This window comes from Mesorhizobium ventifaucium (genome assembly GCF_935822925.1).
Classification (GTDB): domain Bacteria; phylum Pseudomonadota; class Alphaproteobacteria; order Rhizobiales; family Rhizobiaceae; genus Mesorhizobium; species Mesorhizobium ventifaucium.
On sequence record NZ_CAKXZS010000010.1, the window covers coordinates 87,468 to 130,280 of the forward strand.

The 42,813-nt window shown below is 60.1% G+C and carries 38 protein-coding genes, 1 pseudogene and 1 riboswitch (1 of these 40 cut by a window edge); of the genes and pseudogenes, 31 read left to right on the forward strand and 8 right to left on the reverse strand.

Translation table 11 applies throughout. The features are described from left to right. From NMG70_RS08085 to NMG70_RS08120, 8 genes are all read left to right on the forward strand, one after another. Positions 1–463, forward strand: partial view of an L-aspartate oxidase gene (locus NMG70_RS08085; RefSeq protein WP_254024034.1) — the 3' end only. It extends 1,085 nt beyond the left edge of the window; the window shows 463 of its 1,548 coding nt (coding positions 1,086–1,548); its start codon lies off the left edge, out of view; the stop codon is at positions 461–463. Next, the gene (gene nadC / locus NMG70_RS08090; RefSeq protein ID WP_254024035.1) at positions 460–1,347 is read left to right on the forward strand and encodes a carboxylating nicotinate-nucleotide diphosphorylase; all 888 of its coding nucleotides are present in this window, start codon (positions 460–462) and stop codon (positions 1,345–1,347) included. The genes NMG70_RS08085 and nadC overlap by 4 nt, the downstream gene beginning before the upstream one ends. 225 nt (positions 1,348–1,572) lie before the next feature. Continuing rightward, positions 1,573–2,541 carry a biotin synthase BioB gene (gene bioB, locus NMG70_RS08095; protein WP_209436097.1) on the forward strand — a complete coding sequence of 323 codons (969 nt, stop codon included), beginning with the start codon at positions 1,573–1,575 and terminating at the stop codon, positions 2,539–2,541. Continuing rightward, complete coding sequence (locus NMG70_RS08100; protein ID WP_254024036.1) at positions 2,538–3,677, forward strand: 8-amino-7-oxononanoate synthase; 1,140 nt, start codon at positions 2,538–2,540, stop codon at positions 3,675–3,677. Before bioB ends, NMG70_RS08100 begins: the two co-directional genes overlap by 4 nt. Then, entirely contained in the window at positions 3,674–4,309 is a 636-nt protein-coding gene (gene bioD, locus NMG70_RS08105; protein ID WP_254024037.1) for a dethiobiotin synthase, read from the forward strand. Before NMG70_RS08100 ends, bioD begins: the two co-directional genes overlap by 4 nt. Beyond that, complete coding sequence (locus NMG70_RS08110; protein ID WP_254024038.1) at positions 4,309–5,574, forward strand: adenosylmethionine--8-amino-7-oxononanoate transaminase; 1,266 nt, start codon at positions 4,309–4,311, stop codon at positions 5,572–5,574. The genes bioD and NMG70_RS08110 overlap by 1 nt, the downstream gene beginning before the upstream one ends. After that, entirely contained in the window at positions 5,571–6,554 is a 984-nt protein-coding gene (gene bioZ, locus NMG70_RS08115; protein WP_254024039.1) for a 3-oxopimeloyl-[acyl-carrier-protein] synthase BioZ, read from the forward strand. Before NMG70_RS08110 ends, bioZ begins: the two co-directional genes overlap by 4 nt. Before the next feature lie 326 nt (positions 6,555–6,880). Next, positions 6,881–8,527, forward strand: a complete 1,647-nt coding sequence (locus tag NMG70_RS08120; protein ID WP_254024040.1) for an MFS transporter — start codon at positions 6,881–6,883, stop codon at positions 8,525–8,527. Positions 8,528–8,768: 241 nt separating this feature from the next. On the opposite strand, the gene NMG70_RS08125 is transcribed toward NMG70_RS08120, so the two are convergent. From NMG70_RS08125 to NMG70_RS08140, 4 genes are all read right to left on the reverse strand, one after another. Next, positions 8,769–9,011 (reverse strand): hypothetical protein, encoded by a 243-nt coding sequence (locus tag NMG70_RS08125; RefSeq protein ID WP_254024041.1) that lies wholly within the window; start codon positions 9,009–9,011, stop codon positions 8,769–8,771. Next, complete coding sequence (locus tag NMG70_RS08130) at positions 9,008–10,294, reverse strand: type II toxin-antitoxin system HipA family toxin (RefSeq protein WP_301555136.1); 1,287 nt, start codon at positions 10,292–10,294, stop codon at positions 9,008–9,010. Before NMG70_RS08130 ends, NMG70_RS08125 begins: the two co-directional genes overlap by 4 nt. Continuing rightward, a complete protein-coding gene (locus NMG70_RS08135; protein ID WP_254024043.1) occupies positions 10,291–10,623 on the reverse strand; it encodes a helix-turn-helix domain-containing protein in 333 nt (110 codons plus the stop codon). The genes NMG70_RS08130 and NMG70_RS08135 overlap by 4 nt, the downstream gene beginning before the upstream one ends. Before the next feature lie 305 nt (positions 10,624–10,928). Next, on the reverse strand, positions 10,929–12,128 hold the full coding sequence (locus tag NMG70_RS08140; protein ID WP_254024044.1) for an IS256 family transposase: 1,200 nt from the start codon (positions 12,126–12,128) through the stop codon (positions 10,929–10,931). Between the two features lie 840 nt (positions 12,129–12,968). Between NMG70_RS08140 and NMG70_RS08145 the strand changes: the two are divergent. The 7 genes and pseudogenes from NMG70_RS08145 (at position 12,969) to thiD (ending at position 20,024) form a co-directional block, all read left to right on the forward strand. Beyond that, positions 12,969–14,130: pseudogene (locus NMG70_RS08145) on the forward strand (porin). Positions 14,131–14,672: 542 nt separating this feature from the next. Then, positions 14,673–14,789, forward strand: a riboswitch (TPP riboswitch). Positions 14,790–14,892: 103 nt separating this feature from the next. Further along, on the forward strand, positions 14,893–16,731 hold the full coding sequence (thiC, locus tag NMG70_RS08150) for a phosphomethylpyrimidine synthase ThiC (RefSeq protein WP_254024045.1): 1,839 nt from the start codon (positions 14,893–14,895) through the stop codon (positions 16,729–16,731). Further along, positions 16,728–17,729, forward strand: a complete 1,002-nt coding sequence (gene thiO / locus NMG70_RS08155; RefSeq protein ID WP_254024046.1) for a glycine oxidase ThiO — start codon at positions 16,728–16,730, stop codon at positions 17,727–17,729. The genes thiC and thiO overlap by 4 nt, the downstream gene beginning before the upstream one ends. Next, positions 17,698–17,895, forward strand: a complete 198-nt coding sequence (gene thiS, locus NMG70_RS08160; RefSeq protein WP_077376284.1) for a sulfur carrier protein ThiS — start codon at positions 17,698–17,700, stop codon at positions 17,893–17,895. The genes thiO and thiS overlap by 32 nt, the downstream gene beginning before the upstream one ends. Before the next feature lies 1 nt (position 17,896). Beyond that, positions 17,897–18,670: a thiazole synthase gene (locus NMG70_RS08165; RefSeq protein ID WP_077376281.1), complete on the forward strand. Its 774-nt coding sequence runs from the start codon at positions 17,897–17,899 to the stop codon at positions 18,668–18,670. After that, complete coding sequence (locus tag NMG70_RS08170; RefSeq protein ID WP_254024047.1) at positions 18,667–19,272, forward strand: thiamine phosphate synthase; 606 nt, start codon at positions 18,667–18,669, stop codon at positions 19,270–19,272. Before NMG70_RS08165 ends, NMG70_RS08170 begins: the two co-directional genes overlap by 4 nt. Further along, entirely contained in the window at positions 19,263–20,024 is a 762-nt protein-coding gene (gene thiD, locus NMG70_RS08175; RefSeq protein ID WP_077376275.1) for a bifunctional hydroxymethylpyrimidine kinase/phosphomethylpyrimidine kinase, read from the forward strand. Before NMG70_RS08170 ends, thiD begins: the two co-directional genes overlap by 10 nt. 390 nt (positions 20,025–20,414) lie before the next feature. Here thiD and NMG70_RS08180 read toward each other — a convergent pair whose 3' ends face one another. Next, entirely contained in the window at positions 20,415–23,759 is a 3,345-nt protein-coding gene (locus tag NMG70_RS08180) for a Ulp1 family isopeptidase (protein WP_254024048.1), read from the reverse strand. A gap of 155 nt (positions 23,760–23,914) precedes the next feature. Between NMG70_RS08180 and NMG70_RS08185 the strand changes: the two genes are divergently transcribed. The 4 genes from NMG70_RS08185 (at position 23,915) to NMG70_RS08200 (ending at position 29,187) form a co-directional block, all read left to right on the forward strand. After that, positions 23,915–24,235 carry a hypothetical protein gene (locus NMG70_RS08185; RefSeq protein WP_143744512.1) on the forward strand — a complete coding sequence of 107 codons (321 nt, stop codon included), beginning with the start codon at positions 23,915–23,917 and terminating at the stop codon, positions 24,233–24,235. A 2,215-nt stretch (positions 24,236–26,450) separates the two neighbouring features. Continuing rightward, positions 26,451–27,122, forward strand: a complete 672-nt coding sequence (locus NMG70_RS08190; RefSeq protein ID WP_008874770.1) for a winged helix-turn-helix domain-containing protein — start codon at positions 26,451–26,453, stop codon at positions 27,120–27,122. A 44-nt stretch (positions 27,123–27,166) separates the two neighbouring features. Then, positions 27,167–28,612 carry a type II and III secretion system protein family protein gene (locus NMG70_RS08195; protein ID WP_077376430.1) on the forward strand — a complete coding sequence of 482 codons (1,446 nt, stop codon included), beginning with the start codon at positions 27,167–27,169 and terminating at the stop codon, positions 28,610–28,612. 8 nt (positions 28,613–28,620) lie between these two features. Then, positions 28,621–29,187 (forward strand): CpaD family pilus assembly lipoprotein, encoded by a 567-nt coding sequence (locus tag NMG70_RS08200; RefSeq protein WP_077376269.1) that lies wholly within the window; start codon positions 28,621–28,623, stop codon positions 29,185–29,187. Between the two features lie 1,348 nt (positions 29,188–30,535). On the opposite strand, the gene NMG70_RS08205 is transcribed toward NMG70_RS08200, so the two are convergent. The 3 genes from NMG70_RS08205 to NMG70_RS08215 form a co-directional block, all read right to left on the reverse strand. Beyond that, entirely contained in the window at positions 30,536–32,473 is a 1,938-nt protein-coding gene (locus NMG70_RS08205; protein ID WP_254024049.1) for an HrpF/NolX family T3SS translocon protein, read from the reverse strand. Between the two features lie 98 nt (positions 32,474–32,571). Continuing rightward, on the reverse strand, positions 32,572–32,754 hold the full coding sequence (locus NMG70_RS08210; protein WP_254024050.1) for a hypothetical protein: 183 nt from the start codon (positions 32,752–32,754) through the stop codon (positions 32,572–32,574). Beyond that, positions 32,751–33,452 carry a nodulation protein NolW gene (locus tag NMG70_RS08215; RefSeq protein ID WP_254024051.1) on the reverse strand — a complete coding sequence of 234 codons (702 nt, stop codon included), beginning with the start codon at positions 33,450–33,452 and terminating at the stop codon, positions 32,751–32,753. Before NMG70_RS08215 ends, NMG70_RS08210 begins: the two co-directional genes overlap by 4 nt. Before the next feature lie 185 nt (positions 33,453–33,637). On the opposite strand from NMG70_RS08215, the gene NMG70_RS08220 reads away from it, so the two are divergent. The 12 genes from NMG70_RS08220 to NMG70_RS33240 all read left to right on the forward strand — a co-directional run. Next, a complete protein-coding gene (locus NMG70_RS08220) occupies positions 33,638–34,141 on the forward strand; it encodes a nodulation protein NolB (protein WP_077376260.1) in 504 nt (167 codons plus the stop codon). Positions 34,142–34,150: 9 nt separating this feature from the next. Continuing rightward, positions 34,151–35,014, forward strand: coding sequence for a type III secretion system inner membrane ring lipoprotein SctJ (gene sctJ, locus NMG70_RS08225; RefSeq protein WP_008874778.1), 864 nt, complete (start codon positions 34,151–34,153; stop codon positions 35,012–35,014). Position 35,015: 1 nt separating this feature from the next. Beyond that, positions 35,016–35,654: a nodulation protein NolU gene (locus tag NMG70_RS08230; RefSeq protein WP_077376257.1), complete on the forward strand. Its 639-nt coding sequence runs from the start codon at positions 35,016–35,018 to the stop codon at positions 35,652–35,654. Next, positions 35,651–36,274, forward strand: coding sequence for a type III secretion system stator protein SctL (sctL, locus tag NMG70_RS08235; protein ID WP_008874780.1), 624 nt, complete (start codon positions 35,651–35,653; stop codon positions 36,272–36,274). Before NMG70_RS08230 ends, sctL begins: the two co-directional genes overlap by 4 nt. Beyond that, the gene (gene sctN, locus NMG70_RS08240) at positions 36,271–37,629 is read left to right on the forward strand and encodes a type III secretion system ATPase SctN (protein WP_301555137.1); all 1,359 of its coding nucleotides are present in this window, start codon (positions 36,271–36,273) and stop codon (positions 37,627–37,629) included. The genes sctL and sctN overlap by 4 nt, the downstream gene beginning before the upstream one ends. Further along, on the forward strand, positions 37,605–38,159 hold the full coding sequence (locus NMG70_RS08245; RefSeq protein ID WP_077376251.1) for a hypothetical protein: 555 nt from the start codon (positions 37,605–37,607) through the stop codon (positions 38,157–38,159). Before sctN ends, NMG70_RS08245 begins: the two co-directional genes overlap by 25 nt. 7 nt (positions 38,160–38,166) lie before the next feature. Beyond that, positions 38,167–39,231 carry a type III secretion system cytoplasmic ring protein SctQ gene (gene sctQ, locus NMG70_RS08250; protein WP_077376248.1) on the forward strand — a complete coding sequence of 355 codons (1,065 nt, stop codon included), beginning with the start codon at positions 38,167–38,169 and terminating at the stop codon, positions 39,229–39,231. Next, positions 39,224–39,889, forward strand: a complete 666-nt coding sequence (gene sctR, locus NMG70_RS08255; RefSeq protein ID WP_077376245.1) for a type III secretion system export apparatus subunit SctR — start codon at positions 39,224–39,226, stop codon at positions 39,887–39,889. The genes sctQ and sctR overlap by 8 nt, the downstream gene beginning before the upstream one ends. A 29-nt stretch (positions 39,890–39,918) precedes the next feature. Continuing rightward, positions 39,919–40,167 (forward strand): EscS/YscS/HrcS family type III secretion system export apparatus protein, encoded by a 249-nt coding sequence (locus tag NMG70_RS08260; RefSeq protein WP_077376427.1) that lies wholly within the window; start codon positions 39,919–39,921, stop codon positions 40,165–40,167. Between the two features lie 8 nt (positions 40,168–40,175). Beyond that, positions 40,176–40,994, forward strand: coding sequence for a type III secretion system export apparatus subunit SctT (sctT, locus tag NMG70_RS08265; RefSeq protein ID WP_123149072.1), 819 nt, complete (start codon positions 40,176–40,178; stop codon positions 40,992–40,994). Then, positions 40,991–42,028, forward strand: a complete 1,038-nt coding sequence (locus NMG70_RS08270; protein ID WP_254017403.1) for an EscU/YscU/HrcU family type III secretion system export apparatus switch protein — start codon at positions 40,991–40,993, stop codon at positions 42,026–42,028. Before sctT ends, NMG70_RS08270 begins: the two co-directional genes overlap by 4 nt. 530 nt (positions 42,029–42,558) lie before the next feature. Then, a partial coding sequence (locus NMG70_RS33240) for a transposase (RefSeq protein WP_436798360.1) occupies positions 42,559–42,813 on the forward strand: 255 nt, incomplete at its 3' end.

Genomic DNA, 42,813 nt, shown 5'->3' on the forward strand with positions numbered 1-42,813 from the left:
CGCATGCACCGGTCTGCACGGCGCGAACCGACTCGCCAGCAACTCGCTTATCGAAGCGGCGGTCACAGCGAGCTGGGTTGCTGAAAGCGTCGCCAACGTATCACACACCCGGCGACCGCGCGTGTGTTCCGCATTCGTGCCTCGACGGCCAGACGCCTCCGGCATCCGCCCAATCGTCTCCGCCGCGCTCGGCATCATCCGCGATGGCGAGACGCTACGCGACGGGGTGGCGACCCTGTTACCGATTGCAGCTCACGACGGCGCTGCCTCCGACCCCGCCTTGGTCGCGCTGATGATCGCCATTGCGGCCCTGCGGCGCGAAGAGAGCCGCGGATCGCACTGTCGTTCCGATTTCCCCGGACGCGATGCAGATGCGCGCCAGTCACGGCTGACACTGCCCAGCGCAATACAGACCGCCGTCGCACTCAGCTGGCGGGCGCCGATGCGGAGCACCCTGACATGAATTCGTTCTCACCCCTTCCCTCAACCCTGATCGAGCCGATCGTGCGCGGTGCTCTTCTCGAAGACCTGGGCAGATGCGGTGATCTGACCAGCGACGCCGTGATCCCGCGTGATCGCACGGCCACCTTGGTGCTCAAGTCGCGACAGTCGGGGATCGTTGCCGGGCTCGATCTGGCCGCCTTCGCCTTCATGCTCGTCGAACCTGCGATCGACATGCAAATCTGGCGAGGTGACGGCAGCGATGTCGCGGCGGGCGAGACTATCGCCAAGCTGTGCGGACCCGCGCGAGGCCTGCTCACGGCCGAGCGCACGGCGCTCAATTTTCTGTGCCGCCTGAGCGGCATTGCTACTGCCACGGCGACGATGGTCGAGGCCGTGCGTGGCCACAAGGCGAAAATCGTGTGCACGCGAAAAACGACGCCCGGCCTGCGCGCGTTGGAGAAATACGCCGTGCGCGTCGGCGGCGGCGCCAATCACCGCTTCGGGCTCGACGACGCCGTGCTGATCAAGGACAACCACATCGCGATTGCCGGCGACATTCGCACGGCAATAGAGCGGGCACGCGCCGCCGCAGGCCACATGGTGAAGATCGAGGTCGAGGTCGACACGCTGGAGCAGCTCGATGTAGCGCTCGCGCTGGGAGTCCACGTGGTGCTGCTCGACAATATGTCGGTTGAGGATCTTGCCCGCGCCGTGGCACTGGTCGGTGGCCGAGCCATCACCGAGGCCTCCGGTCGGGTGACGCCGAAAACGGCTCCGTCGATTGCTGCGACGGGGGTCGACCTCATCTCAGTCGGATGGCTGACACACAGCGCCCCTATCCTCGACATCGGCCTGGATATGCCGGCGCATCGGCGCGCGCTTGAACTGATGGAGATGGAATGAAAAGCATTCCCCCCTCCGCTGGACCGCGCCGACGCAGGAGCTGCTCCATGCGAGCCTGTATCTTTGTGCGGCGCACCCTCCAACTGGTTCAGGCTCATCGGGCTGATCGACGATCGTAGCGAACCCGAGGAGGGTCGACAGACTCCTGCACGCGCTGTCGGACCAGCGACAAAGCTTTTGACGACGACGATTGGAACGAACTCGGAGTGCGACGTGAAGCAAGCCATGCAATCGATCGAGGGGGCACTATCCCGATGGAACCGCAAAGAGGCCGAGGCTATCCACGGGATGCCGTTCAACGACCTGCTCTTCCTGGCGCAGACAATCCACCGCCAGAACTTCGATCGCAACCGGGTGCAGCTGTCGCGGCTGCTCAGCATCAAGACCGGCGGATGCCCGGAGGATTGCGGCTATTGCAGCCAGTCTACACATTACGAAACCGGCCTGAAGGCGTCCAAGCTGATGGAGGTGGAGCGTGTCATTGCCGAAGCGATGAAGGCGCGGGACGCCGGCGCCACCCGCTATTGCATGGGCGCCGCATGGCGCAGTCCGAAGGAACGCGACATGGGCTCCGTGGTCGCCATGATCGAGGGCGTGAAGGCGCTCGGCATGGAGACCTGCATGACGCTCGGAATGCTGGACCTCAGTCAGGCGCAGCGCCTGAAGGCGGCCGGTCTCGACTACTACAATCACAACATCGACACGTCCGAGCGCTATTACGGCGAGGTTGTTTCAACCAGGACCTTTGCCGACCGGCTGGAAACACTTGGGCACGTGCGCGAGGTCGGCATGAAGGTCTGCTGCGGCGGCATTGTCGGGATGGGAGAGGAAAAGGCCGATCGCATCGACATGCTGGTCACACTCGCGAACCTGCCCGAGCCGCCGGAAAGCGTGCCGATCAACATGCTCATCCCCATCGAAGGCACGCCGCTTGCCGAGGCCGAGCCCATCGATCCGATCGATTTCGTCCGCACCATTGCGCTCGCCCGCATCATGATGCCGAAGTCCTATGTAAGGCTCTCCGCCGGCAGGACGGCGATGAGCGACGAAACGCAGGCGCTGTGCTTCTTTGCCGGCGCCAATTCGATCTTTGTCGGCGACATGCTGCTGACGGCGGACAATCCCGGCGAGGACAAGGATAATCGTCTATTTAGACGTCTCGGCATTGAGCCGATGCCACGCGAGGCAAGATGAACGAGCCGCCGCTTGCCCGCTATGAAGCAACCCTGCAGGGTCTGGCACGCAAGGGCCGGCTTCGGACACTGGCGCCGCGCGCCGGGCTCGACTTCTCGTCCAACGATTATCTCGGGCTTGCTGCCTCGAAGAGACTTGGCGATGCAGTCGCGGCGGCGATCGAGGGGGGCACCCCGGTCGGCGCTACCGGATCGCGGCTCCTGCGCGGCAACGCGCCGGAGCATGAGGCATTGGAGGCAGATGCGGCGGCGTTCTTCGGGGCCGAACGGGCGCTGTTCTTCGGCAGCGGCTACATCGCCAACTTCGCCCTGCTGAGCGCCCTGCCGCAGAAGGGCGGCCTGCTGATCCTCGACGAACTCGCGCATGCCAGCATGCATGAAGGGGCGCGGGCTGGACGCGCCGAGTTCAGGCCGGCCACGCACAACGACATAGATGCTTTTGAGGACGCGATCAGGCGCTGGCGCGCCGAAGGTGGCATGGGGCATATCTGGATCGCAGTCGAAAGCCTGTATAGCATGGATGGCGACTGCGCGCCGATGGAGAGCCTGGTCGGGCTTGCCGATCGGTACGAGGCATTCATAGTGGTCGACGAGGCACATGCCACCGGCGTCTGGGGACCGGACGGCCGGGGGCTGGCCGCCGCTTTCGAGGGCCGCGACAACATTGTCGCGCTCCACACATGCGGCAAGGCGCTCGGCGCATCCGGCGCACTCGTCACTGGGCCGGGAGTGCTGTGCGACTATATTGTCAACCGCTGCCGGCCCTTTATCTACGCCACCGCGCCATCGCCGCTAATGGCGGTGGCGGCGCGCGAAGCGCTCGCAATCCTGGTCGACGAGCCGATGCGCCGCGTTCAGCTGCATGAGTACGTTGCCTTCGCGGGCCGCCAACTGGCGGAGCGCTGTGGCGTGGCGCGCAGCGGCTCGCAGATCCAGCCACTTGTCATTGGCGACGTCAGCCGCACCATGGTGATGGCGGCGGCACTGCAGGCCCGCGGCTTCGACATACGCGGCATTCGCCCGCCGACCGTGCCGGAGGGCACGTCGCGGCTGCGCATTTCGCTGACGCTGAATGTCGGCAAGGCTGACATTTCGGCCATGGTCGAGACGCTCGTCGAGGTGTTGGGCACGGCATGACCACGCGTATCGTCGTCACCGGAACAGACACCGGAATAGGGAAGACCGTGTTTTCGGCTGGGCTGGCCGGGCTGCTCAACGGCTTTTACTGGAAGCCGGTGCAATCGGGTCTCGATGAGGAGACCGACAGTGAGGCGGTTGAACGGCTCGCCGGCCTGCCGTCAGGGCGCGTGCTGCCGGAAGCTCACCGCTTGAAGAGCCCGCTGTCGCCGCATCGTTCAGCCGAAATTGACGGCGTCTCGATTGAGGCTGCCGATCTTGCATTTCCGGTCCTGCCGACACCGCTCGTCATCGAAGGCGCTGGCGGACTGATGGTGCCGATCAACCGACAGACAAGATTTATTGACATCTTCGCTGAATGGCGGCTGCCGGTCATTCTGTGCGCCCGCACCGAGCTCGGCACGATCAACCACACTCTGCTGTCGATCGAAGCCCTGCGGGCTCGCTCCATCCCGCTGATCGGCATCGCCTTCATCGGCGAAGAGGTAGCCGATACGCAAAGGACAATCACCGAATTCGGCGCGGTGCGTCAGCTCGGCAGGCTGCCACACCTCGTTCCGTTGACGCGCGAAACTCTGCGGAAGGCGATGTTTGCCGGCTTCGACCTCGCCAAGATTGCCGGAGGCGAATGATGTCGCGGTCGCCGGTCTGGCATCCATTCACCCAGCACGCGATCGAGCCGGCCATGCCGTCCGTTGTCCGCACGGAAGGGGCTTGGCTAGAGACGAATGACGGAAGGCATATCCTCGATGCAATCTCTTCCTGGTGGGTGGTCACCCATGGGCACCGCCATTCACGGATCATGGAAGCAATCCGGAATGCGACTGAGATGCTCGACCAGGTGATCTTCGCCGGTCTCACCCATCAGCCGGCAGAGCAATTGGCCTCGGCGCTGATCGAAATAGTGCCGGCAGGCCTCGACTGGGTCTTCTATTCCGACAGTGGATCCACGTCCGTCGAAGTCGCGCTGAAGATGGCGCTCGGCTATTACCGCAACATCGGCGCGCCGCGTTCGCGCATCGTCGTCATGGAACACAGCTATCATGGCGACACGATCGGCACGATGAGCGTCGGAGCCCGCGGCGTGTTCAACGCCGCCTACGAACCCCTGCTGTTCGAGGTCGACACCATTCCGTTTCCGGCCGCAGGGCGCGAGCAGGAAACGCTGGATAGATTCGAGGCTTTCTCTCGCGACCGCCGCGCCGCCGCGCTGATCGTCGAGCCGCTGGTGCTCGGCGCCGGCGGCATGTTGATGTATCCGGCCTGGGTTCTGGCCGAATTGAAGAAGATCACTGAGGCCTCCGGCACGCTGCTGATCGCCGACGAGGTGATGACCGGCTGGGGGCGCACCGGAAGCACGTTCGCCTGCGAGCAGGCGCTGATCTCTCCGGACATACTATGCACCTCGAAGGGCTTGAGCGGAGGCGCGATTCCACTGGCGGCCACACTCGCGACTGATGCCATCTTCCAGGCCCATTACGCCGAAGATCGGCAGAAGACCTTTTTCCACTCGAGCTCCTACACCGCCAATCCGATCGCTTGCGCGGCAGCACTCGCCAATGTCGAGATTTGGCGGGACGAGCCGGTGGCCGAGCGGATTGCGGCCTTGAGCGCCGGGCAGGCCGTCGGGCTTCGACGCTTTCGCAACAATGCCAACTTCACAGATTGCCGGGCGACCGGCACGATCGCAGCTCTCGATCTGCGCGCCGGCTCGGCCGGCTATCTGGCCGAGATCGGGCCAAAGCTGCGCGCTTTCTTCCTCGAACGCGGCCTGCTCGTGCGCCCGCTCGGTAATGTGCTCTATGTTCTGCCGCCCTATTGCATCACCGGAGAGGAACTCGACCGGCTCTATGACGCCATCGAGGAGGCCGGCGAACGCTTCGGTCCGAGCGCATGAGCAGATCGTCGCGCTTTCTCGGGTTTGGCGATCATGCGCCGGCCCGAAAGGTGGAGAACCAGGAAATCGAGACCCGTCTTGGACTCGAACCCGGCTGGATCGAGCAGCGCACCGGAATTCGCTCGCGCTTCTGGGCAACCGACCAGGATACGCTGTCCGGCCTTGCCGCGCACGCCGGCGACATGGCACTGGCGAATTCCGGCCTCGACCGTGGCGACATCGGCCTGCTGTTACTCGCCACCTCGACGCCCGATCACCTTCTGCCGCCCAGCGCGCCGCTGGTAGCACATCGCCTGGGCTTAGGCCGCGCCGGTGCGGTTGACCTCACAGGCGCCTGCGCCGGCTTCATCTATGCCCTGATGTTCGCGGACGGATTCACCCGCATCCATGGCAAAGCGAGCTTGGTCATTGCCGCCAACATCCTCAGCCGCCGCATCAATCCGGCCGAGCGCGCAAGCGCGGTGCTGTTTGCCGATGCCGCCGGCGCCGTGGTGATTGCCCCGTGCGAAGAGCCGGATCGGGGCATTCTCGGCGCCGCGTTGGCTTCGGACGGCTCGCGCTACGGGCTGATCCAGATTCCCGCCGGAGGAAGCAACACACCGTTCCACGGCGGCATGGACCTCGGGCAGACCCGCATAACGATCGCCAACGGCCGCGAAGTGTTCGCCAAGGCCGTGGAGATGATGTCTCGCTGCTCGCAGGACGCGCTCTCTGCTGCCCGAATGGGATCGCAAGACATCGACCGGTTCGTGCCACACCAGGCCAATGCCCGGATTTTCGATGCGGTCGGGAGGGTTCTCGGAATAGCGGATCAAGCAATCGTCAAGACGATCGCCGAGTACGGCAACTCTTCCGCCGCGACCATCCCGCTCTCGCTCTCGCTTTCGCATCGGGCGCAGCCGTTTCGGCAGGGCGAAAAGGTTCTCCTTGCGGCGGCGGGTGCCGGTCTCACCGGAGGCGCCCTCATCATCGGAATTTAGCGGTACGACGGCCATGCACAGGATTTGTCTCGAATGACACTAGCAAAACGGGCCCAATGCGAAAAAATGATCGCCGGCAAGCTGCATGGGTGCTGGTTCGGTGACGCGAGAGCGAAAACCCTGCAGACGATTTTCTCGAGCAGGACGATCGGCAAGGCTACCTTGCTGGGCGAGGAGTGGTTGGCGCCAGTCTAGAGAGCGGAGGTATCCAACTCCTCATTGCGATGAAGTCATCCTCGATATGTCGGCCCTTATTGGTCAACATCGTAACGGCAGTAGTGGCAGCCGTGAATTGAATTACCGGCCCCTCGAAGGCATCAACCGTCATGCAGTGCGAAAAAAATGCTCATCTGCCTGTCTCAACAACGCTGGCTCCATTTCGGAACCCGGTGTTTCGCTCGATCTGGACGGCCACACAAATATCCAGCCTCGGGTGGCTCGTGCAAACGGTCGCCATCAGTTGGCTGATGGCCACGATTTCCGCTTCGGATCTGATGGTTGCACTCGTGCAGGCCGCATCCACATTGCCGGTATTCTTCCTCTCAATTCTTGCCGGAGCCATTGCCGACAACTTCAGCCGCCGATGGGTGATGTTTGCGGGGCACTGCCTGATAGCATTGGCATCAACGACGCTGATGATTTCTGTCGGTCTGGGATTTGCCGGTCCCTGGCTAATTCTCGGACTAGGTTTCCTGGCCGGCTGCGGCTTTGCCTTGAATGATCCGGCCTGGCACGCTTCTGTTGGTGATATCCTTCACAAGCGCGACATCCCGGCTGCGGTGACGCTTATGTCCGTCGGATACAACATTGTGCGCAGCGTTGGTCCGGCTTTGGGTGGCGTAATCTTGGCATTCTTTGGACCGCTGGCCGCTTTCGCCTTGGCAGCTCTGAGTGATCTGGCGCCTCTAAGCGCAATATGGCGCACTAGATGGAATGTTCGCACTTCACCTCTCCCTCGTGAGCGAATGACGATGGCAATTCATGACGGAGTGCGCTTCACGGTATTGTCCTTGGAGATCAGGGCAGCGATTGCCCGTGCAACCTTTTTCGGGCTGGCAAGCATCTCCATCCTTGCGCTACTCCCACTAGTCGTCCGGGATCAGCTGAAAAGCGGCCCAATCGTCTACGGCATCTTGCTGGCCGGCTTCGGCATGGGTGCTTTCGTCGCGGGCATGAGCAATAGCTTTCTAAGGCGGATCACGTCTCAAAACAGGCTGGTATCGTTCGCCTCTGTTGCTTGTGCAGCATGTTGCCTTTCCCTTGCACTCACATCATCGGTCGCCGTGGCGGCCATTTCGCTGGCAGTTGGAGGCGCGGGCTGGCTTATCACCTGGACGGGCATCGACGTGTCGGTGCAGCTGGCAAGCCCAAGGTGGGTCGTCGGCCGCACACTGTCGATATACTACGCCCTGAGCGCAGGGGGTATGGCGGCCGGCAGCTGGATCTGGGGCACTGTCGCACAGGACTACTCCTTAGCCTGGGCTCTGGAGGGCGCCGCAGGCGCTCTGTTGCTAGTTGCAGCTGCGGGGATACTGTTGCCGGTCCGTCCATGGGAAGAAACGGATCAGGAAAGTTCGGATTTTCACGCGCCGGAGCTGGCACTCGAGTTGAAGCCCAGGAGTGGCCCCATAGTCGTCAAGGTCGAGTATCTTATATCCGAAGAGAATATCGAGACCTTTCTGGGCTACATGCGCGCAAGGCGCCATGTTCAGAGCCGTGCCGGTGCGCGAAACTGGACACTGCAGCGAAATCTTCAAAAGCCTTCGATTTGGACAGAGACATTCCGCACGCCAACCTGGATGGACTTTCTTCGCCTGAATCATCGGCTCACGGCAGCGGATAAGGAAATCGGCCAGCGTCTCCTGGCACTGCATGATGGAGAGCGTCCTCCGCAAACAGTGCTTTCGATCGAACGAACGACTGAGGCAGCTCGTACCCGTGCCTCGACAATCTTTTCTCGTCCTCCGAGGTGACGTGGTCACGAAAGCGATCGCATCGCGCATTGGGGATCTGCCGCGCCGGTCGACTTGAAGCAGCGCGAAGGCCGCATCGCCAGTACGCGGAGCCTATGCGTCCGGCGCTCTCTCGCGAATACCCATGCCGCCGCGGGGCTCGAGGCCGGGGGCAGGAACGGTCCGTTCTGGGCCATCTTCGATGCGGCGCGCGACGGCAAGAAGGAGGGCATGGGTTTCGAGCGCTGGTGGTCGCGCCTGCTCACAAGCCGATCAGCAGCACGTTCGACGTGCGCTTCAGCAGCGCTGTGCGGCTCAGAGACTGGCAGAGCAGGATCTGACTCGCTACCGGCTGGCGCTGGGCCAGCCAGAACCAGGCCTGTTCGAGGACGGCGCTGGCGCTCGACCTTTCGGCGCCGGACATGGAATCAGGGCGGGGGAAGCCGCCCTTGACGCCCTTGCAGGACGCCATCTCAACCGCGAACGACAAGCTTTCAGGGATCATTGCTGCGCCCTGTGGGCGGCTTGCCGTTCCCGATGTTCGAACGCGTCGGTGAAGCTATCGAGTTCTTGGGGCGTCATCCCAAGCGCCCGCCCCTCCTCACGCCATGAGGCAACCGCCTTTTCGACTTCTGCGAGTATCGTCTTCGCTCGATCGCTCCTGATCCGGAAATAAGCGATTACCGACATCAATGCGTCGATCGTCGCTTCGGGCCCGGTTTCCTCCGATATCCAGGTTTTCAGCTCTCGCACACGCTCGGGGAATGGGTTGATGTCGAATGCAGGCGCCAGGCGCCATTGCCCGCGATGCACATGGAGAAAGCCGTGATTGTGGAGGTGGTCATCGACATTGGTGATAAGAATCGAGAACGCGATGCGCCGCCAAAGCTCTTCGATGTTGGCCGCTGGCTGGCTGCCGTGCTGGCGAAGCACATCCACGAGTTCAGTATAGCTATGCTCGCCAGCATCCGCTGCCTCTGCGCCGATCATCGTGGCGGCCGAGATATACATGAGTCGATTGCCATTCGGGGTTCTATCGAAGCGACGGATGAGCGCGACAGGAGCGCCGTCGCTGTCGAGCAGACGTGTCTCAGCAGTATCTACGCCGGCTTTTCTGGCCAAATTCATGGCGAGCACTTCGCCTTTTGTGACAGCCCGATCATCGGCAACGCTCGGAAACTTAGCGATAGCGAGGCGTCCGTCGTCGTCGACGACAGAACACTTCGGACGACGGCCCCCAAGGGACGTGCCACGTCCACGCAAATAGGCGAGGTCCGTTGCCGTCTCGGTGTTCGTCTCGATCGCCTGCGTCGCTGCGAGGAGTTGACCGATTTCAATGAGCGGCGGCGTGGTGCGTCGACCCTCCTCGGTCGTTCTTTGGTAACGCCCTTCTTCGTCCTGCAACCGGAGCGCACCAACGCGGCTCATGTCGTCCACTGCCAAGAGGTAATCCATCGCGTTCAGAGGCCGCGTTTCGGCGACATTTCCCGCCCGGCGCGCCTCTTGGCGACGCTTGGCGTGGTCGCGCTGGATGACACGCCGGCCCCATCCGTCCGGCTCCGTGTCGGCGATCGCGTTGTGGAACACGGACCCGTCGCCGGTCTTTCGATGGAATTGGGGGCCTGAGACGAGTGGCAGACCGGGTTCGATCGAGAAGCCTTCCGCTGCTCTCAGCCAACCTGCATGATATTCAAAGGCAGCGCTCTCGCGCGCACCCTGCTGATCATAGCGCAACGTGCCCAGTGGCGTCGCTTCCTCGCCAATGTGAACAGCAATAGAACGTCTCATATTGCACCCGGTGGCTTCCGGACCCTTACCCTTTTGGGCAAACGTTCGGCGTCGAGGAGCAGGCCTTGCTCATCGCGATGCGCGTCGACGATCTGCGTCAAAGCCTCATCAAAGCCCAGAACAAAAAAGGTCATGGCGTAGGCCCCCATAGTGACGGTCGGGTCTCCTTTTTCGATCTTCAGATAGGTGCTCTTTGCGACACCCAATCGTTCCGCCATCATCATGATCGTCAGGCTGCGCTTCTTACGGGCGAGCGCAATGTCGGCGCCGAGCTTGCCAAGCGCCCTCTTGACTCTGGGAGGCAATGTATCTGTCACTGTTGAGCGCATTTTTGTCTCATACAAACGACCTTAACTGATTTTAGGGCGTTTATATAAGCCATAAACCGTGATCTGTCGAGAGTTGGCCTGTTTGACCGAATCGAACAAGGCGGTGGCGCTGAAACCAACCACACTAATCTCGTGAGCATGCATCCATGCGATCCGCAAAGGGCGCCAGGTGAGTCGCACAGGGATGTGAACGATTGCGCCGCTGCAAAACGGAACGGGCCATGCTTGGCACGATCGATCGTGCCCACTGGCGTGGTGTAGCTGACGGCGTTGGTCGCCGTGCTCTCCGGCATGGGCCGGACTGATCAGCGCGCCACTGCCGGCAGGCTGATGAGCGGATCATCGCTCATCTGGCTGATGGTCTCAAGCGTCATGTAGCGGGCCCGCTGCACGGCCCATTCATCGTTCTGTTCGAGCAGCAGTGCGCCGACGAGACGGACGATGGCGTCGTCATTGGGGAAGATGCCGACGACCTCGGTCCTGCGCTTGATCTCGCCGTTGAGGCGCTCGATGGGATTGGTCGAGTGGAGCTTGGCGCGATGTTCCTTCGGGAAGGTCATGTAGGCGAGCACGTCGGGCTCGGCGTCGTCCATGATGGTGGCGAGCTTGGGCACCTTCGGCCGGATCTGGTCAGCGACGGCGCGCCATTGCGTGCTTGCGGCCTCGGCCGTTTCCTGGGCGAAGGCGGTGGCGATGAAAGCCGAGACGACGCGGCGCCCGCTCTTGCCGGCATGGGCCAGCACGTTCCTCATGAAGTGGACGCGGCACCTCTGCCATGTCGCGCACAGCACCTTGGTGACGGCCGCCTTGATGCCTTCATGGGCATCGGAGACGACGAGCTTGACGCCGCACAGGCCACGGCGGGTCAGCTTGCGCAAAAACTCCGTCCAGATCGGCTCGGCCTCAGACGTGCCGTCCTCCATGCCCAGCACCTCGCGCCGGCCGTCCGCGTTGACGCCGACAGCGATGATGACGGCGACCGAGACGATGCGCCCGCCGCGACGCACCTTCAGGTAGGTGGCGTCGATCCACAGGTATGGCCAGTCGCCCTCGATCGGCCGGTCGAGGAAGGCCTTCACCTTGCCGTCGATCTCCTCGCACAACCGGCTGACCTGGCTCTTGGAGATGCCGCTCATGCCCATCGCCTTGACCAGGTCGTCGACCGAGCGCGTCGAGATACCCTGGACGTAGGCCTCCTGGATGACGGCGGTCAGCGCCTTCTCGGCCATGCGCCGCGGCTCCAGGAAGCTCGGGAAGTAAGAGCCCTTCCTGAGCTTGGGGATGCGCAGTTCGACGGTGCCGGCCCGCGTCTCCCAGTCGCGCTCGCGGTAGCCGTTGCGCTGGACAACCCGCAGCGGGTTCTTCTCGCCATGGGGCGCGCCGGTGGCGGCGCCAACCTCCAGCTCCATCAGCCGCTCGGCGGCAAAGCCGATCATCTCGCGCAGGATATCGGCGTCGGGGGTCTTCTCTACGAGCGTGCGCAGGTTCATCATGTCGTTGGTCATCGGTGGTTCCTTCGAATCAGGTTGTGTCAGCAACCCAACCCTACCGAAGAACATCGATGACCGCCGCTACGCCGCTCGCTCGCTACAGCGCTGTTGAGGGCGCGCTCGCCAGCGGCTTCGCTACCGCCGACCTACACCACGCGGTGGGACACGACCGCACGATCCAGATGGCGGCGCTCCGCCTGACGTACCGAGCGGCGGCGCCGCATGCTGTCTCGACCCGAGCTTCACAGCAAACAGATGCTGTCGGTATCGAACGAAAGTGTCAGATATCGGACATACGAACCGTGTCCCAAACCTCTGCTTCGTGCTCAGCCTGACCCCCAAAAAGCAAAAAAGAAGGGGAGCGCGACGAAGTTGCGCCGGCCAATTTAAGTGTCAGCGCGGAGCTACCTCTTCAGGATGGCACGTCGCTTGCTGCTCCGCATCGAACGCCGACGGCCAACCCACACAACGGAGATGGATATTGGTTCAGAAGTGCTGAATCCCTGATGTAACTGAAAGAGTTTGACTGACAGTTGTGTGGAAGCGCAGCAAGGCAATAGGCGTTTTGCCTTTTCTTTGAGCCTGACGCAGGTCGAATCTCACCTCCTTCGGACAGTTGATGACCAAACACAGTTGTTTTTCAATAAGTCATACAGTTGAAGAAGTGAGATTAAGCAAAATTACAAGTATCACTCGGCGTACTCTTAAAGTACACCGGAACTCCTCTAGTAAACTTAGTATCGCGCATTCCTTAGGTACGAAGGAGGATCGCGATGCACATGTTTTTTCTCCTCGGATAGGCCACGAGTTCGCTCTTTGACGCTTCCGACTTTAACCTTTGAATCGAGACCCAGAATGAACGTAAGCAGCCTTCTTCTCGGCTCAGTTGCGGCCCTGATCTCCGTTTCCGTCGCTCGCGCGGCGGACGAAGACTCCGCGCCGGGCCCGACCGAATACGTCAAGGTCTGCGACGTCTACGGTTCGGGCTACTTCCATATCCCCGACACGGAGACCTGCGTGCGCATCGGCGGCTACATCCGTTACGACGTCGGCCTCAGCGATGTCCGATCGTATGACGGGATAAGAACCTCCGATGTGAGAACTGGCGAGGCTCAGGGCACCTGGCGAAACAACACGCGTTTCACGTTCAAAACTTGGACGCGCCAGGAGACCGAACTCGGCGCACTGAAGACCTATACTGAAACTCGCGTGAACTTCGGCAACCACAACGCTTATCCGGGTCCGGAAAGTCCTCACAAGTATAGCTTCAACAGCGGCGTCAAGTTGACTTCCGCCTGGATCCAGCTTGGTGGCCTCCGAGTTGGCAAGGACGAGTCGGCCTTCGACACGTTTACAGGCTACGCCGGGAACGTGCTCAATAAGGTACTCGTTCCGGTACGGCGACTTCGATACCAACGTGGCTCAGTATTACTTCGATGCCGATAATGGCTTTTCGGCTCTGGTTTCACTTGAACAACGGTCGGGTGTAGTCGGTACTATCGACAGCCATGTTCCGCACGTCGTCTTCGGCGTGAAACAGACCCAGGGCTGGGGCGCGATCACTGGCGTAATCGCTCGTGACAGCGACTACGAAGCTCTGGCCGGCAAGGTCCGAGTCGATGTCAATGTCACAGATGACCTGTCGCTATTTGGAATGTTTGGCTACGGCTCCATTGGCAATCTCAACGATGACCCAACTAACGCAGTCGCCGCTCACGGTCGCGGCTTCTACAAAATTTGGAGCGGCAATTGGGCTTTGTGGGCCGGCGCCACTTACACGTTCGACGAGAAAACTTCGTTCAACCTTCAGGTCTCGGGTGATCAGCTCAGGAACTCTGGTCTGGCTGCAAACGTCGCCTATATGGTCGTTCCAGGTTTCACAGTCACAGCCGAAGTCGACTATGCCCACTACGGCAACTTCGGCGTCGGCACGCTCGACCGTTCCGGCGTGAACTGGACTCACCTCGGCAAAAAGAACAGCCTCGGCGGCATACTCCGATTCCAAAGCTCATTTTAGCGGAATCGAAGCTGCATCTCGGGTGGGCTGTAAAGCGGACCCAATCCCGCAAACGCTTGAGGACATTGCAAGCAAGCGTGCCAGGCTTGAAACCTCGACCTCAGGCGGATTGCCGACACTAGCCGCCATGTCGCCAACCGCGCATGCAGTGCTGTTCATGGATCTCGCTGGATGGCACATAAGGGCAAATCGCGACGTGCCGGAGACCCCATGCCGTTTCCTGCCGTCGCGATGCCCCGAACTAAAACCGGTGAAAAACCTCGGGCAAATACCTGCGCTCCAACTTGCTCTCAAACTGGCCTTCGAACCTACGAGCCCATCATCGACGCGGCGTGCGAGGCTTCGCAGAACTCATCCCAAGTCCAGAAAGCATCACGTCAATCGCAATGACGTGTGGGTGCAAGTCGTCGGTAATCATCCACGACCGCCGGTGTAAGTCATTTGGTATGGCATCCACAAACGGATGCTGCCAACTAGGCGATTGCTGCTTTCGGCCGGCCCCGAATGCGCTTGACAAAACGGAGCCGACCCGCTCAATTCGAGGCATTCACCAGGGGAGTCCCGGCAAGGGGCTGAGATACTGCTGGCTTTCGCGGCGCAGTGACCCGTTGAACCTGATCCAGTTCATACTGGCGTAGGGACGGTGCAAGCGCTTTGCGGGAGTTTACGCCCGAGGTCCTGTTTCGGCAGGTCGACCAGAGCGACTTTTCATCCTTCCGGCACAGAACTGGGTCTCCAATGCACGAGCAAAGGAGCCTCAAGATGAATGCCCTCACCCCCGCCGTTTCGACAGGACCACTGCCCGCCTCACGGAAGATCCACAAGGCCGGTGCCATCCACCCGCAGATCAGGGTGCCGATGCGCGAAATCTCCGTCCATCCGACGGCTGGCGAGCCGCCCGTTACCGTCTACGATCCGTCCGGCCCCTATACGGACCCGACCGTCGAAACCAGCATCGAAAACGGCCTTGCCCGGCTTCGTCACGAATGGATCACAGCGCGCAGCGATGTCGAGGCCTATGACGGACGCCATGTCCGGCCGGAGGACAACGGATTCGCGACGGGTGAGCGCCTGACGCCGGAATTTCCCATTCGCAACCGGCCGCTCAGGGCCAAGCAGGGCAAGGCGGTGACCCAGCTTGCCTATGCGCGCGCCGGCATCATCACGCCTGAAATGGAGTTCGTCGCCATCCGCGAGAACCTCGGCCGCGAGATGCTGCGCGGCAAGCTTGAGCGCGACGGCAAAGCCTTCGGCGCGGCCATTCCAGACTTCGTGACGCCGGAATTCGTGCGCGACGAGGTGGCTCGCGGACGGGCGATCATTCCCGCCAACATCAATCATCCCGAGAGCGAGCCGATGATCATCGGCCGCAATTTCCTGGTCAAGATCAACGCCAATATCGGCAACTCCGCGGTCACCTCCTCGATGGCCGAAGAGGTCGAAAAAATGGTCTGGGCGATCCGCTGGGGCGCCGACACGGTGATGGACCTGTCAACCGGCCGCAACATCCACAACATCCGCGAATGGATCGTGCGCAACTCGCCGGTGCCGATCGGCACGGTGCCGCTCTACCAGGCGCTGGAGAAGGTCGGCGGGACTGCCGAGGACCTGACCTGGAAGGTTTACCGCGACACGCTGATTGAACAGGCCGAACAGGGTGTCGACTATTTCACCATCCACGCCGGCGTGCGGCTGCACTACATCCCGCTGACCGTCGACCGGGTCACGGGTATCGTCTCGCGCGGCGGCTCGATCATGGCCAAATGGTGCCTGCATCATCATCGGGAAAGCTTCCTTTACGAGCACTTCGCCGAAATCTGCGACATCTGCCGCGCCTATGACGTGTCCTTTTCGCTCGGCGACGGCCTTCGTCCTGGCTCGATCGCCGATGCCAATGACGCCGCGCAATTCGCCGAATTGGAAACGCTCGGCGAGCTGACCAAGATCGCCTGGGCCAAGGATTGCCAGGTGATGATCGAGGGGCCTGGTCACGTACCGATGCACAAGATCAAGCAGAACATGGACAAGCAACTCGCTGTCTGCGGCGAGGCGCCGTTCTATACGCTTGGGCCGCTTACCACCGACATCGCGCCGGGCTACGACCACATCACCTCCGGCATCGGCGCGGCGATGATCGGCTGGTTCGGCACTGCCATGCTCTGCTACGTCACGCCCAAGGAGCATCTTGGCCTTCCCGATCGCAACGACGTCAAGACCGGCGTGATCACCTACAAGATCGCCGCCCATGCCGCCGACCTGGCGAAGGGTCATCCGGCTGCAAAGGTCAGGGATGATGCCCTTTCCCGGGCGCGTTTCGAGTTCCGCTGGGAGGACCAGTTCAACCTGTCGCTCGATCCCGAAACAGCGCGGTCCTTCCACGATCAGACCTTGCCCAAGGAGGCGCACAAGCTGGCGCATTTCTGCTCGATGTGCGGACCGAAATTCTGCTCCATGCGCATTTCCCATGACATCCGCGCCGAAGCGCAGAAGGAGGGCATGGCGGCGATGGCGGCGAAGTACCGCGAGGGCGGTGACCTCTACGTGCCGGCGGACGAGACCGGCGCAGCGCTTACGCCTTTGCAGGCGCATGAGCGATCATGAGGGTGCTGGTCAAAGGGGCCGGCGTCGCCGGCCTCACCGCAGCTTTCGAGCTCGCCACGCGCGGCGCGGCTGTGACCGTTGTCGAGACAAGGCACAGCCTTGGCGGCAATGCGTCATGGTTCGCCGGCGGCATGCTGGCGCCCTGGTGCGAGCGCGAAAGCGCCGAGCAGTCCGTGCTCGATCTCGGACGCAACGCCGCGGACTGGTGGGATGCGGCAACGCCTGACCAGGTGACACGGGCAGGAACACTGGTCGTGGCCGCGCCGCGCGATGCGGGCGAGCTCGACCGGTTCGCCAGCCGCACGTCGGGTCATCGGCGTGTCGATGAAGATGAAATCGCGTTGCTGGAGCCCGACCTCGCCGGCCGCTTCCGCCGCGGACTGCTCTTCCCCGACGAAGCCCATCTCGATCCGCGCCAGGCGATGGCGGCACTTCATCACAGGCTGGCGGCGATGGGCATCGAATTCCGCTTCGGCGCCGACGCCCGGCTTGCCTCCGGTTTCGATCGCCGGATCGACTGCACGGGTATGGCCGCCGTCGATGACCGACTGCGCGGCGTTCGCGGCGAGATGCTGATCCTGCGCACGCCCGATATCTCGCTCTCGCGCCCGGTCCGGCTGCTTCATCCGCGCTTTCCGCTCTACCTGGTACCGCGCACTGACCACCATTTCATGGCCGGCGCGACGATGATCGAGAGCCAGTCCGCTGGACGGGTCACGGCGCGTTCCCTGATGGAGCTTTTGGGCGCGACCTATACCCTCCATCCGGCCTTTGGCGAGGCCGAGATCGTTGAAACCGGCGTCGGCGTCCGCCCAGCCTTTCCCGACAATCTGCCGCGTGTCGAAGCACGCGAAAGCACCGTCGCGATCAATGGACTCTATCGCCATGGCTTTCTTCTCGCGCCCGCCATGGCGCGCCAGGCGGCCGAACTCGTCTTCAGTCACGACAAACCCCTGGAGCCCGCCAATGAAACTGATCGTCAACGGCCAAGCGCTTGAGATTGACGCCTCAACGCTGGCCGAACTACTTGCCGCGCTCGACTACGAAGGCGATTGGCTGGCGACGGCCGTCAACAGCGACCTCGTACACAAAGTTAATCGGGCCGAGTTCCAGTTGAGCGACGGCGACCGGATTGAAATCCTATCACCCATGCAGGGAGGCTAGCATGTTCGAGCTTCTCGGGACGACGCTTCCCTCTCGGCTGTTTCTCGGCACGGCTCAATATCCATCGCCCGCCATCCTTGCCGATGCGGTCCAGGCATCGGGCACCTCGGTGGTGACCGTGTCCCTGCGGCGTGAGATGGCCGGCGGCAGGGACGGCGAAAAGTTCTGGTCGTTGATCCGCTCGCTTGGCACAAGAATCCTGCCCAACACGGCCGGCTGCCACTCCGTCAAGGAAGCGGTCACGACCGCGAAAATGGCGCGCGAGGTGTTCGGGACGAGCTGGATCAAGCTCGAAGTGATCGGCAACCATGACACTCTGCAGCCTGATGTGTTCGGCCTGGTCGAAGCTGCGCGCATCCTGTGCGACGACGGTTTTGCAGTATTCCCCTATACCACCGACGACCTTATCGTCGCCCAGCGGCTGCTGGAGGCCGGCTGCAAGGTCTTGATGCCGTGGTGCGCGCCGATCGGTTCCGCCCTCGGGCCGGTCAACATCCCGGCGCTTCGCTCGATGCGCGGACATTTCCCTGGCGTCCCGCTGATCGTGGATGCGGGGCTCGGCCGACCGTCGCACGCGGCAACCGTCATGGAGCTCGGCTTTGACGCCGTGCTCCTGAATACGGCGGTCGCCAGGGCAGCCGATCCAGTCGGAATGGCGCGCGCATTCGGCAAGGCAGTCGATGCCGGCCGTGAAGCCTTCCTGTCCGGGATGCTCGAACCGCGCGACGTCGCGGTGCCATCGACGCCGACCATCGGCAGAGCAGTTTTTTCATGAAGCTCGATCCCTTCTACCTGATCGTCGACAGCGCTGCCTGGATCGAACGATTGGCGCCGCTCGGCGTGAAGCTGGTTCAGCTTCGCATCAAAAGCATGAATGAGACCGGGTTGCGCGCGGAGATCCGCAAGTCGAAGGGCTTGTGTGCCCAACACAAATGCCAGCTCATCGTCAACGATCATTGGCGCCTGGCAATCGAGGAAGGCTGCGACTTCGTGCATCTCGGCCAGGAGGATCTGCAAACCGCCGACCTCTCTAGGATACGATCAGCCGGTGTCAGGCTCGGGTTGAGCACGCATGATCATCTCGAGCTGGAAACGGCCATGTTTGCCGACCCCGACTATGTTGCGCTCGGTCCGATCTATCCCACCATCCTGAAGAAGATGAAATGGGCGCCGCAAGGGCTGGAGCGGATCAGCGAGTGGAACCGGCGAGTGGCGCCGATCTTATTGGTCGCTATTGGCGGCCTCAACCCTGACCGCCTCAACGGCGTCTTTGAGGTCGGCGCCAACAGCGCGGCAGTGGTCACGGACATCACGTTGAGCTCCGATCCCGAAACGCGCACGCGAGAGTGGATCGAAAAGACGGACCGATGGCGATGAGACGAGAACCGCATGTGCTTGTCATAGGCGGATCGGATTCCAGCGGGGGTGCTGGAATAGCACGCGACATCGAGACGATCTCTGCCATTGGCGTGCGCACCTGTCTCGCCGTCACAGCGCTGACGGTGCAGACGCACGACATCGTAATGGAAATCCATCATTCGCCACCCAGCTTAGTGGCCGATCAGATATGTGCCGCGCTGCAGGCCAACGAAGTGGCCACGATCAAGATCGGCATGCTCGGAACGGCCGAGACCATCGTTGCCGTTGCGGCGGTGCTGCGTGAAAATCCGCAAGTGCCGGCAGTTCTCGACCCTGTGCTGGCCTCCACCTCAGGCCGCGCACTTCTGGAAGCAGGCGCTATCGCTGCCATGAAGCGCGATCTGATGCCGCTTTGCTGCATTGTCACGCCCAACCTCCCTGAACTGGCGCTCCTTACTGGCTCCGAAATGGCGGTGGATGAGGACGAAGTGCTCCAACAAGGACAAAGATTGCTGGCCGCCTGCCCTCAAGCCCTGCTGATCAAGGGTGGGCATGCGTCGGGACCCCGATCGACCGATATTCTGTTACGCTCCGGTCATGAACCCACCCGCTTCGAAGCACCGCGCGTTGCCACAACGATGCGCGGAACAGGTTGCATGCTGGCCAGCGCGATTGCGGCGCATCTGGCGAAGGCGAAGCCGCTCGAAGACAGCGTGAGCGAAGGCAAGCGGCTTGTTTTCGAGAGGCTGCAGAAGAAAGCAGCCACGTGACAGCGGCTCACTCCAATGTGCACCAGGATTCGGTTGACCTAATCAGTATCCCTGGGCGTTACCGAGGTGGGCGTGTGGGGTGATCACCTTCACCGAGCGCTGTCGATCTCATTTTCAGATCGACAGGTTTGCCCCCGTGCCCCGGCGACCTCGGCGATCGTGGCAAGCCGGCGAAGCATATCTGCTGTATACCAGAACACTTCAACGCCACTGCTCTCCGGTGATCATGGAGGTTACGTGAACTACTATCATTCGGATCTTTCTGGTGGAGGAAGTCCTCGTCGGCAACGGCATGGTCGTCATCCAGCGACGCCTCTCGTCCCACCCACTCTTCCGAGCGGAATGGCACCGACGCCGCAGATTGTTCAGTGCCGCTCCTCCACCTCAAACTTATCTTTTGTGTTCAGGGAGCCACGGCGCCTGGGTTGGCTGATGAACACCGTCCGTTCGCGCATGTGAGGTCGAATTAAATCTCGGCGAAGAGGAGGCAGGCTCATCATCCAACAGTCGCCGGAGTTCCGCTGGGTCGAATGCCGTCATTGGTGGGGAGGCGGGTTCATCATTCAACAGCTGCCGGAATTCCGCTGGGTCGAACGCCATCATTGGTGGGGAGGCAGGCTCATCATCCAACAGTCGCCGGAGTTCCGCTGGGTCGAATGCCATCATTGGTGGGGAGGCGGGTTCATCATACAACAGCTGCCGGAGTTCCGCTGGGTCGAATGCCATCATTGGTGGGGAAGCGGGTTCGCCATTCAACAGCTGCAGAGACTCCTCCTCGTGCGGCAAGCGCCCGCTCAGCCGGACTTGCAGCGCCTGCCGATCGGCGACGAGGTTGTCGAGTTGCATCGGCTCGTGGTCCGGCCGCTGCCCATCCACCAATCGTCCAAGCAGAGCCCGCGTGCCGTCCAGCACAAACACGCCGCAATCATTATCGTTCGGCTGTCGGGGCATGCGGGCTGGCGCCAAGGTTGCGTTCAGAAGTGTTGCGAGCCGTTTTGCAGGCACGCTGTTGTATCCCTCTGGCTGGAGGGAGTCGTAGTGATAGGCGACCCGCCTTTCTGGGTTGCGGCGATCAACGAGCAGCAGCGACCAATGGGTGCCCTTAATAGTAGGAGTGCCATTGTTCAATGGAACGAACAGGAAGTCGGCTGGGGCGTCATTTCGGCTATAAATGGACTGCAATATGACTCGCGCGTTTTGCGGCTCGGTGTGACGCAGTAGATGCGATACCGACGGGTCCACCAGCCGTGTCCGGGCGGCGAGCGCCGGATCTATCGCCTGCAGCTGCTCCCCCAGCAAATGGTAATCCCTCTGGATATGGGCGTCACTCAGCCACTCGTCGGCCCACAGCACCGACCCGTTGGGGACATTGGACGAGGCTGTCGGATTCAACGCCCCGATCTGGGCATCGGAGGAGGTGGTGGTTAGCCCGGTCAGATCAACCACTGGAAGACCGCGGTAGGTGACTGCCAGCCTGGCGGTTGATCGCGAGGCAGGTTCGGAAACCGTTGCCGGTGCCGCTGCCGCAGCTTCACTCATCGGCGAAAGCCGACCGCGATTGATGAGACGAACGCCGATCCCGCTAGTCTCCGCTTGCAGGCTTGGGATGTATTCGGACTCTCTCCCCCGCACGACGGGCTGCCCTTCCAATGGCAATGCGCCCACTTGGTAGGTGGAGGGCTGCATCGGCATGCGACCGCCTGAATTGCCGATCTCGCTCAGCTGCTGCTGAATGGCGACGGCTGGCGGCGTATTCAGGGTCCTCTGCCGCTTCGCTGGCCTCAACAGCGCTGTGGAATGTTCATTGTTGATGATGAGCCACTCGGCCGGCAGGAGGTTGCCCCTGTCAACCGCGCCAGGCGAGCGCCCAATCTGCTCTTCGCTGATCGCTAACAACGGCCGGGCGGCAGCCTGAACCCCAGCCTGCCGAGAGCCGGCTGCTCCGAAAGCACCCGCCCCGTTGCTGTTGAGGTTATCCCGTCCAGTGGGCAACTTCCCTGGAGCGATGAAAAATGACGCGGCTGGTTGATTATCCTGCTGTCCCTGAAGCTCCTTTGGCCAACTGCCAGCTTCCTGCGACGCGCTGTGCTGCGCAATCGCCTCGCCGACCCGCCTCGGCTCCATCAGTGCCGCGTCCTCGGGATCAGGAACGGGAGGAATATGGCGCTCGAGCTCCATCGCTTTAACGCCGGCGTGCGATTTTCGGAGATAGGCCAGTGCGGAACCGATCCTTGGATCACCACCGGCGTCCTCCTTGTAGCCCTTGACATCTCCATCCAACGCCTTACCGGAAAGCCGACCAGCAATGCCCTTCTTGTTGTTTTGACGCAGGTAGTCACTGAAGCTCCTAAGAGCAGCTGCATTCCTCGTGCCGGTCTCTGTCGCTGCTTCGTTTCTGTACTCATCGATGAGAGCCGCGTCCTGAGGATACGGAGTCAATTTAGCGCGGCCTGCGATCGGCACGATTCCGCCCGTCGACTGCGAGGTCCGGAGATGATCTATTGCCGTAAGGAGTCTCGCGGGATGACCCTTTCCGATGAACTCGCGCGCATCATGGGTCAGCGACTGCTTGTCGAGCCGATCCTTCATGGGATCTATGTTGTTTGCGAGGAGCCACTGGCCAAAGCGGAGAAGAATATTTACGTTGTTCTTGGCGGTGCCCTCGGTGGCCCCACCTTTGATAAGGGCGTCGTTAAGCCCCAAAATCAGCGGAGCATCCTCGGGATGAAGAGGCTGGTTCCTGCCAAGCCGAGCTGGCTGAGCCGGCTGCGGCGCCGAAGACGACGGGCCGGCTTCGTCCATAAGCTCCAAACGCACATCCTGGTCTGCCGCAGCAAGCTCCTTTGGCCAATTGCCAGCTTTCTGCGACGCGCTGTGCTGCGCAATCGCCTCGCCGACCCGCCTCGGCTCCATCAGTGCCGCGTCCTCGGGATCAGGAACGGGAGGAATATGGCGCTCGAGCTGCATCGCTTTAGCGCCGGCGTGCGATTTTCGGAGATGAGCCAGTGCGGAACCGATCTTTGGATCACCACCGGCGTCCTCCTTGTAGCCCTTGACATCTCCATCCAACGCCTTACCGGAAAGCCGACCAGCAATGCCCTTCTTGTTGTTTTGACGCAGGTAGTCACCGAAGCTCCTAAGAGCAGTTGCATTCCTCCTGCCGGTCTCTGTCGCTGCTTCGTTTCTGTACTCGTTGATGAGAGCCGCGTCCTCCGGATAAGGAGTGAACTCAGCGCGGCCTCCGATCGGCACAATTCCGCCCGTCGACTGCGAGGTCCGAAGATGACCTATTGCCGTAAGCAGCCTCGAGGGATCACCCTTTCCGATGAACTCGCGCGCATCATCGGTCAGCGACTGCTTGTCGAGCCGATCCTTGATGGGATCTTTGTTGTTTGCGAACAGCCACTGGCCAAAGCTGAGAAGAATACTTACATTGTTCTTGGCAGTGTGCTCGGAGGCGTTGCCCTTGATGAGGGCCTCTTCAAGGCTGAGGATAAAGTCTTCATCCCTGATATGAAGAGGATGCTTGCTGAGCCTTCTCAAAAATTTAGTTGACTGGGCCGGCTGCGGCGCCGAGCCGGCCGGCATTGCTCCACCACCCCGACCTGAATTGGCGATCTCGCTCAGTTGCCGCTCAAACGCCGCCGCAGCTGCGGGCGGAGCGGCACGCGAGCTATCTTGCAAGCCGGCCCTGTTCGATTGTCCGTGCACCCGCTTGGTTGAGGTGAAATCCATCCGTTCTCACTTTTAGCATATAAGCCCGTTTGAAGCTGGGCTTGGATCTGACACAGGAGGCTGTCGAGAACCTGACGACAACCTGCTCGCCAAGATCTGTTGCAAAGTTTTCGGGACCAGAGGCATGGCCTTCGGTGTTTCGCCGGAGAGTTCAGATGTTCAAGGGCCGCCGTTTCGACCAGTGCCTCGTCCTGCTTTGCGTTCGCTGGTGCAATCCGAGGTGGGGCTGGGACGTCTTTCCCCGCTTCTTCTTCTCTGAACCCGCGCTGTTCGGCCTCGGTCGAATGCTGCCCATCCTCGCCTCAGCGCTCGGCTTTCTCCTCGACGCTGCTCGCTTTCGCGCGCGTTTCCGTCTCGCCGCTGCCGTCGCGCGTCTCATACCGGCTGCTGCGCTCCATCGCGCTGATTGTGCATCTGCTCGTCATCAACAATCTCGCCTATCTGTATCCGACTATCGATGTAGGCGTGCCGTCTAGCTGCCTGCTGTCCGCGCGGGACCTGCTTATAGAACTCGTGCCGAAGCGCTACGCGCACGTTGCGCGGCGACCTGCGGGAGGGCGAGCGGGCGACGAAATTCGGGGGCCATTAACTGCGCGCTGGCCTCTCGCCTCATCAGCAACGTTCTGGATGGGCGTGCAATGCGCCGGTGCCGATCGGTACCGTGCAGCTTACAAGGGGCACGAGTCGAGGACCTCACCAAAAACCGGCGTCGGCTTGCTTTTTGAGGTCGTTGCACCGACGGGGTTGGTTCGATCCGACGCTGACCTGTGTGATTGGGGGGCTTGGGTACGAGCCGGTGCCGGACCGAACCGTCTGAGACAACGACGGTTATCTCTCGGCACATTGGGGCATGGGCTCGGGTAAAGTGCGGCGAACAACGTGTCAGAATATCACCAATCCGACGCCCGCTCGCAAACGTGATTGGAATAGCGCATGCTGTGGCGGCGTTGCCAATCGCCCAGGTGTCGCAGGGATGGCTACAAGTAGAAGCGGTCAACGATTGCACTCGATGGGTCAGGCGGACCTGATTTTAGGCTGAAACCAGGGAGGGGTCGTCCGCCTGTTTTGCTGGCACGCTAACCGCGCGCCGATTGACCTGGGGATCGATCGAATCGCCGAGCGCGGCCGCTCGCTGGCGTCAGTGCCGGCCAGCATCCATCTGCTCTGCGCGCCCGGCGCATCATCCGGAAGGACTGCGGAGAAGGGAAGCTGACAAAGTGCAGATCACCTGACGCGCCACAGCGTGCGAGCTCCGGGATTCCGGTGATGTCATGGTCAGCTGTAGCCAAGTCAAGCTCAGTTATGAAGCAGGCACATCGATATTGCGCCACAGCATAGGGGTTGCTGAGCATCTGCGCCTAGCACGGACAGAACCATCTTTAGGAACGTTACCGGGGCAAGAATGCAGTACGTACCGCGTGCTCTAAAAAAGGTATTCTAAACAGAGTGATGGGGCAGCCCCGCTACGGAAATCTTGTCCTAGTCCGTTTGAGCATCGACTCTTCAGATGGACCGGCTGGGTACCCGGCGCGGCCTGCACCCATCGAGGCCGCCAACCGCTGAGCAGAAAACCAGGCCTACGCTTTCCGGGACGGCGGACCTCGTCAGCCTCTCGAAAGCTTGCCTGAGTAGGTCGCTCATCTGATCTGTGAACGTGAGGCTAGCGTGAACCGGCACAAACTTAACATTCATTGTAATAGCCTGGCAGCAGGTACAGCACCCCGTATCGCAAGAGCAAGCGGACGGGCAGGGCAAGACGGCTTTGAGCAGCACTGGGGAGCGCTGGCTGGACGATTCTGGACGGGCAGCGGCCGGACAATGAGCCGCTGCCACTCGACAACCCCTTGCCGATCGGCAGCCGCTGCAAAACCTGCTGAGGGCTGATGTCGGCATCAACCCTAAGCCTCAGGTCGCTAGATTAAGACTGGATGAGATTATCGCCGTTCGACTTCCAGGGTAGCGGACGCGGGCCTTCGGCTGCACATCGGGAAGACGGTCAACGGCCTGGAAGAGGGCCGTGCGCTGTGTGCTGCGCAGTCGCCCTACTTCGCGGAAGCCCAGCCGACCCCTCATCGCATGTCGCCCTTGCGTCAACCGATGGTGCTAGGCCTCAAACGCTGCAGACCGGCAGCGCCGACCGACAGCCGCGAGACGTCTCGGTGACGGTTCCCGCCGCGCTCAGATTGCGGCAGCCAGATCAGTGTCCAATCCGCCGCGCTCGAGCTCTGATGACCGAACGCAAGCTCCAAGCTGCGGTACCAAAGCATCAGCCTCACAGTGCGACCTGGGGTGAATATGCGGGCCCATCCAGGATGTGGATGCTTATGATCCGAACAATCGATTTGTTCAAGTCGCTTGTCGAAAGCTAACCCCTGCGAGCCATGGAATCGTGGGCTTTGGAGGGCGACGCTGGCCTGGCGAATGCAGGGGGCCGCACATAGGCAGGATCGATGCGCAGACGAATTGAAGTCAGAGTGGGTGGCATCTTTGGCTGCCAAACAAAGTATCAGCCCATCAACACGTCTTCACAGGTTCTACCCCGCCTACCGCCTACTGCAGGCGTGCAATTCGCATGACCCTGCCGATTAGCCGTCCCAAAGAGGATTACGAACCCTGCGATGAGTTGCGCGATTTCTGCTGTCGCCGTCTCAATAGTCTCGGTGACCTGTCCTACCATTGATAGGAGATGAAATGCGAACGCTATTCGTTGACCACCATGCGGATCTTACGCGAGCCGTGGGAGTTGCTCTCGGGGATAGCGGTTTCGCTGTTGATATCGTTCGCACACTGGAACAGGCATCGAGTGCATTTTCTTGCGCCAGCTATGAAGTTCTCCTGCTGGAGCTGGCTCTGCCGGATGGCAATGGCTTGGATTGGCTGAAGCAGCTAAGGAGTGAGGGACATTCAGTTCCTGCTCTCGTTCTGAGTGACGTCGACGATCTTGAGAAGCGAATTGCGATTTTCAACGGTGGCGCGGACGATTTTCTGCTCAAGCCCGTGTGTACCAATGAGCTCATTGCCAGAATGAGAGCCGTTCTGCGGCGGTCGGTGCAGATGACCGACCCCATCATTGTATTTGGCAATCTCCACTTCGATCCAATCGGCCGACAGGTTTCCGTTGCTGGTCATCCGCTGACGGTCGCACGCCGTGAACTGTGTATTCTAGAGCATCTGCTCAACCGTGCTGGCCGCATCGTGCCGCGTTCGCAGTTGGAAGATCACCTATATTCATTCAACGATGAAGTATCTGCCAACGCTCTTGAAGTCGGAATCTATCGCTTACGTGGATACCTAAGCAGGTCAGGCGCAACACCACGGATAAAAACCGTGCGCGGCATTGGTTACATTCTCGAATGTGACTAGCGCGACAGCCGTATAGTTGGCCGAATTTGAAAGAAAAGATCACCTTGAAAATCATTCCAACTGATCATCCTCACACCGATCGGCGGCCCCCACTCATCGTCAGCCCGAGACCTACTACTGTCTCTCCTTACTTGAGCCGCCTCCTCTACGCGGTCATTCTGTCATATCCAGTTTCTGCGCCGGCGCAAAACATCGAGGATAAAGGCACGCCGCCTGCCGCTTCCAATAGCCTCGATGGCACGCTGAACCTTTCCTCTTCGCTCGGCAAGACAGTTCATTTGCCCGCGCCAGCCACGACCATCTTTGTTGCTGACCCGACGATCGCGGATTATCAGGCAGCCTCGAACACAACCATCTTCGTCTTTGGGAAGAAATCCGGGCGGACCAGCCTGTTCGCCTTGGACGAAAAGGGCGAGGCTCTCGTCGCGTTGCGTATTGTCGTCACGCAGCCGATCGAGGAATTGCGCGCCATGTTGAGTGACCAGGTCGGCGACTCTTCAATCCACGTAAGCTATACGCCACGCGGCGCAATCCTTAGCGGTACAGCTCCCAATGCGGAGGTCGCGGACACCGCGAAAAGGGTCACTGAGCAGTATCTCGGTGACGGTGCGCAAGTCGTCAATAACATCAAGGTCGCCGGGTCCTTACAAGTTAATCTTAGTGTGCGGGTAGCGGAGGTCTCCCGTAGCGCCATGAAGGCACTCGGCGTTAACCTGTCCGCCTTTGGTCAAATCGACAATTTCAGAGTGGGCGTGTTAAGCGGCAGCGGCGCTGGCTCCGGTGCAGCGCTGGGTGGCGGTACAGCAGGAATCGGATTCGACAACGGTGTCGTCAACATCGGTGCGGTTCTCGACGCGCTCGCCAAGGAGCACATAGCTTCCGTTTTGGCTGAGCCGAATCTCACCGCGATGTCCGGTGAAACTGCCAGTTTTCTGGCCGGCGGCGAATTTCCAATTCCTGTCCTGCAGGAAAACAAGCAAGTGTCGGTTGAATTCCGTCACTTCGGCGTCAGCCTGGAATTCGTGCCGACCGTTCTCAACAACAACCGAATCAACATTCACGTAAAGCCGGAAGTCAGTGAACTGTCGTCCCAAGGTGCCGTTCAAATCAATGGTATTTCCGTGCCGGCAGTTTCCACGCGCCGAGCCGACACAGTCGTCGAACTCGCCAGTGGGCAGAGCTTTGCAATTGGCGGTCTGATCAGGCGCAACGTGAACAATAACGTCAGTGCGTTTCCCTGGCTCGGCGAAATGCCGATCCTTGGCGCTCTGTTTCGTTCCTCCTCGTTTCAAAAGGAAGAATCAGAACTGATTATTCTGGTTACGCCTTACATCGTAAAACCAGGCTCCAGCCCCAACCAGATGAGCGCACCCACGGACCGGATGGCGCCGGCTTTGGACGATTCTCCGGCAAATCCGCCGCGAGGCCGCGCTGCTGCCCGCACCGGCGCGCCAGGGGCCAAGCGCGGTCGCGGCTTCATAATCGAATAGGTGATCGAATGACTTTGCGGATCAAAGTTCTCCTGGTCGCCCTGACGGCCAGCGCAAGTGGCTGCACAAGCACTGCGCCGATCTATGTCGAGCCCCCTGCGCCAATCCTGATCCGGCCGGAGACCACCGTCCTGATATTAAAGAGCCTTCGCGCTTCCGAACGGCAGCGTTTGCGTGTTTTCCTTGACAGGACCAGTAGCGGCCGCCGCGATGCTCTTCACCTCCTTATCTGGGGCTCGTCCCGGCTCAGCGCAGAGGTGGTGCATCAGGCCAGGCAGATGGGTATCGACACTGACAACATCCATTTGCTCGACCAACACGATGGCGGCGCAGTCCAAGTAGAAGCAATTGTGTATCATGCCCGCCCACCTGCCTGTCCGTCGTATTCCGGTCCTTTACTCAGTGACAAATCCTTCGAAGAGCCGCTTGGCTGTTCGACACGACGTAACTTAGCTGCAATGGTCAACGATCCGCGCGATTTGATCGACAACAAGGCTGTCAAACCGAGCGATGGCGAGCGTGCGGCCATACCAGTTGCCACATACAGGACGTTCGGGGCGGGCAAAGGTCAATGACATGGGTCGTATGGTCTTAGCTCAGTAGAGTACGGCGCCGGCTCCAGTCTGTAAGATTGCCGTTGCTTTGATCTGGTGGTGAGCGCGGCCGTCACAATACACGATCGTGACCTGAACGAGATAGGGTGCCCCTCACCTCTCCAGGGCGCCCGGTGGCGCTGCGCTCATGACGTTACCTGGAGGCGGGGTGACTGCCATGCTGATTTGTGATCGCTCGAGAGGCATCCCGCTCCAACCACCCTCTTTAGAGCCAAAGAGCGCTGAGCGGCGTTCTTCATTTGTGGGTTAAAGGCGCGCGTACGCGACGGCGGCGTGGCTCAAGTGGCCAAGCGGGCATGATCTTGGCCGGTCGTGTCAAATCGGGATAGGGGGAGCCTCGCGGCTCCTCCCCTCCCACACCACCTACATACGGGTCCGTATTCGGCGGTTCGATGAATTGAGCGACCAAAGCCTCCTGTGAGGTATCGAGCGCCGGGATTTCACGACGTGCGTCGCCGAGCTGGCTTCGGTCCCTGCGTTTGCCGTTCCGTCGGGCTTCGCCGTCAGGTCTGGCGGGCAGGCCGGAGAACCGGTTTCTGCCGCATGGCCGTATCGAGACGCGCGGTACTACTTTCCACTTCCACCGTTCAGGCCTTCGCCGCAGGCAAACCCGGCTGCTACTATGCCCTCTGCTGACTTCTGCGCCGCGATCAGCGCGCCTCACGGCGGGCCTAGTCCGGAATTCCGGACACGGCGCAGATCTCCCGAGGTAAGATCGACCGCCTTCCCCGCACACCCGCCGAATTTACCACCCCGGTCCTTGGTGACCATGGACTTCGCGGTCATTGGCCCGCTCGTCCGGCCGGGTAGGCCTCATATCCGGTTCTTGTCCATTGGGTCGCGGGTTTGCTCCACGCTTCCTTCAGACCCCGCCTCGCGGCGACGCCCTTGCGCTTCGCTAACCCTTCGCCGCCATCAGGCTGGGTAATGGACTTACACCTCCAAGCTGTCGATCATGCTCGGCACACCAAAGCTGGCGCGGCTGTGTCGCCGCGCTCCACCGGCCCATGTTGCGGGCCGGTGGCCCCCACGGCCATCGGAGAAGCAGTTGCGGACGGGCACTGCGCCAACTGGTCAGCATGACCGCTCTTTTCCGGGTTCTTTTCTAGCCGATCTCACCTTCTTCTCTCAGGCTAAGTGTGAAAACGAACTCAAGGCCGAAGGATGAGTGGACTAAGCCCGGGCCTGCTGCGACCTAACCACGACCCTTAAGGCACGCCTGCCAAATCGCCTTGCGGAAAGGCAAAGGTTCCCCACAAGGTGATTGATAGGCCAGTGAAGCGTGGCGAAGGAAGTCGCACATTTGTCGTCAGGCCACGTTCTGGAATATTGGCAAGCCCATCGGGCTGGGGAGGCCGGCCGCTTGCATAGGGTCGGCCGGAAGGCGTGCTTGCAGGTTGGACAAATAGTCTTCTGCATAGCTTTGCGCCATGGAAATCGGCAGATCGATCCCGGCCGTGGCGGCCTCTTCGAGCGCCTTCTTCACCAGCCCGTTGCGTATTGCAAGCTTGACCTCGGGGCCTGCGATAAGGCTGAGCGCCTGCGCTCCGATATTGATGCCAGCGTCTATCAGCGCCTGCTTCATATTGCCTCCGGTAATCGCTGTGCGGACAAGATTTGCCGCTTGCGCCTCGAACGCGAGCGTCATCGACACGGCATCGGCCACTTGGCCCACGACCGGAATGAAGCTCAACAGACCCACCGCCGTCGCAGCCCAATCAGCCGCTGTCGAGTACACCTTGAGCACGTCGCCGACTGTGTGGATGAAAGCCCCGCCGTTCTTTTTGGCCGATTTGGTATCAGGCTGGTCCGCCCGGCCCGTCATCATGTCCGAGACGGCGTCCTGTTCCGCAGCAGTTTCGGGCGCATGGGTCTTTGGCTGCTGAACGGTTCGGTTCGCAGACGACATGCTGCTGTAGAAGTGGCCAAAATCTTTGTTGCTGATGTTACCGGAATCGACCGTGTGTCCGCCGCCGAAATCGAAGAAGGAATTGTGGGTCTTATAGCCCGTAATCGAATTGTTTAGAAGACTGAAGAGCAGAGGATCCGATAGCAGCTGCGAGGCCGCCTCCTTTAGTTTCGGATCTAGGCTCTTGTCTTGCGCCATGCTTGCGAGCTTGTCGCGAGTCAGGTCACCGTTCCCAAAGAATTTTTGCTGGTTGCTGTTGATCGTCTTAAGGGTATTCAGCTCGGTTTGCGTGAGGCTCATCGAAGATGAAGCGACTTGGAGAAAATCCTCTTTATGGACTTTGTCTATCGAGCCACCGTACAACTGCTTCCATTCATTCGGGTGACTGACGAAGTACTGAGCCGCCGCAATGACCTGTGGCGGACATTTGCCAGTTTTCGCGTCGCCGTCGACGATCTGCTTGAAATCAGCCAGACTCAGGTTCTGGGGCAGGTTTTCGGAGTACCGGTAAAGCTCGCGCGTCGCATCGTTCAAGGTCATAACCGACGGCTGCGCATTTCCAGTACTGTCGGATGGGATGTAGTTCTGCGCGTAGCTTTGCGCCTGCTGGCCCTGATATGCGGCAACTTGTGAGTGATGGCTTGAGAACTCGGACAAATCCTTGGCCGTGATCTTACCGCCACAGCGGCCATCGCCCTGCGAGCCGATCGCATAAAAAAGCTCTGGATCCTGCTGCAATCCCTCAATCGCCGCTTTCAGATCCGGTGGCGTAGAGGGATCATTGGCTTTATCCGTCAACGATTGCCAACTAAGCGGGCATAGGTCCTTGTGACGGTTCAGCACTGCCACGATCTGCAACTCGGCTTGGGACAGTGAGCCGCCGTTCCACGTGATTCTCTCGCTTTTTATGGGCGCTTCCGCAATGGGAGGGGGGGCGACCGCAGACTGCGGGCCTTGATCCACTGATTCGTGCGCAACGGGAGGGGGGGCGACCGCAGGCTGCGGGCCTTGATCCATTGATTCGATGGCTGCCCTCATGCTTGGCGGCAGCAGATCCAATGGGTTCTTGCGCAATTCTTCCAACGAGGATCCGACATCGGGCAACAGCGACTCCGATGTGTTCCGGCACAATTCCTTCATCGACGATTCGAGATCTCGTGGCAGCTGGTCCCGGAGTGGGAAGGGACTGGTGCCGTCTTGGTGCAGGTGAAGGGACAGCATCGCATCGAAGGACGATGCGTTTTGCTGCGTCTTTTCCAACGCAGATATCAGATTCAGGCTACTGTACTGTAGGATATTCTGACTATTGAAAACGTTGCTTGTATCATTGATGGACATTGTGACTCCTCAGACATGAAATTGCAATCCCCCACAAGGGCGACGCCAAACGAGCTTTGACAGTCAGAGCTCGGCGGGACCAATACCCCTGCTGTTGTTCAAATTGCCTCGTTCTGCGCCAGCTCTATGTGCAATCCCAGCACAATGACCGGAGTATCGCTGAAGCTGGCGGTTGCCACCATGAGCGGTTTAGCTTTCGGCAAACTGACGAGTTCAGAGGAATTCACAATTTGGGTGGCCGCGGTGTTGTTTTGTCCCGAAGCTGCGACCGCAAATATCATTTTTGGCGTGGCTCTGGCTTACCGCCAACGCCATCCTGCTGCGGCACGTCGGACGAATAAGCGGCTTCAGGTAATCCGTTGCGGACGACCATGGTGGAGGAGCCCCGAAACAATGTCAGGACCGATTCGCTTGGCGGCGTTTCATGGACGCGCGGCTGCGCCTGTGCCTCCGCGACAAGACCGTTGAAAGTCTGCTCCACGAGCGCGGTGAAGCGCGGTGGACCGGAAACCAAAACGAGGCCATCTCCCGGCGCGGGTCTCACCACGTAGCGGTCATCGGTGATCTCAAGCTTGTCTAGGGCACCCTTAAACGTATCGAAGCGGATCGAAGTCAACACAAGCATGCGGGTTTGTGATTCTTTTGCGGCTGACACGTAGAGAACAAGCCCATCATAATACCATTGGAGACCGTACAAATTGGCCAAACGGTCGAGGAACTCGCGCGGTGGCAAATCCGGCATACTCCCGCGGATCCGCCCCTTCACCTCGGCGCTAATGTTGACTCGGATATTAAGGTTGTTGCCGAATTGCTGCAGCGCGGCAGAGAGATCCTGATCGAGAACCGTATATCTGTACGGCGTCTTGGAGAGGGATAAGGGAACGCCGAGAGTTCCGTTGGTTCCGGCGTAGAGAAAAAAACCGGCACACAGAAGTCTCAAAACGTGTGGGGCGACGGATCGGAAGAGCGCTCTCAACATTTCGCACTGATAAACCAGAGTCTGAAATCTGCACAAGTGACTAAGTCGCCCAGCATGACTTTTCGATGACTAACAAACCTCGGTTAGTCAGCTTGTCGTCAGCTCGGCCGCCTAGACGTTGACCCGATAACGAATGATGAAGGGGCCGGGTTCGCTCGGTCAAGAGGAAGCTATCGAGTCTTTGCATGATGATGCCTATCACGTCGATCACTACCAGTTTAGCGGACTGTCTCCCCAAGACCGGGTCACCCTCGTTCAGCGAGCAGGCCCAGTTTGAGCGCGCGTTGGCGCACGCGGCCGACTCGCTGAAAAACGATGCCGCCTTGGCATCACCCACGGTGCCAGTTGCTCCAGCGATGGGTGTTCAACGCGCGGCTACGCAGATGAGTCCCCTGGGCGACCGCGTGGTGCAGATGATTTCTGCGATCTACCCAGACCGTGCTGTTAATTCGGCTGCGCTCGACCAGCAGGTAGGCCTTTTGAAGGGCGCTCTACATGGACCGCAGAAGCTTCCTGCCGAAGGTGATGCGAGAACCGGAATGTCCGGCGTTCCGCAGGGAGGGCATGATTTCGAAACGATGATTGCTGGTCTGCGGGATATGTACAATGGCGTCACCCAGGTTGGTCTTCTTTCCAAAGGTGTCAGCGGCATCACCTCATCCGTGAATAAACTTCTAAAGGAAGGCTGAACCGCGCGTATGATTGGCTTAGCCGAGAAAATCATGCGTAGCACGTCTTGCCGGAGATCACTTCGCCTTGTCGTACTGCCACTTCTCGTGGCCCTCAGCGGTTGCAAGGTCGATCTCTACACGCAACTGCAGGAGCGCGAGGCGAATGAAATGCTCGCCCTTCTGATGGACAACGGGGTTGCTGCGGTCCGGGTCGCCGGCAAGGATGGGACCAGCACGATCCAGGTTGACGAAAAGCTGCTCGCCTACTCAATCAACCTCCTGAATGGCAAGGGATTGCCGCGCCAGTCCTTCAAGAACCTCGGCGAGATTTTCCAAGGATCAGGCCTGATTGCCTCGCCGACCGAGGAACGTGCCCGTTACGTCTATGCGCTCAGCGAAGAGTTGTCTCGTACGATCAGCGATATCGATGGGGTTTTGTCTGTACGTGTCCATGTGGTTCTGCCGCATAATGACCTTTTGCGAGCAGGCGCCACGCCGTCCTCGGCCTCGGTTTTTATCAGACACGACGCCAAAGCTGAACTCTCTGTTTTGCTGCCGAAGATAAAGATGCTCGTGGCCGACAGCATAGAAGGATTGTCCTACGATAAGGTCGAAGTGGTTTTGGTGCCGGTGGAGCGTTCCGCGCCTGAGCAACGGTCCGTGCCGGCGACTGTTTTGGCCCAGCCATCCAGGCTCGCTCCAGCGCCCCTTCTGGCGACCGTGATCGGTATTGCCGCAGCTGTATTTGCAGTGGCGTGCTACGTCTTAGCCGGCGCCCTTAGCCGCCGGCACAGGCAATCGTCGGGCGAACTTTCCAAGGTCGAGCGGCGGTCGGGTATTTCCGCCCTCGAGGCCATTCGCAAAAAGACCCCGGCGATAGCGCCTAAATGACATGTCGATGCCAGTGCCGGTAAAAACCGCCCAACTCGACGGCTCGTTCCAATTGCATGCCTTGGACCGGAGCGAACTTGCTGCTTCGGTCCATCCGACTCGTCTTGGCGCGCGTCTTGATCCGGCGTTATCGGCTGCTACGATGGCTCAGTTGCAGAAGTGTCCCAGACTGCAGCGAAGACTAACGGAATTGTTGCTCGACAATGATTCGGAGTCGAATGACGTTGACTGGGGGCCGGACCTTCTGCGCGGTAATGATCCGCATCGGGCTGCCCTCCTTGCAGGTAGTGTATGGCATGCCCGTTCGCTGCTTAAGCTTGTCTCTCAGCCTGACCTCACAGTGCTTATTGAACGTATCGGCGCTGATGCCCATGCGTTTGGAATCCGACATCTGGCGCATGCCATTGCGGACAGATTGATCGCTGATCCGGAAAAACTCGCGCACCAAATCGAACACGATGGACACGCCTGCCTTGGTGCCTGGCTCCATCACAGTCCAGTGATGGAGCGCAACCGCGTGCTTCTACGCTTGCCCGTAGGGACCGCCGCCGACAATCCAGAGCCTAAGCACAGGGACGCCGCAGGCCAGTTGTTTTCGCTTGTAGTAGGCCATTTTGAGGCGGAGAACCCGCTGATATGACAGCGGATATTTCCGTCGCGCCGGCAGCGCCGCAGATGCGCCCATTGGGGCCGCTGATACCGGCGAGCGAGCTCGAAATCTGGGATAATGCCGCAGAAGCGTGTGCCGCCGCAGAACGGCATCAGCAGCGCGTACGCAGTTGGGCACGCGCGGCGTATCAGCGTGAGTTGGCGCGCGGCCATGCCGAGGGCTTGGATGCTGGCGCCGAGGAAATGGCAGCGCTGATTTCGCAGGCGGTCGCCGAAGTCGCACGACGAAAGGCGGTTCTAGAGCAGCAATTACCGCAGCTCGTGATGGAAATACTAAGCGATCTTGTGGGAGCATTCGATCCGGGCGAACTGCTGGTCATGGCTGTTCGTCACGCCATTGAGCGCCAATACAGCGGCGCAGAAGTTTGCCTCCATGTGTGTCCGACGCAAGTGGACATGCTTACGCGAGAGTTTGCCGCATGCGACGGACAGGATGGTCGTCCAAGGGTTCGGATCAAACCGGATCCTACGTTGTCGCCGCAACGGTGCGTGCTGTGGAGCGAGTACGGCAATGTCGATCTGGGCCTTGATGCGCAGATGCGTGCGTTGCGTCTCGGCTTCGGGACGCTCTCTGAAAAAGGCGAACTGTGAGCACGCAGGTATCAGAACATAATCACGACGCTGCGATCTGCCCTGCCGATCCGGCGATCTCGTCTTTGAGAGCTACGGTAAAGCGGATCGACACGCGCGTCGTGCGCGGCAGGATCACGCGGGCTGTTGGCACACTGGTCCATGCCGTCTTGCCAGACACACGTATTGGAGAACTTTGCCTCCTACAGGACCCGCGGACCGGACTGTCGCTCGAAGCCGAGGTGATCGGCCTGTTGGATGATGGCGTACTGCTGACGCCGATCGGCGACCTGGTCGGCCTCTCCAGCCGCGCGGAAGTCGTCGCCACTGGACGAATGCGTGAAGTACCCGTCGGCAACGATTTACTTGGCCGCGTGATTGACAGTCGTTGCCGTCCACTGGATGGCAAAGGCCAAATCAAAACCGCCGAGACTCGGCCGTTGCACGGCAGAGCTCCGAATCCAATGACAAGGCGCATGATTGAGCGGCCCTTGCCGCTCGGGGTCCGTGCCCTGGATGGTCTCCTGACGTGCGGCGAGGGCCAGCGAATCGGTATTTACGGCGAGCCAGGTTGTGGCAAGTCGACGTTATTGTCACAGATCGTAAAAGGTGCCGCCGCTGACGTTGTCATAGTCGCGCTGATAGGCGAACGAGGACGTGAAGTTCGTGAATTCATCGAGAGGCATCTCGGGGAGGAGGGCCTTCGCCGTGCGGTCGTTGTTGTTGAAACATCCGACCGCTCGGCTGTTGAGCGGGCACAATGTGCTCCGATGGCGACAGCGCTCGCGGAATATTTTCGCGAACAAGGGCTACGCGTTGCTCTCATGCTGGATTCCCTGACACGCTTCTGCCGCGCCATGCGTGAGATAGGCCTTGCTGCGGGTGAGCCGCCGACGCGACGGGGCTTTCCTCCTTCTGTTTTTGGCATGCTGCCAGGCCTGCTAGAGCGCGCTGGCATGAGTGAGCGTGGCTCAATCACCGCTTTCTATACCGTGCTTGTAGAAGGCGATGGCACAGGTGATCCAATCGCCGAAGAAACGCGCGGCATTCTCGATGGCCATGTCGTCCTCTCGCGCGCTATTGCGGCGCGATCGCATTTCCCTGCTATCGATGTACTGCAGAGTCGCAGCCGCGTAATGGATGCGGTCGTTTCGGCGACACATCGCAACTCAGCATCCTTCTTTCGTGAACTCCTCTCGCGGTATGCCGAGGCCGAGTTCTTGATCAACGTCGGCGAATACAAGGAAGGCGGCGATCCCCTGACGGACCGGGCTGTCGCGTCAATCGACGAACTGAGGGAGTTTTTGCGCCAGAGCGAAGACGAAGCGTCAGCGTTTGAGGAAACGGTAGCATGGATGTCGCGTCTGACCGCGTGAATCACATTCAGTCTTCGAGGTTACGGCTCCTGAAGGAAATGCAAGAGCGTCGTGCCCTTAGTGAGCTGTCCAAAAAGGAAGCCCAGCGCCATATGGCCACCTTAGCAGCACAGAATGCCTCCCGAGAGCTTGCAATGGCACAACAACATTGCTCAACGGCCGAAGCAGCGCTCTATCAGGAGCTGATGACGCTCGATGACTTGTCTAGCGCCACCCTCGACCGGCACCACCTCCATATTGAGTGCCTTGCGGCTGAGATCACTCGCAGGCGGCAGATGCTTGTTAATGCGCGCGCCGCCGAAGAAAAGGCCGAGTTAGCGGCGTCCGTGACGAGGGACCTATGGGTCGCATGTTCGGCGGCAACGCACAAATGGCGCCAAATAGAGGACGACGTCCGGCGCGCCGTTGAGATCCATTCGGAGGCCGCAGGCGAGATCGAGGCCGACGATGAGATATTGGTTCGATTTGGGAGGGGTCCGCTTTCCCAGGTCGCGAAAACGGATTCGATAACCCGCAGGTCCTCCGAATGATAGAACGGTGCAGTTTTTGGCAGCCGCTTTGGTGAGACCCCCTCTATTGGAGCCAGCGCTGACACTGTCCCACGAGGTCGCCTCGTGGCTCAATGACACTGCGGCTTCCCGCAGGCCGTTTCAGACCCGGATCAACGACGTGCCGCTGTCGGTGCGTATGGCAGGGCTTGTCTGGCAAGAGAATTTTGCCGCCATTCCAATGCTCGACTGCATTTGTAGGGTCGGAGCTGATGCGGTCGTGCTGTCGATATCGCGGTCGCTTGTAGAGGGGCTCATCGCAACAGTGCAGAATGGGCTGACTCTCCCTTCCGAGCCAACGGCTTCACTCATTGTTGAACTTGCACTTGAGCCACTTATTGCTCGACTGGAGTATAGGACACAGCTGAACGTGCAGCTCGTGCGCGTGTTTGAAGCCGCGACACTGGCTCCTTATCTCGAACTGGATATCGACTTAGGCCCGGTCAGTGGCAAGGGTCGTCTGTTCCTGTTCTCGCCTCTTGATGGCTTGGTGCCGTCTGCGTTTCGCGCTCTGGGCGAACTGTTTGGCCAGTTACCGCGACAGCCGCGCGGATTACTTTCAGACCTCCCGATCGTGGTTGCAGGAGAGATCGGCACGCTGCGCGTTCCTGCGGCGATTCTTCGAAAAGCATGTGCCGGTGATGCTCTGTTGCCGGACTTGGCGCCGTTCGGCCGCGGCGAGATCGCCCTATCTTTTGGCCAGTTGTGGGCCGGTGCTGATCTTGAGGGCGACCAGCTAGTCCTGCACGGGCCTTTCCGCCCGCGTTCCTATCCTTTGGAGAATGCGCATATGACACAACTTGGATCGCAACTAGGGCCGACGGATGATCTCGATGATATCGAGATCATGCTTGTCTTTGAATGCGGTCGCTGGCCTATTCCTCTAGGGGAATTAAGAAGTGCCGGCGAAGGGCATATTTTCGAACTTGGACGGCCGATCGAGGGTCCGGTCGATATACTTGCCAATGGTCAGTGTATCGGGCGTGGCGACATCGTGCGCATTGGAGATACGCTGGGCATCAGGCTCCGTGGCGGGTTGGGATGCAATGACTGAGCTCCAGCCGCCAATCCTGGCGCTTCTCGCAGTTACCGCCGGACTGGGTCTGCTGGTTTTAGTAGTCGTCACGACCACGGCCTTTGTAAAGGTATCGGTTGTTCTTTTCCTCGTCCGCAATGCGCTCGGGACTCAGACGATACCACCTAACATAGTGCTGTACGCCGTGGCATTGATCCTCACCATGTTCGTTAGCGCGCCCGTTGTTGAACAGACCTATGATCGGATGACCGATCCGAAGCTACATTATCAGACGTTCGACGACTGGGTAAGCGCCGCCAAATCCGGGACCGAGCCCCTGCGTGATCATCTTAAGAAGTTCACAAATGAAGAGCAGCGACAGTTTTTCGTCTCGTCGACCGAAAAAGTCTGGCCAGAGGAAATGCGTGCCAAAGCCACAGCTGATGATTTGTCCATTCTGGTCCCATCTTTTCTAATTTCAGAGCTAAAGCGCGCGTTTGAGATCGGATTTCTTCTTTATCTTCCTTTTATCGCTATCGATCTTATTGTGACGACAATTTTGATGGCGATGGGTATGTCTATGGTATCCCCAACGCTTATATCTGTTCCTTTCAAACTCTTCGTGTTCGTCGCTATTGATGGCTGGTCGAAATTGATGCACGGACTTGTGTTGAGTTACACGATACCGGGAGGTTGATCATCGCTGAATCCAGTATTGTCACTCTTATGACCCAATCGTTGGTGGTGTTCATGATCTGGATTCTGCCCCCGCTCATTGCATCGGTGATCGTTGGCTTGGTCATTGGCATCATCCAGGCGGCAACCCAGATCCAGGATGAAAGTTTGCCACTCACCGTGAAGCTTCTGGTTGTTGTCGCGGTTATTGGCTTGTTTGCGCCTGTGCTAAGCGCACCGCTGATAGAGCTAGCCAACCAGATCTTTACCGAGTTTCCCGCCATGACACTTAGCTACTAGTCTCCGCCATGTATGCGTCACCGGCCGAGATTCAAATCCTGATCCATACGGCTATCGAACTCGTCGTAGCAGCCGGTCTTGGCGCAGCGCGCGCGATAGGCATTATGATGATCCTACCTGTATTTACACGTTCTCAGACCGATGGGCTGATCCGCGGCTGCCTGGCTGTTGCCTTCGGATTACCATGCCTGGCACACGTCAGCGACGGGTTGCAGGCGCTGGATCCTGAAACACGTCTGATCCAGGTCACTTTGCTCGGATTAAAGGAAGTTTTTGTCGGCGCACTACTTGGCACCCTCCTTGGCATTCCCTTATGGGGACTTCAGGCGGCCGGTGAGTTTATCGACAACCAACGCGGCGTCACCAACCCGTCCGCCCCGACCGACGCCGCGACGAACAGTCAGGCTTCCGCCATGGGAGTCTTTCTCGGGATCACTGCGATTGCCATCTTTGTCGCATCAGGGGGGCTGGAAACTGTGGTCAGCGCCCTTTATGGCAGCTATTTGATCTGGCCCGTGTATAGGTTCCACCCTACATTGAGCACGCAAGGAGCAATGGAGATATTAGGGCTCCTCGACCACATTATGCGCACGGCTTTATTGGTGTCAGGGCCCGTCGTGTTCTTTATGACGCTGATTGATGTATCCATGATGCTACTGCGTCGCTTTGCGCCGCAATTCAAATTGACCCAACTGTCCCCGACGATCAAGAATCTTGTATTTCCGATTATCATGGTCACCTACGCTGGCTATCTAGTCGAGGGTATGAAACTGGAGATCACACAAGCGAATGGCGCGCTCGAGTGGTTCGATAGATTGCTAAAATGAGCGACTCGAGTGAAGAGAAGACACACGCCGCCACCCCCAAGAAGCTAGACGATGCACGCAAAAAAGGGCAGCTGCCACGTAGCTCCGATTTCGTTCGCGCGGTCGGCACTTGCGCTGGTCTCGGGTACCTATGGCTAAGAGGCAGCGTGATCGAAGACAAATGCCGCGAAGCGCTACTATCTGTCGACAAGCTGCAGAACCTGCCATTCGACTTCGCGGTCCGGCAGGCGCTGGCTGTGCTTGGCGAACTCACCTTGGCAACTGTTGGCCCGCTGCTTGGAACGCTTGTCGCGGCGGTGCTTTTGGCAAGCTTATTAGCCAATGGTGGATTTGTTTTCTCTCTTGAGCCAATGACGCCCAACTTCGAGAAAATTGATCCTTTTCAAGGGCTGAAGCGCTTGGCGTCTGCGCGTTCGATGGTCGAACTCGGCAAGACGCTGTTTAAGGTATTCGTTCTCGGCGCAACCTTTTCCTTTTGCCTTCTCGGCATGTGGAAGACGATGGTCTATTTGCCGGTCTGCGGCATGGGCTGTGTGGGCCTTGTCGTTACAGGGGCAAAACTGCTGATCGGAATTGGCGCCGGCGCACTTCTGGTCGCCGGCCTGATCGATCTCCTGTTGCAGCGTGCGTTGTTTCTGCGCGAAATGCGGATGACCAAAACTGAAGTCACGCGCGAGCTGAAGGATCAGCAAGGGGCGCCAGAGTTGAAGAGTGAACGACGTCGCATTCGCGACGAGTCAGCTGACGAACCTCCCCTTGGTGTGCATCACGCCACGCTGATCTTCAAAGGAACGGCGATACTGATCGGTCTGCGTTACGTACGCGGTGAAACCGGGGTGCCCGTCCTGGTTTGCCGCGCCGAAGGCGAGCGGGCTTCACACCTGCTTAGCGAGGCGCGGGCGCTACGTCTTGAAATTGTCGACAACGATGTCCTAGCGCATCAGCTCATCAGCAAAACGCAACTGGGCAGCCCCGTTCCCATGCAATATTTCGAGCCCGTGGCGAGAGCACTCTTCGCCGCAGGATTGGCCTAGAGCCGTTCAGTTTTTGACTGAATCGCGGGTTCCCATGCGGTGACTTTGTGATTCAAGATGCTGGCTGGAGCGGAGGCCAGCATCTGATGACGCGACCTCTTTCGAATGATCTTCGTGAGCGTGTTGTAAGGGCGATCGAGGCCGGCGACAGCTGCCGGTCGGTGGCGGCCCGGTTCGGCATTGCCGTTTGATCGGCGGTGAAGTGGGCGCAGCGCTACCGTTCGAGCGGATCTGTGGCACCCGGCAAGATGGGTGGCCATCGCAAGCGTGTTCTGGAGCCGCATCGGGCGTTCATGGTGGGGCGGCTCAACCAGACGCCGCATCTGTCGCTGCATGGGCTGTGGCGGAACTGGCGGCGCGCGGGGTGAAGGTGTCGCATGACACGGTGTGGCAGTTCCTGAGGCGCGAGGGCCTGCGGTTCAAAAAAACCCTATTCGCCCTTGAGCAGGCCCGCTCCGACATTGCCCGCCGGCGGCAGCGCTGGCGTTGCTTTCAGGCCGGCCTCAGCGGCTGGTCTTCATCGACGAGACTTGGATCAAGACCAACATGGCCCCCCTGCGCGGCTGGGGTCCCAAGGGCAAGCGCCTGCGCGGCTTCGCTCGCACGACCACTGGCGCACGCTGACCTTCCTCGGCGCGCTGCGCTGCGACCGGCTGGCGGCCCCTTTCGTCTTCGACGGACCGATCAACGGCGAGTGCTTCCGCGCCTATGTCGAGCAGCAGCTCGTACCCGTGCTGGAGCCCGGCGACATCGTCGTCATGGACATGTGTGGACGCCCCCGTTGG

Coding starts and splice junctions, on each gene's coding strand:
- NMG70_RS08180 (WP_254024048.1), bottom strand. CDS start 23,759: ATGGATTTCACCTCAACCAAGCGGGTGCACGGACAATCGAACAGGGCC.
- NMG70_RS08135 (WP_254024043.1), bottom strand. CDS start 10,623: ATGCGCTCAACAGTGACAGATACATTGCCTCCCAGAGTCAAGAGGGCG.
- sctL (WP_008874780.1), top strand. CDS start 35,651: ATGACAGCGGATATTTCCGTCGCGCCGGCAGCGCCGCAGATGCGCCCA.
- NMG70_RS08215 (WP_254024051.1), bottom strand. CDS start 33,452: ATGTTGAGAGCGCTCTTCCGATCCGTCGCCCCACACGTTTTGAGACTT.
- NMG70_RS08140 (WP_254024044.1), bottom strand. CDS start 12,128: ATGACCAACGACATGATGAACCTGCGCACGCTCGTAGAGAAGACCCCC.
- NMG70_RS08205 (WP_254024049.1), bottom strand. CDS start 32,473: ATGTCCATCAATGATACAAGCAACGTTTTCAATAGTCAGAATATCCTA.
- nadC (WP_254024035.1), top strand. CDS start 460: ATGAATTCGTTCTCACCCCTTCCCTCAACCCTGATCGAGCCGATCGTG.
- thiO (WP_254024046.1), top strand. CDS start 16,728: ATGAGGGTGCTGGTCAAAGGGGCCGGCGTCGCCGGCCTCACCGCAGCT.
- thiS (WP_077376284.1), top strand. CDS start 17,698: ATGAAACTGATCGTCAACGGCCAAGCGCTTGAGATTGACGCCTCAACG.
- NMG70_RS08110 (WP_254024038.1), top strand. CDS start 4,309: ATGTCGCGGTCGCCGGTCTGGCATCCATTCACCCAGCACGCGATCGAG.
- NMG70_RS08100 (WP_254024036.1), top strand. CDS start 2,538: ATGAACGAGCCGCCGCTTGCCCGCTATGAAGCAACCCTGCAGGGTCTG.
- NMG70_RS08185 (WP_143744512.1), top strand. CDS start 23,915: ATGTTCAAGGGCCGCCGTTTCGACCAGTGCCTCGTCCTGCTTTGCGTT.
- NMG70_RS08200 (WP_077376269.1), top strand. CDS start 28,621: ATGACTTTGCGGATCAAAGTTCTCCTGGTCGCCCTGACGGCCAGCGCA.
- NMG70_RS08130 (WP_301555136.1), bottom strand. CDS start 10,294: ATGAGACGTTCTATTGCTGTTCACATTGGCGAGGAAGCGACGCCACTG.
- NMG70_RS08165 (WP_077376281.1), top strand. CDS start 17,897: ATGTTCGAGCTTCTCGGGACGACGCTTCCCTCTCGGCTGTTTCTCGGC.
- bioZ (WP_254024039.1), top strand. CDS start 5,571: ATGAGCAGATCGTCGCGCTTTCTCGGGTTTGGCGATCATGCGCCGGCC.
- NMG70_RS08190 (WP_008874770.1), top strand. CDS start 26,451: ATGCGAACGCTATTCGTTGACCACCATGCGGATCTTACGCGAGCCGTG.
- NMG70_RS08270 (WP_254017403.1), top strand. CDS start 40,991: ATGAGCGACTCGAGTGAAGAGAAGACACACGCCGCCACCCCCAAGAAG.
- NMG70_RS08210 (WP_254024050.1), bottom strand. CDS start 32,754: ATGATATTTGCGGTCGCAGCTTCGGGACAAAACAACACCGCGGCCACC.
- thiC (WP_254024045.1), top strand. CDS start 14,893: ATGAATGCCCTCACCCCCGCCGTTTCGACAGGACCACTGCCCGCCTCA.
- NMG70_RS08125 (WP_254024041.1), bottom strand. CDS start 9,011: ATGATCCCTGAAAGCTTGTCGTTCGCGGTTGAGATGGCGTCCTGCAAG.
- NMG70_RS08120 (WP_254024040.1), top strand. CDS start 6,881: ATGCAGTGCGAAAAAAATGCTCATCTGCCTGTCTCAACAACGCTGGCT.
- bioD (WP_254024037.1), top strand. CDS start 3,674: ATGACCACGCGTATCGTCGTCACCGGAACAGACACCGGAATAGGGAAG.
- NMG70_RS08245 (WP_077376251.1), top strand. CDS start 37,605: ATGGATGTCGCGTCTGACCGCGTGAATCACATTCAGTCTTCGAGGTTA.
- thiD (WP_077376275.1), top strand. CDS start 19,263: ATGGCGATGAGACGAGAACCGCATGTGCTTGTCATAGGCGGATCGGAT.
- sctJ (WP_008874778.1), top strand. CDS start 34,151: ATGATTGGCTTAGCCGAGAAAATCATGCGTAGCACGTCTTGCCGGAGA.
- NMG70_RS08260 (WP_077376427.1), top strand. CDS start 39,919: ATGACCCAATCGTTGGTGGTGTTCATGATCTGGATTCTGCCCCCGCTC.
- NMG70_RS08170 (WP_254024047.1), top strand. CDS start 18,667: ATGAAGCTCGATCCCTTCTACCTGATCGTCGACAGCGCTGCCTGGATC.
- sctT (WP_123149072.1), top strand. CDS start 40,176: ATGTATGCGTCACCGGCCGAGATTCAAATCCTGATCCATACGGCTATC.
- NMG70_RS08230 (WP_077376257.1), top strand. CDS start 35,016: ATGTCGATGCCAGTGCCGGTAAAAACCGCCCAACTCGACGGCTCGTTC.
- sctR (WP_077376245.1), top strand. CDS start 39,224: ATGACTGAGCTCCAGCCGCCAATCCTGGCGCTTCTCGCAGTTACCGCC.
- NMG70_RS08220 (WP_077376260.1), top strand. CDS start 33,638: ATGATGATGCCTATCACGTCGATCACTACCAGTTTAGCGGACTGTCTC.
- bioB (WP_209436097.1), top strand. CDS start 1,573: ATGCAATCGATCGAGGGGGCACTATCCCGATGGAACCGCAAAGAGGCC.